At 63.9% G+C, this 57,671-nt stretch carries 45 protein-coding genes and 1 riboswitch; of the genes, 27 read left to right on the forward strand and 18 right to left on the reverse strand.

The features are described from left to right. Positions 1–164 precede the first annotated feature (164 nt). On the reverse strand, positions 165–572 hold the full coding sequence (locus J2W14_RS20030) for a hypothetical protein (RefSeq protein ID WP_307465810.1): 408 nt from the start codon (positions 570–572) through the stop codon (positions 165–167). Positions 573–790: 218 nt separating this feature from the next. Between J2W14_RS20030 and J2W14_RS20035 the strand changes: the two genes are divergently transcribed. Continuing rightward, entirely contained in the window at positions 791–1,753 is a 963-nt protein-coding gene (locus J2W14_RS20035) for a LysR family transcriptional regulator (protein WP_307465812.1), read from the forward strand. Positions 1,754–1,852: 99 nt separating this feature from the next. Here the strand turns inward: J2W14_RS20035 and trxA are convergent, their stop codons facing one another. The 6 genes from trxA to dnaK are packed head-to-tail and all read right to left on the reverse strand — an operon-like array spanning position 1,853 to position 8,617. Continuing rightward, on the reverse strand, positions 1,853–2,281 hold the full coding sequence (trxA, locus tag J2W14_RS20040; RefSeq protein WP_307465815.1) for a thioredoxin: 429 nt from the start codon (positions 2,279–2,281) through the stop codon (positions 1,853–1,855). Further along, the gene (gene clpB, locus J2W14_RS20045) at positions 2,278–4,914 is read right to left on the reverse strand and encodes an ATP-dependent chaperone ClpB (RefSeq protein ID WP_307465817.1); all 2,637 of its coding nucleotides are present in this window, start codon (positions 4,912–4,914) and stop codon (positions 2,278–2,280) included. Before clpB ends, trxA begins: the two co-directional genes overlap by 4 nt. Next, on the reverse strand, positions 4,911–5,228 hold the full coding sequence (locus J2W14_RS20050; RefSeq protein ID WP_307465819.1) for a chaperone modulator CbpM: 318 nt from the start codon (positions 5,226–5,228) through the stop codon (positions 4,911–4,913). Before J2W14_RS20050 ends, clpB begins: the two co-directional genes overlap by 4 nt. After that, on the reverse strand, positions 5,225–6,172 hold the full coding sequence (locus J2W14_RS20055) for a DnaJ C-terminal domain-containing protein (protein WP_307465821.1): 948 nt from the start codon (positions 6,170–6,172) through the stop codon (positions 5,225–5,227). Before J2W14_RS20055 ends, J2W14_RS20050 begins: the two co-directional genes overlap by 4 nt. Beyond that, positions 6,165–6,710 carry a nucleotide exchange factor GrpE gene (locus J2W14_RS20060; protein ID WP_307465823.1) on the reverse strand — a complete coding sequence of 182 codons (546 nt, stop codon included), beginning with the start codon at positions 6,708–6,710 and terminating at the stop codon, positions 6,165–6,167. Before J2W14_RS20060 ends, J2W14_RS20055 begins: the two co-directional genes overlap by 8 nt. An 8-nt stretch (positions 6,711–6,718) precedes the next feature. Next, positions 6,719–8,617 carry a molecular chaperone DnaK gene (gene dnaK / locus J2W14_RS20065; protein ID WP_307465825.1) on the reverse strand — a complete coding sequence of 633 codons (1,899 nt, stop codon included), beginning with the start codon at positions 8,615–8,617 and terminating at the stop codon, positions 6,719–6,721. 781 nt (positions 8,618–9,398) lie between these two features. Here dnaK and J2W14_RS20070 point away from each other — a divergent pair. From J2W14_RS20070 to J2W14_RS20150, 17 genes are all read left to right on the forward strand, one after another. Further along, positions 9,399–10,268, forward strand: coding sequence for a S1C family serine protease (locus tag J2W14_RS20070; RefSeq protein ID WP_307465827.1), 870 nt, complete (start codon positions 9,399–9,401; stop codon positions 10,266–10,268). A 206-nt stretch (positions 10,269–10,474) separates the two neighbouring features. After that, positions 10,475–10,729, forward strand: coding sequence for a DUF308 domain-containing protein (locus J2W14_RS20075; protein ID WP_307465829.1), 255 nt, complete (start codon positions 10,475–10,477; stop codon positions 10,727–10,729). A gap of 243 nt (positions 10,730–10,972) precedes the next feature. Continuing rightward, the gene (locus J2W14_RS20080; RefSeq protein WP_224049406.1) at positions 10,973–11,236 is read left to right on the forward strand and encodes a UBP-type zinc finger domain-containing protein; all 264 of its coding nucleotides are present in this window, start codon (positions 10,973–10,975) and stop codon (positions 11,234–11,236) included. Positions 11,237–11,260: 24 nt separating this feature from the next. Next, a complete protein-coding gene (locus J2W14_RS20085) occupies positions 11,261–13,033 on the forward strand; it encodes an FAD-dependent oxidoreductase (protein WP_307465832.1) in 1,773 nt (590 codons plus the stop codon). Positions 13,034–13,425: 392 nt separating this feature from the next. Then, complete coding sequence (locus J2W14_RS20090) at positions 13,426–13,707, forward strand: hypothetical protein (RefSeq protein WP_307465835.1); 282 nt, start codon at positions 13,426–13,428, stop codon at positions 13,705–13,707. 65 nt (positions 13,708–13,772) lie between these two features. Next, positions 13,773–15,038, forward strand: a complete 1,266-nt coding sequence (locus tag J2W14_RS20095) for a PucR family transcriptional regulator (RefSeq protein WP_307465837.1) — start codon at positions 13,773–13,775, stop codon at positions 15,036–15,038. 113 nt (positions 15,039–15,151) lie between these two features. Then, on the forward strand, positions 15,152–16,261 hold the full coding sequence (locus tag J2W14_RS20100; RefSeq protein ID WP_307465839.1) for a hypothetical protein: 1,110 nt from the start codon (positions 15,152–15,154) through the stop codon (positions 16,259–16,261). A gap of 223 nt (positions 16,262–16,484) precedes the next feature. Then, positions 16,485–17,555 (forward strand): LacI family DNA-binding transcriptional regulator, encoded by a 1,071-nt coding sequence (locus tag J2W14_RS20105; protein ID WP_307465841.1) that lies wholly within the window; start codon positions 16,485–16,487, stop codon positions 17,553–17,555. A gap of 131 nt (positions 17,556–17,686) precedes the next feature. After that, complete coding sequence (locus tag J2W14_RS20110; RefSeq protein ID WP_307465843.1) at positions 17,687–18,178, forward strand: hypothetical protein; 492 nt, start codon at positions 17,687–17,689, stop codon at positions 18,176–18,178. 111 nt (positions 18,179–18,289) lie between these two features. Continuing rightward, complete coding sequence (locus tag J2W14_RS20115; RefSeq protein ID WP_307465844.1) at positions 18,290–19,444, forward strand: substrate-binding domain-containing protein; 1,155 nt, start codon at positions 18,290–18,292, stop codon at positions 19,442–19,444. Positions 19,445–19,498: 54 nt separating this feature from the next. After that, a complete protein-coding gene (locus J2W14_RS20120) occupies positions 19,499–21,007 on the forward strand; it encodes a sugar ABC transporter ATP-binding protein (RefSeq protein ID WP_307465846.1) in 1,509 nt (502 codons plus the stop codon). A gap of 2 nt (positions 21,008–21,009) precedes the next feature. Next, a complete protein-coding gene (locus J2W14_RS20125; RefSeq protein WP_307465849.1) occupies positions 21,010–21,999 on the forward strand; it encodes an ABC transporter permease in 990 nt (329 codons plus the stop codon). Further along, entirely contained in the window at positions 21,996–23,180 is a 1,185-nt protein-coding gene (locus J2W14_RS20130; RefSeq protein WP_307465851.1) for a Gfo/Idh/MocA family protein, read from the forward strand. The genes J2W14_RS20125 and J2W14_RS20130 overlap by 4 nt, the downstream gene beginning before the upstream one ends. Further along, positions 23,180–24,010, forward strand: coding sequence for a sugar phosphate isomerase/epimerase family protein (locus J2W14_RS20135; protein WP_307465853.1), 831 nt, complete (start codon positions 23,180–23,182; stop codon positions 24,008–24,010). The genes J2W14_RS20130 and J2W14_RS20135 overlap by 1 nt, the downstream gene beginning before the upstream one ends. 16 nt (positions 24,011–24,026) lie before the next feature. Further along, positions 24,027–25,199: a Gfo/Idh/MocA family protein gene (locus J2W14_RS20140; RefSeq protein WP_307465855.1), complete on the forward strand. Its 1,173-nt coding sequence runs from the start codon at positions 24,027–24,029 to the stop codon at positions 25,197–25,199. 88 nt (positions 25,200–25,287) lie between these two features. Next, on the forward strand, positions 25,288–25,611 hold the full coding sequence (locus tag J2W14_RS20145; protein WP_307465857.1) for a putative quinol monooxygenase: 324 nt from the start codon (positions 25,288–25,290) through the stop codon (positions 25,609–25,611). A 52-nt stretch (positions 25,612–25,663) separates the two neighbouring features. Further along, positions 25,664–26,665, forward strand: coding sequence for a sugar phosphate isomerase/epimerase family protein (locus tag J2W14_RS20150; RefSeq protein WP_307465895.1), 1,002 nt, complete (start codon positions 25,664–25,666; stop codon positions 26,663–26,665). Between the two features lie 472 nt (positions 26,666–27,137). Here the strand turns inward: J2W14_RS20150 and J2W14_RS20155 are convergent, their stop codons facing one another. From J2W14_RS20155 to J2W14_RS20195, 9 genes are all read right to left on the reverse strand, one after another. Next, positions 27,138–28,214, reverse strand: a complete 1,077-nt coding sequence (locus J2W14_RS20155) for a maleylacetate reductase (RefSeq protein WP_307465859.1) — start codon at positions 28,212–28,214, stop codon at positions 27,138–27,140. A gap of 196 nt (positions 28,215–28,410) precedes the next feature. Further along, entirely contained in the window at positions 28,411–30,027 is a 1,617-nt protein-coding gene (locus J2W14_RS20160) for a 4-hydroxyphenylacetate 3-hydroxylase family protein (RefSeq protein ID WP_307465861.1), read from the reverse strand. A 69-nt stretch (positions 30,028–30,096) separates the two neighbouring features. Beyond that, positions 30,097–30,678, reverse strand: a complete 582-nt coding sequence (locus J2W14_RS20165; protein WP_307465863.1) for a flavin reductase family protein — start codon at positions 30,676–30,678, stop codon at positions 30,097–30,099. A 138-nt stretch (positions 30,679–30,816) separates the two neighbouring features. Then, positions 30,817–31,665: a catechol 1,2-dioxygenase gene (gene catA / locus J2W14_RS20170; protein WP_307465866.1), complete on the reverse strand. Its 849-nt coding sequence runs from the start codon at positions 31,663–31,665 to the stop codon at positions 30,817–30,819. 197 nt (positions 31,666–31,862) lie between these two features. Next, entirely contained in the window at positions 31,863–32,141 is a 279-nt protein-coding gene (gene catC, locus J2W14_RS20175) for a muconolactone Delta-isomerase (protein ID WP_307465868.1), read from the reverse strand. Positions 32,142–32,193: 52 nt separating this feature from the next. Continuing rightward, complete coding sequence (locus J2W14_RS20180; RefSeq protein ID WP_307465870.1) at positions 32,194–33,294, reverse strand: mandelate racemase/muconate lactonizing enzyme family protein; 1,101 nt, start codon at positions 33,292–33,294, stop codon at positions 32,194–32,196. After that, the gene (locus tag J2W14_RS20185) at positions 33,291–34,214 is read right to left on the reverse strand and encodes a LysR substrate-binding domain-containing protein (protein WP_307465872.1); all 924 of its coding nucleotides are present in this window, start codon (positions 34,212–34,214) and stop codon (positions 33,291–33,293) included. Before J2W14_RS20185 ends, J2W14_RS20180 begins: the two co-directional genes overlap by 4 nt. Positions 34,215–34,480: 266 nt before the next feature. Next, the gene (locus J2W14_RS20190; protein ID WP_307465875.1) at positions 34,481–36,340 is read right to left on the reverse strand and encodes an FAD-dependent oxidoreductase; all 1,860 of its coding nucleotides are present in this window, start codon (positions 36,338–36,340) and stop codon (positions 34,481–34,483) included. Between the two features lie 194 nt (positions 36,341–36,534). Beyond that, on the reverse strand, positions 36,535–37,647 hold the full coding sequence (locus J2W14_RS20195; RefSeq protein ID WP_307465876.1) for an AraC family transcriptional regulator: 1,113 nt from the start codon (positions 37,645–37,647) through the stop codon (positions 36,535–36,537). A gap of 296 nt (positions 37,648–37,943) precedes the next feature. Beyond that, positions 37,944–38,018, forward strand: a riboswitch (cyclic di-GMP riboswitch). A gap of 326 nt (positions 38,019–38,344) precedes the next feature. Between J2W14_RS20195 and J2W14_RS20200 the strand changes: the two genes are divergently transcribed. Next, entirely contained in the window at positions 38,345–41,164 is a 2,820-nt protein-coding gene (locus tag J2W14_RS20200) for an EAL domain-containing protein (RefSeq protein WP_307465878.1), read from the forward strand. Positions 41,165–41,802: 638 nt separating this feature from the next. Here J2W14_RS20200 and J2W14_RS20205 read toward each other — a convergent pair. Further along, a complete protein-coding gene (locus J2W14_RS20205) occupies positions 41,803–43,308 on the reverse strand; it encodes a helix-turn-helix domain-containing protein (protein ID WP_307465880.1) in 1,506 nt (501 codons plus the stop codon). Between the two features lie 162 nt (positions 43,309–43,470). On the opposite strand from J2W14_RS20205, the gene J2W14_RS20210 reads away from it, so the two are divergent. From J2W14_RS20210 to J2W14_RS20235, 7 genes are all read left to right on the forward strand, one after another. Next, on the forward strand, positions 43,471–44,517 hold the full coding sequence (locus J2W14_RS20210; RefSeq protein WP_307465881.1) for an amidohydrolase family protein: 1,047 nt from the start codon (positions 43,471–43,473) through the stop codon (positions 44,515–44,517). Positions 44,518–44,558: 41 nt separating this feature from the next. After that, positions 44,559–45,332, forward strand: coding sequence for a metal-sulfur cluster assembly factor (locus tag J2W14_RS20215; protein ID WP_307465883.1), 774 nt, complete (start codon positions 44,559–44,561; stop codon positions 45,330–45,332). Then, positions 45,329–46,363 (forward strand): NAD(P)-dependent alcohol dehydrogenase, encoded by a 1,035-nt coding sequence (locus tag J2W14_RS20220; protein WP_307465885.1) that lies wholly within the window; start codon positions 45,329–45,331, stop codon positions 46,361–46,363. The genes J2W14_RS20215 and J2W14_RS20220 overlap by 4 nt, the downstream gene beginning before the upstream one ends. A 47-nt stretch (positions 46,364–46,410) precedes the next feature. Further along, the gene (locus tag J2W14_RS21260; RefSeq protein WP_370871362.1) at positions 46,411–47,010 is read left to right on the forward strand and encodes a DUF1097 domain-containing protein; all 600 of its coding nucleotides are present in this window, start codon (positions 46,411–46,413) and stop codon (positions 47,008–47,010) included. Then, positions 47,007–49,379, forward strand: coding sequence for a transketolase-like TK C-terminal-containing protein (locus J2W14_RS20225; RefSeq protein ID WP_307465886.1), 2,373 nt, complete (start codon positions 47,007–47,009; stop codon positions 49,377–49,379). Before J2W14_RS21260 ends, J2W14_RS20225 begins: the two co-directional genes overlap by 4 nt. Before the next feature lie 437 nt (positions 49,380–49,816). Continuing rightward, positions 49,817–50,980: a low temperature requirement protein A gene (locus J2W14_RS20230; RefSeq protein ID WP_307465888.1), complete on the forward strand. Its 1,164-nt coding sequence runs from the start codon at positions 49,817–49,819 to the stop codon at positions 50,978–50,980. 845 nt (positions 50,981–51,825) lie between these two features. Beyond that, positions 51,826–54,408 carry an ATP-dependent Clp protease ATP-binding subunit gene (locus J2W14_RS20235; RefSeq protein ID WP_307465890.1) on the forward strand — a complete coding sequence of 861 codons (2,583 nt, stop codon included), beginning with the start codon at positions 51,826–51,828 and terminating at the stop codon, positions 54,406–54,408. Between the two features lie 192 nt (positions 54,409–54,600). On the opposite strand, the gene J2W14_RS20240 is transcribed toward J2W14_RS20235, so the two are convergent. Beyond that, positions 54,601–56,532: a glycoside hydrolase family 15 protein gene (locus J2W14_RS20240; RefSeq protein WP_307465892.1), complete on the reverse strand. Its 1,932-nt coding sequence runs from the start codon at positions 56,530–56,532 to the stop codon at positions 54,601–54,603. 410 nt (positions 56,533–56,942) lie between these two features. On the opposite strand from J2W14_RS20240, the gene J2W14_RS20245 reads away from it, so the two are divergent. Then, positions 56,943–57,551 (forward strand): hypothetical protein, encoded by a 609-nt coding sequence (locus J2W14_RS20245; protein ID WP_307465893.1) that lies wholly within the window; start codon positions 56,943–56,945, stop codon positions 57,549–57,551. Positions 57,552–57,671: the final 120 nt, after the last annotated feature.

A 57,671-nucleotide genomic window follows, 5' to 3' on the forward strand; every position in this document is an offset into this window, starting at 1 on the left:
CCGCGCCACTGGTGGTTGTGGGCTCCGGCGGTGTGCTGGCAGACCAGGGGCTGGCCCTGGCCGTTTTCGAGATAGAAAACCTTGTATTCAAGGCCGTCCACGTCGACGGTGACGTAGTGGCCAGTGACGGGGGAAATTTTGCTCATATCAGGAACTCCTATGGTCTAGACGGGTGCGCCGGTAGAGCGCAGCAGTTCGATCTGGCGTGTGATGCAGCGCAGGTTCTGCATCAGAACCAGGACTTCGCCCTCCAGCTTCATGTCGCGTTGGAAAGTGGCGGCCCAGATGCCGTGGTACATGGGAGCCGGGACGGGCTTGCCGAATTCACCCCACGTGTGGGCGCTGGCCCGGATGGCGAACTGGTAGGGAACCTCAATGGGTCCCGGGTCTACGGAAATCTGGGCGATGGTGCCCGACACGACCCGGACAACAAAGGTGTGCGCCTCCATGTCCAGCAGGTAGGAGCAGGTGAAGTACTTTCCGTGAGCTTGGATTTCCGGGTCCCGGTTGTTGGCCTCGGTGAAGCTCTGAACCCAGGATTCTACAGAAGGGGCACGTGTGGCGACCGTCATGTCGTTGTTCCTCTCGTTGGTCTCGCTGAGGGTCGGACTTCTCTGCCCGAGCCTCGAAAGCGGGGTTCCTGGAGTGCCTTTGGCGGCTGTCTCCGTTGGCAACCCTTCGCTGTTTCCATTGCAGCCCCCGTGACCCCGAACGGTCCAATACCTGTGCCCTATCCACCAATAGGCCGAAACTATTGGACCCCGATTGTGGCGGAGCTTACAGTTGAACGATGCAGCAGCCACAGCTAGACCTGCGCGTCCTGCAGTACTTCGTCGCCGTTGCGGAGGAATTGCACTTTGGTCGAGCCGCTGCGCGGCTCCATATCGCGCAGCCGTCCCTCAGCGTCCAAATACGGAAGCTTGAACACTCGCTGGGGACTCCCCTGTTGATCCGGACCAGCCGAAGCGTCTCCCTGACCAGCGCAGGGGATGTCCTGTTGGGTGAAGCTAAGCGCCTTTTATCCGCCGCGGAGCGCGCCGTTTCGTTGACGCGTGAGGTCGCCAGCGGCGTGCGGGGCACCCTGATAGTCGGCTTTCAGGCCAACGCGGCGGCTGAACTGACCCCGCGGATCCTCGCCGCGTTCAAGAACAACCACCCGGAAATTCACGTCCAGATGAGGTCCTTCGATTTCGCCGACCCAACAGCGGGTCTTGCCGACGGAAGCGCTGACGTGGCATTTGTGCGGCCGCCCCTGCCGGCGGCTGACTGGCTCGCCATGGAGACACTGTTCATTGAGCCGCGGGTCCTTGTAGTTGCCAGCAGTTCCCGCTTTGCCGGTCTGTCCGAGGTCTCGGTGGAACAGGTCGTTGATGAGTCCTTCGTCGCCCGCAAGGCTCCGGATAAGTGGCGGGATTTCTGGCTCGCAACCCAGGCGCGCGGCGGGCAGCCGGTCCGTCTGGGCACTCAGGTAGCCACCGTCGACGAGTGTTTCGAAGCCATCATGGGTGAGCGGGGCATTGCCTTCACTCAGGCCTCGACCCAACGTTTCTATGACCGTCCGGGGCTGTCTTTCATCCCGGTCAGAGACGTCCCGCCCTCTCCGCTGTCGATTGCATGGCGCACTGACGTCAATGACGGGTTGGCGCGCGAGTTCGTGGAGACGGCCCGGACCTTGGCCTCCTTCGGAGGCGTACCAAACCTCGTCGACTCCCCTCTTCCTGCCTCGCTATCCTCTTCGCTCCAGTCCAATTAGCTACACAGACGATCGCAGTGCAGCCAAGAAATGCCGCCGATATCTTCTCTGGTGTAAGGGTTGCCCGCCGAGGCACCGACTGAGGGGCTTGCTGTTGGGCTACTTCGTGAGGGCCCCCTCCAACCAGGACCTCAGCACCGGCGCGGGAGCCGCGCCGGCCTGCCTCGCGACGATCTTGCCGTCGACGATGACCAGCAACGTTGGCACTGCCTGAATGGCGAATCGGGCGGAGAGCTGCGGCGAGTGGTCCACATCGACCTTCACAAGTTTGATCTGCCCCGCGCGTTCGTGTGCCAACTGGTCCAGCACGGGGCTCACCATCCGGCAGGGTCCGCACCACACCGCCCAAAAGTCCACCAGCACCGGAACGCCGGACCGTTCGGCGATCTCGCCGAAGTCGTCGTCGCCCGCTTCAACCACCCAGGGAAGCTCCCGGTGGCAACTCCCGCAGCGTGGCCGGCCCTCGGCGACAGCCGGAACGCGGTTGGACTTGCCGCAATGGGGACATTTGATGATGGCCTTGTTCATGCGGTTCCGGCCTCTTCCATTTCCCTAGTGGTGTAGTCAACCAAGAGCTCACCGTCGGCTGCTGTCACCGTCACGACTCCCCCCTCGGCGATGCTGCCGCGCAGGAGGGCCCGGCCCACCTCCGTTTCCACTACACGGGAGATAAAGCGGCGCAGGGGTCGGGCTCCGTAGATCGGATCGAAGCCACGTTCGGCAATCAGCAGGCGCGCCTCCTCGGTCAGGTGCAGTTCGACCTGCTGCTCGGCCAGACGCTGCCGCAGCTGTTCGAACTGCAGGTCCACAATGCGTTCGATCTGCGGCAGGCCGAGAGGCGAAAACAGCACGATATCGTCCACACGGTTCAGGAACTCGGGGCGGAAGTGGCCCCGCAGCTCGCCCATCACCAGGCTCCGTGCCTGCTCGGTGATCGTTCCGCCTTCGGTGGAACCCTCAAGGAGATATTGGGAACCTATGTTAGAGGTCATGATGATCACGGTATTGCGGAAATCAACGGTTCGGCCCTGCGAGTCCGTAACCCTGCCGTCGTCCAGGACCTGCAAAAGTGTGTTGAAGATATCCGGGTGGGCCTTTTCCACCTCATCGAAAAGCACCACCGAGTACGGCTTGCGGCGTACGGCCTCGGTGAGCTGGCCACCCTCGTCGTAGCCGATATAGCCCGGAGGGGCACCCAATAGCCGGCTCACGGTGTGGCGCTCCTGGTACTCACTCATGTCCAGCCGAATCATTGCGTTCTCGCTGTCGAAGAGCGCCGCAGCCAGAGCCTTGGCAAGCTCGGTCTTCCCGACGCCGGTCGGGCCGAGGAAGATGAAGGAGCCGATGGGCCGGCGGGGATCCCGGATACCGGAGCGGGCGCGGATGATGGCGTCCGTCACCGCGCTAATCGCTTCCTCCTGCCCCACGACGCGGGCGCGCAGGATTTCGTCCAGGTGCAGGACTTTTTCACGTTCGCCCTGCTTCAGCCGTGCGACCGGTATGCCTGTCCAGGCCGCGACAATGTCGGCGATCTCGTCTTCCGTCACCACCTCGCGGAGCAGGCGTTTTTCACCCTGCTTCGCGGTCAGCCGTTCCTCCTCGGCGGCCAGCCGCCGTTCGAGGTCACCAAGTCGGCCGTAGCGTAGCTCCGCCGCCCGGTTGAGGTCGTAGTTCCGCTCGGCTTCCTCAGCCTCCAGCCGCGCCCGCTCCAGTTCACTCCGGATTTCCTGCAGCTTGTGGATCGCCTGGCGCTCGGCTTCCCATTGGGCCCTTTTCGCGTCGGCCTCGGCGCGCAGATCCGCCAATTCACGCCTCAGCTCCTCGAGCCGGATCTTGCTGGCCGGATCGGTCTCCTTGGAGAGTGCCGCCTCTTCGATTTCGAGCCGCGTGACCTTTCGGGTGAGCTCATCCAGTTCCGCCGGCATCGAATCAATTTCCGTCCGCAGCCGGGCGCACGCTTCGTCCACGAGGTCAATGGCCTTGTCCGGAAGAAACCGGTCTGTGATGTACCGGTGGGAGAGGGTGGCCGCGGCCACGAGAGCACTATCCTGGATCCGTACGCCGTGGAAGACTTCAAGCCGCTCCCGCAAGCCGCGCAGGATGGAAATGGCGTCCTCCACGTCGGGTTCCTCAACCAGGACCGGCTGGAAGCGGCGTTCCAAAGCCGCATCCGACTCAATGTGTTTGCGGTATTCGTCGAGGGTGGTGGCGCCGATCATGTGCAGCTCCCCGCGGGCCAGCATTGGCTTCAGCATGTTACCGGCGTCCATCGACCCCTCGGACGCGCCTGCCCCGACGACGGTGTGCAGCTCGTCCACGAAGAGCAGGATCCGGCCTTCTGCCGCCAGCACCTCGGCCAGCACCGCCTTCAGCCGCTCCTCGAACTCGCCGCGGTACTTGGCACCGGCCACAAGCGAGCTCAAATCGAGCGAGAAAATGGTCTTGTTCTTCAGGCCTTCCGGCACATCCTGCCGGACGATCCGCTGGGCCAGTCCCTCCACAATGGCGGTTTTGCCGACTCCCGGCTCGCCGATCAGCACCGGATTGTTTTTGGTCTTGCGCGAAAGTATCTGGACGACCCGCCGGATTTCCGCGTCGCGGCCGATGACCGGATCCAGCTTTCCGGAGCGGGCGTCCGCCACCAGATCGCGGCCGTACTTCTCCAGCGCCTCGTAGGTCTGCTCCGGCGTTGCCGAGGTGACGCGCTGGTTTCCCCTGACCTGGGTCAGGACCGAGAGGAACGCCTCGCGGGTGATGCCGTGCTCGGCCAGCACCTTGCCGGCCGCCGTGGACCGGCCCTCCTCGGCCAGCGCGACCAGCAGGTGTTCCACCGAGACGTACTCGTCTTTGAGCCGTTTGGCTTCACGTTCAGCGGCATCGAGGAGTGTGCCGAGCCTGCGGCTCACGTACACCTGCCCTGGCGCTGCCCCCGGGCCGGTGACCTTCGGCTTCCGCCGCAGCGCGGTCTCGACCGCCCTGTTCAGCTCGTCCACGTCAACCTGCATGCCCACCAGTAGCCGCGGAACGAGGCCACCCTCCTGCTCCAGCAGGGCCGCCAGCAGATGCTCGCCGTCGGTCTCGGTATGGCCGTGTTGCTGGGCGATCCGCTGGGCCCCTGCCAAGGCCTCCTGCGACTTCTGGGTCAAACTCTCCATATTCATCGCGAAGTAGTCCTTTCCACTTGCGTGATTTCAACCAAACGTCGTTCCAGCGCGTCCACCCGCGCCAGCAAGTCCAGTACCAGCGGGATTGCCGCATAGTTCAGCGCCAGCTCCGAATGCAGCCGCACGACGCGCGCTATCAGTTCCGGGGCCCGCGGACTGAACCAGGGGCCGCCCGGAGCATCGCCACCGAGCGGCCGAATCAGATCCAGCTCTACGAACCGCCTGACGACGTCGGGGTGGACACCGCTGCTGCGCGCCACCGCCTCGAGATTCAGACGCCACGGATAGGCGAGCGGATATTCTCGGCTCATAGAAGCCCCTCCCTAGGGTGAAAGTCGGACGCGGCGGCAAGCTGCTCGTATAGCTTGCGGACCTCGGTGCTCAGCCGCGGGGGCACCATGACGCGGATCTCCGCGTAGAGGTTCCCCGGCTGGCCCTTCGGGTCGGGCAGGCCCTGGCCGCGAAGCCGAAGTCTGCGCCCGCTGGAAGACCCTTCGGGAACGGTGATGGTGACCGGTCCAGCAGGCGCGTTGACCTTGATCTTGGCCCCGAGAGCGGCTTCCGACGGCGTGACGGGAAGGTCGAAGTGAATGTCCCGGCCCTTGACCCGGTATCTGGCGTCCGGCTGGATGCGGACGGTCAGGAATAGATCCCCCGGCGAACCCCCGTCGCGGCCCGCCGCGCCCTCCCCCGCGAGGCGGATGCGCTGACCGTCCAGCACACCGGGGGGCACGTCAACGTCATAGTTCCGAGTTTCGCCACCCGGCTGGGCCAGGCGGACGGTGCGCCGGCCGCCACGGATCGCTTCTTCGAGGGTCAACAGAAGCTCGGCTTCGTGGTCCACCCCCTGAACCGAACCTGCTGCCTGCTGACGGAACCAGCCACCGAGCAGATCCTCCCAGTCGACGTCGCCTCCCATGTCGACGTGCGCGTTGCCGTAGGCGCCGCGTCCCGGGCCCGGCCGGGGGCCGGGGCGCGGCCCGCCGGAACCCCGCCGCGTGCCGCCGCTCCCCGGGCCAGCGCCGCTGCCGGCGTACTGCCGGTAGTCGGCGCCGAACCGGTCATAGCGCGCCCTGGTTTCGGGATCTGACAAGGTATCGTAGGCCTCACCGATCTCCTTGAACTTGTCGCCAGCATCCGGCTCCCGGTTGACGTCCGGATGGTATTTTCTTGCCAGTTTGCGGTAGGCGCGCTGAATTTCGTCAGGCTTCGCCGTCCGCGGGACGCCGAGAGCTGAGTAGTGATCCTTAGCCACGGTCCGGGGTCACCGCCCGGCTCACAACGACGGCGGCTGGCCGGAGGATGGTGTCCGTGCCGCCGTAGCCCGGACGCAGTACGGTCAGCACAGTCCCGGGGGGAACCCCGTCCGTTTCCGACACACTGACCACCTCGTGGATCCGTGGGTCGAAGGGGACATTCTCGGCGTCAATCCGCGGATAGCCCAGGCGGGCCAGGGTATCGATGGCCTGGGATCGTATAGCGGCTATGCCCTCCACGAGCGGATCCTGCGCACCCGCTGGTGCGTGGGCCAGGGCCAGTTCCAGGTTGTCCAGGACGGGCAGCCACGCCAAAGAAACCGCTGCGCGCTCCTGTGCCCTTAGCTGTGCGCCGTCCCGGGTGGCGCGCTTTCGAACGTTGTCTGCGTCAGCCAGCGCACGGCGCCACTGGTCCTCCATCTTGGCCAGCGCGTCCGCCTGCGCAGCCGCCTCGGTTTCCCTTTCCTTGGGTGCGGCGGCCTCTGCCTCGTCATTTCTTGATTGGGCCTGGCCAGCCGGCCCTGCCTGGTCGCTCATGGCCGTTCCTAGCCACGATCGAATTCTGCATCGACGATGTCATCCTCGTCTACATCGTCGGACGCTCCGGGCTGTGGTGCGGAACCCTGGCCGGCCCCTGCAGTGGCCGCGGAGGCAGCGGAGGCACTCAGCGCCGACTGCAGCTGCTGAAGCTCGGAGATCAGCTCCCTCGCGGTGCCAACATCTGCCTGGTTGCTGACGGCGTCGCGAGCCTGGCCAACCAGCAGTTCCGCTCGGGCCTTGTCATGCACCGGGACTGCGCCACCAAGCTCATTGACGGCCCGCTCAACGCGGTATGCCACCGCATCGAGTTCGTTGAGGGTGTCAATCCGCTCCCGGTTCTGCAGGTCCTCGCTTCTGTGGGACTCAGCCTCGGCAATCATGCGCTCGACTTCCTTGGCGTCGAGGTTGGAGCCTTCGCTGATGGTGATGCCCTGCTCCTTACCTGTGTCCTTGTCGCGGGCGGTGACGTTCAGGATGCCGTTGGCGTCCACATCGAACGTGACCTCGACCTGCGGTTCTCCGCGAGGCGCCGGCCGGATGTCGGTCAGCTGGAACCGGCCCAGCACCCGGTTGTCCGCCGCCAGTTCCCGCTCCCCCTGCAAGGCCACGACGTCGACGGCGGGCTGGTTGTCCTCCGCTGTGGAGAAGACCTCACTGCGCCGAGCGGGGATGGTCGTGTTGCGTTCGATGATCTTGGTCATGACGCCGCCGCGGGTTTCAACACCCAGGGAAAGCGGCACAACGTCCAGCAGCAGGACATCGGAGACCTCGCCCTTGAGCACGCCGGCCTGGATCGCCGCACCGATTGCCACGACTTCGTCCGGATTGACGCTCATATTCGGCTCTTTGCCGCCCGTCAGCCGCCGCACGAGGCTCTGAACCGCAGGAATGCGGGTGGAGCCGCCCACCAGAATCACTTCGTCGATGTCATTGGCGGTGACTTTGGCGTCCGTCATCGCCTGCTGCACCGGCCCCATCGTGCGCTCGACGAGGTCGTGGGTGAGGTCCTCGAAGACGGACCGCCGGATGGTGCTCGTCAGGTGCTTGGGGCCCGTCGCGTCGGCCGTAATAAAGGGAAGATTGACCTGCGTCTGGGTGACAGAACTGAGCTCAACCTTGGCCTTCTCGGCCGCCTCGAAAAGGCGCTGCAACGCCTGGGCGTCCGACCGGAGGTCGATGCCCGCCTCCTTCTGGAATTCATCGGCCAGATAGTCGACCAGACGGCGGTCAAAGTCGTCGCCACCGAGGTGTGAGTCGCCCGCGGTCGAGCGGACCTCCACAACCCCGTCCCCCACGTCCAGCAGACTCACATCAAATGTTCCGCCGCCAAGGTCGAAAACCAACACCGTCTCATGCTTACGCTTGTCAATGCCGTAGGCCAGGGCCGCTGCAGTAGGTTCGTTGATGATGCGCAGGACTTCCAGTCCGGCAATCTTGCCTGCGTCCTTGGTCGCGGTGCGCTGTGCATCGTTAAAGTACGCGGGAACCGTAATGACGGCCTCCGTCACCTTTTCGCCCAGCTGCTTCGCGGCGTCGTCCACCAGCTTGCGGAGAACGAGCGCACTCACCTCTTCGGGTGCGACCTTCTTGCCTTGAACGTGAAAACGCGCCACGCCGTTGTCGTCCTCTACGACGTCGAAACTCACGGCTTTGGCCTCATCTGTAATCTCGTCATAGTGCCGGCCGATAAACCGCTTGGCCGACGTGATGGTTCCCTTGGGGTTGAGAATCGACTGCCGGCGGGCCAGTTGCCCCACAAGCCGTTCCCCGGTGTCCGTGTACGCCACAACTGACGGAGTGGTCCGGGCTCCTTCCGCGTTGGGTATGACGCGTGCTTCCCCACCTTCCCAGACCGCGATCACCGAGTTGGTTGTTCCGAGATCAATTCCTACTGCTTTGGCCATGACTCACTCCGGTCCTAGAGGGCGCGAGCGGTCCTGTGGCGACGTCCGCCCGAGGTTGCACCGCATGACGCACGCCCTGTCCCGCTGGGCCGCGGGGCTCAAGGGCGTTGTCATGGGGCCTAATAGGTTGAGTCTGCCCCCTGGATGGGGCGACGGCATGACCCTCGAAGGTCAAATATGCTCCAGAGAATTGACCTCTCAGGACGGGTCCACAGGCGAATCCGCCGAGACGCCGAGATAATCTGAGGATCGGGCGTCTCACCTGTCGCCCACGAACGAGTCCCTCAGCTGCGGACAGATAATGCAGGTCGAACGGGACGCGACGGTGCAGCTCTGGCTCGCCTCCGGCTCACTGGTCCAGGAACGATGGCCTCACTTCGCTGGAGCAGGCGGCGATACTGGTTAGTGTTCATCCGCCAGACCACTAGTTTTGACCTCGCTGGCTTGATCTGGTGGATTCAAATGCGGGCAGTTTTTGGGCGTCCCGAGACCATGCGGACGCGATGGAGTTGGAGGAGACTCAGCCTGTCAGCTGTTTCCGTAGGCAGCCAGAGAGAGCAGCGGGAATCCCATGAGCATGAGCAGATCAACGGCCGTCGAGGTTCCGGAGCCAGGACTCGGGAGGGCCTGGACCGGCGCCCTCGGCGCGGGGTTAATGATATTCGCGTCGGCCTGCACAGGGTCGCCTCCGGCTCCGGCATCACAATCCGCAAGCGCTGGTTTGAGCTCTACAGGGGACCTTTCAGCCGTTCCTGGGATCGTAAGAGAAGTCGAGCCCTCCGTGGTCACGATCCAGACATCAGACGGCATCGGCAGCGGTGTGGTGTACCGCAGCGACGGCACCATTGTCACGGACGCCCACGTGGTGGAGGACCAACAAAAGAAGCCGTTCACGAGCGTCCGGATCCACTTCGCGGACGGATCTCAGGCGTCGGCCACGGTCGTCGGTGTTGATGACGCCACCGATGTGGCAGTGCTGAAGGCTGACCGGGGCAACCTTCCGGCCGCCAAGTTCTCTACTGTCCTTCCCGACGTCGGGCAACTGGCGGTTGTCATCGGCAGTCCGCTCGGGCTGGAGCAGACCGTCACGGCGGGCATTATTTCCGCTCTTCACCGTAATATGCCACCGTCCGAGGGATCACCCCAAGGCCTTATCGACCTTATCCAGACAGACGCGCCCATCTCCCCCGGCAATTCCGGCGGAGCCGTGGTCAACAGCAGCTCGGAGATCATCGGACTCTCGGAAGCCTATCTGCCACCAAGTTCGGGCGCCGTGTCGATCGGGTTCGTGACTCCCGCGGCCACCGTGACCGACGTAGCGGACCAGATACTCAAGAGCGGAGTGGCCACACATCCGGTCCTTGGAATCATTCCGACCGACATTTCTCCTGAGATCGCAACCCGCTTTGGCCTCCCCACACAGTCGGGCGCGCTGGTCATCGAAGTTGCCCCGGGGGGACCGGCAGCCAAAGCGGGATTGCAGCCAGGAGACATCATCACTGAGCTTGACGCGCAGAAGATCGCCAGTGTAACTGACCTCCTTGCCGCCGTCCGCAGCAAAGAGCCCGGCCAGCAGGCCGACGTCGGGTTCCAGCGCGGACAGGACACAAAATCAGTGAAAGTCATATTGGGCAGCAGTGCAACGGGATAGCCCTTTTCGTGTGGCCCGGGCCAGCAAGATAACGACTAAACCAATTTCAGAAACGGAGGTGCGGCCATGTCCGACCCACTGGCACAACAATTGTTTAGGAGATCAGGAACTGCGTTGATCATCTCCGTGCTCGCGGGTCTCGTCGCCTTCGTCTGGCCGGACATCACCGCCCTCTCGCGGCGCTCGTCATCGGCCTGTGGGCGGTCATGCTCGGTGTCTCCCAAATAGCGCTGGCCTTTGATGTCAAAAGGAATGTCGGGTCATGGTGGCTCTGGCTGATCACAGGTATCGTCACCACTCTCTTCGGACTCTTCCTGGTTATTCTTCCCGGCCCGGGCATACTCAGTCTCCTGGGGCTGCTCGCGTCCTTCGCAATTCTCATCGGAATACTGCTGATCGCCTCCGGTGTTGGGCTGCGCAGGTTGGGCGAAAGCCCTGGCACAAGGCTCTCGATGGGCTGAAAGGCTGCCTATGGGGCGAGGGCTTCTCAGAATTCTGGACCGCTGGCCTCACCTCCCTGCCAGACGCGGGTCTTCCGTACGCCGCTTGACAGGCCCCTGAGCGGGGTCTAGAACTGACCCTTAACCGGTGCACCCCTTGCCGGGCCGAATGTTACCCATGGCGCCGGTTAGTGCCGATGGAACCCTTATTGCTGGCTGTCGCGGCGGTGCCGGCTCCATGGACGGACCGACATAGGAGCCAGCATGATCCCTCGAATTCCTGATCCGCATCTCGCGCTGATTCGTCCGGTTCGGGTGCGCACCCCGCAGGGCTGTGAGGAGTGTCTGTCTTTGGGCACTCCGTGGGTTCATTTGCGTTTGTGTCTCTCCTGCGGCCATGTCGGGTGTTGTGATTCCTCACCCATGCGGCACGCCCGGGCCCACGCCAACGAGTTGCATCCGATCGTTCGTTCCTTGGAGCCCGGCGAGGACTGGCGCTGGTGCTATCCCCATGAGGCATTGGTCTAGGCTACCGGCGGGCGAAACGAGCTGATGAAACCTGTCGCAGGGTCGACGCCGATCGAAACGCCGGATCTCTCCGGCGCGTATCCACGGCTCAGCCAAGCCCAGATCGAATTGTTGGGCCGCGCCGGCACTAGCCGGGCTACCTCTGCCGGAGAAGTCCTAATCCAGGAGGGAACGGTCGAGGCTGATTTCTTCGTCATACTGCAGGGCACCGTCTTGGTCGTCGAGGGGCTGCACGCCCCCGCCGGTGGCAGGCAGACCGCTGAGCTTGGTCCCAACGCGCGGACCCTTGAAGTTCACGGTCCGGGACGCTTCCTAGGGGAATTGGGCGTGGTAGAGGGGCAACCGGCCTTTGTCAGCGCTGTGTCCGCCGAGGCGGGTGAAGTGCTGCAGATCAGCGGGGAAGACCTGCGCCGTGCCGTGCTGACGGACGCCGCGGTGGGCGAGACCATCCTGCGGGCATATCTTCAACGGCGGATCCTGCTGATCAGCGCGGGCGCGGGCATGCGCATCGTTGGATCACGCTTCAGCCGTGACACTCTTCGCCTCCTGGAATTTGCAGCGGCCAACCGTCTGCCTCACCTGCTGGTCGATCTGGAGGATGACGAGCAGGCGCAGGGCATCCTGGACCGGGCCGGGATACTCGCGGATGAGCTGCCGGCGGTGGTGCTAAGCGCCTCACAGGTCCTCAAGAACCCGTCGAACGCAGATCTGGCCCTAGCCATGGGCCTACGGACGGTGAAAGAGCATTCGGCTTCGTACGATCTCATGGTGATCGGAGCCGGCCCCGCCGGCCTGGCGGCTGCCGTCTACGCGGCGTCGGACGGGTTGTCGGTCGTCCTTAAGGAAGGCTTCGCGATAGGTGGGCAGGCCGGCACGTCGTCGCGGATCGAGAACTTTCTCGGCTTTCCCGCCGGGATCTCCGGCGGCGAACTCACTGAAAGAGCGATCATCCAGGCCCGTAAGTTCAGCGTCCAGACCAACGTCGCATGCTGGGCACGCACCATCGAATTGAAGGACGGCGAGTTCCACGCCGAGTTCAACGAGAGCGGCCCGGCCTCCTCCCGAGCAGCGCTGCTCGCAACCGGGGTTCGTTACCGCCGGCTGCCAGTCCCCGGGCTGGAGAAATTCGAGGGGATCAGCGTCTTCTACGCCGCCACCGTCCATGAAGCCAGGCTCTGCGGATTGCAGCCCGTGACCGTCGTCGGCGGTGGAAACTCCGCGGGACAGGCCGCGCTTTTCCTTGTTGGCACGGGAGCACAAGTGCGGCTGGTGGTGCGCGGGGCGGACCTCCGCGCGGACATGTCGAGATACCTCGCGGACCGGATCGAAGAGCAACCGGGCATAGAGGTACTCCTGGGGGCCAACATCGTGGCCGTAGACGGTTCCGGCGCCCTTGAACGGATCGTCGTCGACCTGGGAGCCACGGGCGAACAGCGCATCTTCGACTCCCGATACCTCTTCATTTTCATCGGGGCCGCGCCGCACACAGGATGGCTCCAGGGCACCGTCGCCCTGGATGACCACGGCTTTGTTCTCACCGGGGCTGATCTTGAGGACCTTCCTCCTGAGTTCAGCCATCTGGGGCGCAGACGGCTGCCACTGGAAACCAGCGTTCCCGGAATGTTCGCGGCCGGCGATGTTCGGCATGGATCGGTGAAACGTGTAACGGCTGCAGCCGGTGAAGGCTCAACGGCCGTGGCAATGATCCACGAGCACCTGCGCCTCCTCCGGGATGGACCGGCGCGCAGCGGAGTCAGGCACGGTGAGAGTCCAGCAGGAGGCTCCCCCAGGCTGTGACGGACGACGCCCGGCACCAATTTCGCGGTTTTCAGTCAAGTCGCCGCTCGAGGGACTCAGCTATGCCGTGGAAGCGTCGATGACGTTCCGAAATGCCGTTGAGCGTCCAGCACTGACGGCAATCCGCGGGGACATGACAAGCGCTTAACAATGGCGACATAGGGGCGTAGTTTTGTCTGGAGTTGGCATGCCGATTCCATCCAAGTACGGCGTTGGATGCGTCGAGGTTCACTTGCACGACGGCATGCCCTGGGACCCGAAAATGGTCGCTTCTACACTCCGTGATCGGGATTACAGAGAGGGCAACGGATTACGGTCTGCCCAGGGTTGTATGCCCTGTGAGATCCCCTTTGCTTTGGACAGAGACGAGGATCAATATGTTCGATCGACGTGTGGCAGAGGAGATCCTCAACACGGCCGCGCAGGCGGTGTCGGGCGTGTCGTTCTGTGAGATCAAGGACCGTTACCTCGCGGTGAATGGTCAGTTGAACCCCGTGCCCGAACGCGCGGCATTGCCTCAGGATCAGGACGTCCGGCGTCTCAATGGCAGGGACTCGGTTCTCCCGTGCGCCAGGCCGGGCTGGCGATATGCGCTGTTCACCGTTGGCGACGATGCCGAGCTGAACGGGTGTCTGGTGCTCTCGCCAGCCACCCTCCGGAACTCCCTCAGCTGATGCAGCTCCGGACAACCGCGGGGACGACGGGAACGACTCACGCCAGGGAATCCCCCCGGGAACTCATGAATGACGCAACCGGTCAGCTGCTCCGCCGTGACGACATTGACCAGCGTCTCCTTTCCCTCTCGGCGACTGTACGTGAGCTGGAAGAACACGCCAAGATCCGGGATGCCCTGGACCAGGGCGCGACTCACGACCTCGGGGACACCGAATCCCGGGAAGGACTCCTGGCGGAGGCACTTTCACGGCTGACGGGGCGGCCCATCTGTATTGAGGACGCGTTCGGGCATATCAGCGCGGGGGCGGGGATCGGGTCCAAACGCCCCTACCCCAGGCTTGGCGCGGCGGCCAGGTCGCGGACTGCCCAGCTCTGGCTCGCCTCCGGCTCACCAGTCCGCGAACCGCGAAGGCTCGTTGCCCTTGCCCTGTCGCACGGCGAGGTGTTGGGGGCTATTTGCATGCTGGCAACCGACAGGCCGGTCACAGCCGGAAACGTCTTCGCTTTGAAGTACGCAACGCGGCTCTTGGAGGTCGAGTTGTCCCACCGCCGCAGCCTGGCCCGGCTGGAACTAAGGCTGGGGCGCGACCTCGTGGACGAACTCGTGTCCGGAACGGATGGCGCAACCGCAGGGCTTCGTGCGGAGGCACTGGGATATGACATCAGCGGCCTGCAGCACGTCATCGTGGCGCAGTGGCAGCCGCCACGAACCGACGATACTGTCGTGGTCGCACTGCGCAGGACGTTCCGGGAACTCTGTTCATCCGCGCTCGTCTCACGGCGCGCGGACATGGCTGTGGCCGTGGTAGGTGGAGATCCGTTGGGCGCCGAGGTCTTTTCCGTTGTCGCCAAGACCCTACGATGTACCACCGGGGCCGTAGGCATCGGCGGTCCGAGCCTGGATGTCACCCAGATCCCGCGCTCCTTCTCGGAAGCCCTGCACGCGCTGCACGTCCGGGCCGGTTCAATCGAGCGCTACGGTGTCACCCGCTTTGATCAACTGGGGATCTACCGTATCTTGGCCCCAGCTGGGGGCGAACCGGATCTGGCCGGCTATATCGACGAGTGGCTCGGTACCCTTCAACGCGCCGACGACAGCCGGGGGTCTGACCTGGTGCAGACCCTGGCCCAGTACCTGGACCACGGCGGCAACTATGACAGTACAGCCCAGAGCCTGACCATCCATCGAAGCACTCTGCGTTACCGTTTGAAGTCCATCCGGCAGATCACCGGCTTCGACCTAGCCGATCCCGACACCCGCCTGAACCTGCACGTCGCAACGCGGGCTTGGCGCCTTCGTCCGAACGGCGCCCCGTTTCACGTCCCATAAGCAGGCCTCAATCGGCCGAGTACCCCACGAATTCGGGCATCGGGAACCTGCGTCCGCGGCAACGGTGGCATCCAGTTTGCTGGTCATAGACACTGAACCATAGGAGGTCGGGAGTGCCGGAACATTCGGGCGACGTGAACCCCACCAGTGCCCGTACGCTGGGCGTGCTCGCCGAACCAGAGGTCACCGCCGAGTTTGCCGAGCGCAACGGACGCGAAGTGGGCCATCTGCTCAACCTTGCCGACGAGCGCCACGACTGGTCCGTGGTGATCGAGTACCGGGATTTTACGGCCGGCAATGGGTTGACGCCGATGCTGGCCTCCTTGGCGAAACACCGGACCCTACGTGCATGGGATGTCATGGTCTGCCTGACCGATCTTCCGATTCGTTTCGAGGGCCGGACCGTGGTCGCGGAAGTTGCGGTTGGAGAGCCGATCTCCCTGGTTTCGTTGCCCGCGCTCGGCGCCGTCAACATCGACCGCCGGGTCCGCTCCGCCGTCGCCGATCTCGGCTGGGCGATGCACCGCCACTTCGATCCCGAGGATGACGCCGTGGAATTCGGCCCGCCCTCGCTGCAGCAATCCAGGCGAATTGAGACTGCCGTTCTTGACGACGGGCCGATTGGGTTCCGCTACGTCGCAGCAACCCGCCTCGGCCGGGGACGGTTGCTGGCGGGCATGCTGCGGGCGAACCGACCTTGGCGGCTGGTCTTCGGATTGAGAAGCGCAATGGCCGCCGCGATCGCCACAGGCGCCTTCGCGCTTGTCACGGACACAATCTGGCAACTCGCGGACCTGCTCGGGGCGCCGAGGCTGACCCTGCTGATGGTTCTCTCGATCAGCTCTATGGTGTTCTGGATCATCACCCAACACGATCTCTGGGAAAGCCCCCGGCGCGACGATACGCTCGAACGGTACAAGGCTTCCTTGTATAACACTTCAACAGTGTGGTCGTTGATGATCGGCGTCGTGATCAGCTACGTCCTGCTGTTCGTGGCCGTACTGCTGGCCGCGGCATTCACTATCGACGAAGCCCTATTGGCACGGACCCTGCAACATCCCGTGACTGTTTGGGACTTTATGGAAGTCGCCTGGATGACGACATCGGCGGTGCTCATCGGTGGTGCGTTGGGCTCAGGATTCGAGTCAAAGGACGACATTCTTCGGGCGGCGTACGGCCAACGCGAACGTCATCGCCGACAGGCTGCCGACGAAAGCGAATAATTCGCCCTGTCAAAGGCGGATTCCAGGCGCTGTTGACGGGTCTACGAAACGGATCCAAGAGGCTCTCGGAACCGTAGGGACAGAGCCCGCCAGCAGACTCCGTGCCATCAAAGTCTGCGCCCGAATCTGACGCGACAGACGCAGGGGCACCGCGGTACCGCGTAAGGTTAACTGCACTGGGAAGCCTCCGCCGGGGGCTGGTGTTGGCGAGACAGGGGACTCCGTGGCAGGAGCAGCGAGGGGTAACAACGCGAAGGTAGCGTCTGCCCATCCATCCAGACCACGGAAGCCGAACATCAGTGATGTCGCCCAGATGGCCGGAGTCTCCTACCAAACAGTCTCCCGGGTGTTGAATGACGCTCCGGACGTCAGCTCTGCAACGCGCGTGCGGGTCCAGCAAATCATTAAGGACATGGGGTACCGCCGCAGCCGGGCGGCCACCGCCCTCTCCACGAGCCGCTCGACAGCCATCGGTATCCTGACCGACGGGTCCCCCCGCTTCGGCCCGGTCGGGACGCTCATGGCCCTCGAGAAAGTTGCCCGGCAGAAGGGTTACTTCACTACCGTCGTCACGGTCGAGGACCCGTACGCGGATTCCATTCCAAAGGCACTGGATACCTTGGACGAGATTGAGGTAGACGGCATCATCGTGATCGCACCACTGCTGTCCATGGCAGCGGCAGTCAGGGACGCGACAATCCAAGTTCCGGTCGAGATGATCGCCGCCGGAGCGTCATCGACTCCAAACGTGTTCACGTACTCGGAGAACCAGGAGTTGGGGGCGCGTATGGCCACCCAGCACCTCATCGATCTGGGCCACACCGACATCGCGCATTTCGCCGGGTCCATGGACTGGTTTGACGGACGGGTGCGGAAGCGCGGCTGGGAGGCCGCACTCCGAGACGGCGGTCTCGCGCCGGGGCTGTGCCTGGAGGGCGATTGGAGCCCGGGGTGGGCCTACGAGACGGGGCTCCGGCTGGTCAAGGAGAAAAGGGTCCCGCAGGCGATCTTTGCAGCCAGTGACCACACCGCCTTGGGCCTCATCCGCGCCTTGGCCGAGTCCGGCATCCGCGTCCCGAACGATGTCAGCATTGTGGGATTCGACGACGTCGAAGGTTCAGACTTTTTCCTTCCCCCCTTGACCACGGTGCGGCAGGACTTTGCCGCGTTGGCCCACGCCAGCATAGAGGTGCTTCTCGGCGCGATTGAGGGCCGCGAAGTGGACCGCGTGCCCAACGAGCCGACGCTTGTGGTTCGCCAGAGCGCCGCACCGGCCCGACACCACCGCCTCTAGCGCCCGTCCCGCGTTGGACGCCCAAAGTAATCCTCGCGTGAGACTTGACACATCTTCCGTGACCGGTCACGATTGAAGAGTTCCGTGACCGGTCACGGAGATTGAACTCAACGGCGAGAGAAGAGGATCAGGTGCACAGCGAACTCCGCGCCCATTCGTTTATGCTTCACCCCGACGTTGCGGTTCATGACATCGACGAGGCCCAATGGGAGAACGTCGGACAACTCCTGGCAGAGGCAGCATGCTCGAACGATGACGTCGCACGCGCTGTCCGCGACTTCGTCCCCCCGAGTTCGTCGGCCGTCGTCGGTGTCTTCGAGGGCCGTGTCCTCTGGGCAAGCCTGGTCGTCGCCATCGACCACACCGCCGCGATCACCTCCGTGACAACCGTCGACGGCGCCGCGGTCAAGTTGCAAGGGGACATGGGCACAGTGGCCGGCGATGTCGTGAGATGGGTTCACGCCCATCACGGACTCTGCTCGCTGGGCCTCTTCCTCGACAAACCACACGCAGAGAATTTCTTGAACGCCTCCGACAAGGCTGCCGCAATCCGTAGGGCCTCGGCCACCGGCGGGCTCGTCCTGTCACCGGTTCCCCCTCCTTTGGCGACCGCCCTCGCCTAAGTAGACCTCACCACCACCCCACCTCATCGTTGGGCCCCTCGGGCCCAACGACGCTGAAGAACACCCTTTTTTACTCATCACCCACATCACAAATCAGGACTGGAGAACACCATGATCCGCAGGACGACGCTCTTCGCTGTCGCAACGGCTATTGCTCTCGCCACCGCCGGTTGCAGCCCAGCGGCGAGCACCACAACAACGCAGGATGCCGGCGTATCGGCCAAAGCCGACGAAGCCCTCGCCAAAATCAAGGGCCAGGTCCTGAGCAAGGGCCCGAACGGCGAAGAGCCTGCCCCCGCCTCCGTAGCAGAGCTTAGCGATGACGACGTCGCCAAGGTCAAGGCCATGGGAGCCAAGGCGGCCATCGTTATGCATTACGGCGGCAACGACTGGGCCAACGCCCAGATCGCGGGCCTGAAAAGCGAATTTTCTCGTCTGGGTATCGACCTCATTGCCACCACGGATGCCAACTTCAAACCGGACAAGCAGGTGTCAGACCTGGAAACGGTCATGACGCAGAAGCCCAACATTGTCGTTTCAATCCCCACCGACCCGGTCGCCACCGCGTCCGCGTACAAGAAGGCAGCGGCGGAAGGAGCGAAGCTGGTCTTCATGGACAACGTCCCCCAGGGGCTCACCGCAGGCAAGGACTATGTCTCTGTCGTATCGGCGGACAACTTCGGCAACGGCGTCGTATCGGCCCATCAAATGGCGAAGGCGCTGGGCGGCAAAGGGAAGATCGGCATGGTCTTCCATGAGGCCGACTTCTTCGTCACCAAGCAGCGCTACCAGGGGTTCAAGGAAACCATCACCAAGGAATACCCGGACATCAAAATCGTCGAGGAAAAGGGCATCGCGGGTCCTGATTTCGCTGGTGACGCACAGAGTGCAGCGAACGCCATGCTGAGCAAGTACCCCGATCTCTCCGGGATCTGGGCCGTCTGGGACGTTCCTGCGGAAGGTGTCATGGCTGCAGCCCGCGCCTCGGGCCGAACTGATCTGAAGATCGCGACTGAGGATCTGGGTAAGAACGTTGCGATTGCCCTGGCCAAGAATGAGCTGGTCGTCGGTCTCGGCGCCCAGGTGCCTTTTGATCAGGGTGTCACCGAAGCACGGCTCGGCGCCATGGCACTGCTCGGAAAAACTCCGCCGCCATACGTCGCGCTGAGTGCCGTGCCCGTGGACCACACCAACGTCCTCGAAGCGTGGAAGCAGGTCTACCACGAGGATGCCCCCAAGGATATCCAGGACTCCTTCAAAAAATAGCGGGGTTGGGGCAGGCCGCAGGGCCTGCCCCAGCCACCGAAAAAGGATTGCACCATGAACACAAGAGAGCCAGCCGTCGAGATGCGGTCGATCTCAAAGGGATTCAACGGCGTCCCCGTCCTCAATGAGGTGGACTTCGAGGTCCGCGCCGGAGAGGTACACGCGCTTGCCGGGGGAAACGGCGCCGGCAAGTCAACACTGATGAAAATTCTTCAGGGCGTTTACCAGACTGACTCCGGCAGTATTCTCGTCGGCGGAAAGCCAGTCGAGATCACCTCAATCCAGGATGCCAAGGCCGCCGGCATCGGCATGGTCTTCCAGGAGTTCAGTCTGGTGCCCAGCCTGACCGTGGCCCAGAATATCTTCCTCGGCGCAGAACCGCAGGGCCGGAGCGGCCTGATCGACGACAGGGAGGCTGTCCGCCGGGCCCGCGAAGTCTTCACGGAGATGGAAGTCGAGGTCGATCCGCGGGCCCATGTTTCCAAGCTGGGCACCGCGTACTGGCAGCTGACGGAAATCGCCAAGGCTCTCGCCCAGAACGCGAGGGTACTCATCATGGACGAGCCGACGGCGAGCCTGGCCCGGCATGAAACGGAGGCCCTCTTCGACCTTGTAGCCAGGCTCAAGAACCGGGGGATATCGATCATCTATATCTCTCACCGAATGGATGAGGTTTACCGTATCGCCGACCGCATCACCATCCTTCGCGACGGTCGCCGGCTGCTCACGGAGCCCCTAAGTAATGTCACTCCGGAACAAATTGTCGAGGGCATCGTGGGGAAGAAGATCGAGGGGCAGCTGACCTACCAGCAACGGGAGCGGGATCCATCGTCGGCTTCGCCCGTCCTTGAAGCCAGGGGCCTCACGTGCGGCAAAAGGGTACGCGACGTCTCCTTCACGCTGCACGCGGGGGAAATCCTTGGCTTGGCAGGACTCATGGGAAGCGGCCGCACGGAGCTTGCCAGGGTTCTGTTCGGCATCGATTCGCTCGAAAGCGGCGAGATCCTGATCCGGGGCCAGAAGGCCGTCATCACCAGCCCGCGACGCGCCATTGATGCCGGTTTGGCTCTCATTCCCGAAGACCGACGGGACCAGGGCCTCGTACTCGACCATTCGGTTCGGGACAACCTGCTGCTCCCGTTGCTGGACAACATCAAGCGCGGGCCCTTGCTCGATGCGCGGGCGGGCAGGACATTGTCCAGCTCACTAATCAAGAAGTTCGCCGTGAAGGTTGCGCATCCGAACAAACCAGTGCGGCTGCTGTCCGGCGGAAACCAGCAGAAGGTGGTGCTGGCCAAATGGCTCGGGACGGAACCGGATGTCCTCATTCTCGACGAGCCAACAGCCGGCGTCGACATCGGCACCAAGAGCGAGATTCTGGACATGATCCGGGAACTCGCCAATGCCGGCAAGGCCGTCATAGTCATTTCCTCGGAGTACCCCGAATTGCTCGCCGTGAGTGACAGGGTCCTGATCCTGAGGGATGGATCCATAACGCGTGAACTCAAACGCAGCGAAATCGCCGACGAAGAATCACTACAACTCGCAGTTCAGGGAGTCTGATCATGAACAACGCAACCATTTCCACCGAATCTCCCAAAACAGGGGGTCTGGACACAGTCAAACGCACGTTGGGTGAGCTCGACTGGCGCCGCTACGTCATCTACATCGGATTCGTCGTAGTTTTCATTTTCTTCGCTGTCCTCCTGCGCGACCAGGGATTCCTGTCCCCCATCAACCTCCTGAACATCTTCCGGCAGACCGCAACCATCACCATCATTGCGGTGGGAATGACGTACGTCATCGCCTGCGCTGAAATAGACCTCAGTGTTGGCTCGACCGCAGGACTATCAAGCGTCTGCACAGCGATGGCGCTCTCCCAGTGGGGCATCGTCCCCGGCATCCTGGCCGGCCTTGCGGTCGGGCTGGTGGTCGGCTCGATCAACGGTGCACTGGTCAGTCTCTTGGGGATCCCCTCATTTCTGGTCACCCTGGGCATGCTTGGGATCGCCGTTGGTGTGGCGCAGTGGATCACCGCGTCAGCGCCCCAGCCAATCCTCAATGACACCTTCAACATGCTGTTCGGGTCCGGAAACTTCGGCCCCGTTCCGGGCCTGATCGTATGGAGCGCCATCTTCGTGGCGGTCGGCGCCGTTGTGCTTTCCCGCACCAAATTCGGCCGCCAGGTGCTTGCCACCGGTGGCAACCGGACCGCCGCCGACTTCACGGGCATCAACACCAAGCGCATCAAGTTCCAGGTTTTGCTGATCTCGGGGATGGTCGCCAGCGTGGCCGGCATGCTGTATGCAGGAAGGCTCGAGTCCGGCCGCTTCCAGTGGGGCGCCGGCGACGAACTCTCTGCGATCGCGGCCGTGATTCTGGGCGGCACCAGCCTCTTCGGCGGAGCGGGTTCGGTCGTCGGAACCCTGTTCGGCGCGCTGCTCATCGGCCTGATCAATAACGGACTCATCCTCGCCGGCCTCGACAGCAGCCAACAGCAAGTGGTCCGTGGGGCCATCATCATTCTGGCCGTCGCGCTGGCCCGCAAGAAATGAGCGCCATCGCCCGACCTCTGCGCTCAGGAATCATTGGCACGGGGTTCATGGGCTCCGTCCACGCTGCTGCCGTCCGGGCAGCGGGAGGGACAGTGACCCGTGTGGCCAGCCGAAGCCGAGCAGGAGCCGAGCAGGCGCTGGCCAGGCTCGGCGGGGCCGCAGCCGCGGAATCCCCGAAGGCCCTCATCGAGTCGGACGACGTAGATGTGGTGCACATCTGCACTCCGAACGCCACACACGCCGAGCTGGCAACACTGGCGATCGCCGCCGGCAAATCCGTCATCTGCGAGAAGCCCCTGGCGACGACCGCAAAGGACGCCGCCGCACTGCACGCGGAAGCCACCCGCGCCGGCGTCGTGAACGCAGTGCCTTTCGTCTACCGCTTCTATCCTGCCGTGCGGGAAGCCCGGGCACGGCTGCAGGCAGGGGAAGCGGGCCCGCTGTGGTTGCTGCATGGTTCATACCTCCAGGACTGGCTGGCAGATCCCGGTGCCAGCAACTGGCGGGTCGACCCGACGCTCGGCGGCGGTTCCCGGGCGTTCGGTGACATCGGGGTGCATTGGTGCGACCTGATGGAGTTCGTGACGGGGCACAGAATAGAACGACTGGTAGCGCAAACGGCCCGAGCCTTCTCAGAACGGCCGCAGACGGGCCTGGACTCCCCGCGGACGACGACGGCCGTCGGCACCGAAGACGGCGCCACCGTCATGTTCGAAACCAACCAGGGCGCAATCGGTTCGCTGCTGGTGAGCCAGGTCAGCCCCGGTCGGAAAAACCGGCTCTGGTTCTCGTTTGAGGGTCCTGACGCCACGTTCTCCTTTAACCAGGAAAAACCGGACAGCCTCTGGGTTGGCGGCAACACCTACAGCAGAACCATCTCCAGCGGTTCCGACAGCCTCTCAACCGAGCAAGGCAAGCGGTATGCCACTCTGCCCTCCGGCCACCCGCAGGGCTACCAGGACAGCTTCAACTTGTTCGTGGCCGACGTTTACGCCGCCGTCCGCGGCGCCGCACCAGACGGACTGCCGGACTTCCGCGACGGGCTCAGGGCCGCCCGCATCACCGAGGCCGTCTTGGAGTCCGCGGCCACCGGCCGCTGGGTCGACGTGCCGGGAACGGACGACGAACCATCACCCCCGGGCGGCAGCGGCGCTGCACCAATTTTGGAAAGGAAATCATAATGCAACTCGGATATCACACCATCACCTGGGGTGGCGTCGTCGGCCATCCCGTCGGCGTCACCAGCATCAAGGACCTCTTCTACCAGACCAACGGTTCCATGGAAACGGCCGTTCGGGACATTGCGGCCGCCGGCTACGAGGGCACGGAGATGTTCGACGGCAATCTGGTGGAGTATGCGGACCGCCCCGAAGAGCTGCGCGGGCTGCTGTCGGAGTCGGGGGTGAAGCTCGTCTCGGTCTACTCCGGCGCCAACTTCATCTTCGCCGATGTCCTCCCGGAGGAATTGCACCGCATAAACCGCGCCGCCGAGCTCGCGGCCACGTTCGGCGCTGAGCGTTTGGTGGTGGGCGGCGGCGCGCGCCGCGCCGCCGGAACGACGGACGAGGACTACACATTGCTCGCCCGCGGCCTGGACCAAGTGACGGACATCGCCGAGCGTTTCGGTCTGACCGCCAGCTATCACCCGCATTTGTCCACCATCGTGGAAAGCCCGAGTGAGCTGGAGCGTCTGATGGACAGCACGCGCATTGGCTTCTGCCCCGACACGGCGCACCTGGCCGCGGGCGGAGGCGACCCCGCGGCAGTGATTCGCAAATACCCGGACCGGATCCGCCACGTCCACCTCAAGGACTTCCGCGCAGACCCGTTCCAGTTCCTGCCGCTAGGCGAAGGTGACCTGGATTTCCCGGACATCATCCGTGCCGTGAAGGAAAGCGGCTACGACAGCTGGCTGATGGTCGAACTCGACAACTATGCCGGTGATCCTCGTGCCGCCGCGGAAATCAGCAAGAAATACCTCGACAAGCTCCTCGCCGATTCCGGCCTCTAACCCAAAGGAAGTTCCAATGCAGAATCTCAACGTAGGCCTCATCGGAGGCGGTTTCATGGGCAAGGCCCACTCCCTCGCGTACGCCGCCATGCCGATGTTCTTCTGGCCCGCCCCCGCCATGCCGGTGCGAAAGGTGATCGCTGAAGCCACAGATGAGCTCGCCGGGGAGGCCGCTCGCCGCTTCGGCTTCGAAAAATCCACCTCCGACTGGCGAAGCATCATCGACGATCCGGACATCCATGTCGTCGACATCGCAACCCCGAACCACCTTCACGCCGAGATCGCCATTGCGGCTGCCGAGGCCGGCAAGCACATTATCTGCGAGAAGCCCCTGGCGCGGACCGGTGAGGAGTCGAAGGCAATGTACGACGCGGTGAAGAACACCGACCTCGTCCACATGGTTGCGTTCAATTACCGTCGCACGCCGGCAGTCGCACTGGCCAAGAAGTACATCGAAGAAGGTGCCATCGGCCGGGTCATCAGCTTCCGCGGCACCTACCTCCAGGACTGGAGCGCAGACCCGAACTCCCCCCTCTCATGGCGCTTCCAGAAGTCGATCGCAGGATCCGGCGCCCTGGGCGACATCGGAACCCACGTGATCGACATGGCACGCTACCTCGTCGGCGAATTCAGCTCGGTCAACTCCATCATGTCCACCTGGATTCCGGAACGGCCGCTGCAGTCCGGCGGTGCTGACAAACTCGGTAACGTCTCCGGGGGCGAAGGCCCGCGCGGCGCCGTCGACGTCGACGACGAGGTCCTGACCATGGTCAAGTTCGCAAACGGCGCCATCGGATCCATCGAAGCCACCCGCAACGCCCACGGCCGCAACAACTTCCTCACCTTCGAAATCCACGGCTCCGAGGGCAGCATCGTCTTCAACTATGAGCGCCGCGACGAGCTCCAGGTCGCCTTCGCCGGCGATCAGGCCGACCGTAAGGGGTTCCGGACCGTCTACACCGGCCCTGCCACCCCCTATGGCGAAGGTCTGTGGCCCATCCCTGCCTTGGGTATTGGCTACGGCGAAACCAAGATCATCGAAGCCTACGACTTCTTCAAGGCAATCGCCGAAGGCGGCAGCGTCAGCCCGAACTTCGCGGACGGCTACCAGACGGCGCTGATCGATGACGCCATCATCGATTCCGCGGAAACCGGCGCCTGGGTGGATGTAGCCAAAATCGACTCCTAACGGACTCACCGCACGGCAGGTGCGCCGCTTCGAAAGGGGCGCACCTGCCGGGCGCAGACCTTTGCGATCACAACGAGAGGGAACCCTGATGACCGATGCCGTACCCGGTGCGCCGTCCACCACCGCTGTCCATCTGATTCCGGTGTTCGAAGCCAAACGCGGCTTCGAACACGAGTTGGCGCGGCTCCTGTCTGATCTTCAAACTGCCAGCCGCCTTGACGACGGCTGCTTGGAATACTCGGTCTTCAACGACGCGGAGGCACCGGGCACGTTCCTGCTTTACGAAAAGTGGACGAGCAGTACGGCCTTGGACGTCCACAATGAGCAGCAGCACGTCAAAGACTTTCTCGTAGCCGCACAACAGGTCATGGCCCGGGACCTCAGGGTGCACCGTCTCGACCCTCTTTCGTAGCTCCCTCCCCCTCACTCAATACTGGCTGCACCCATCAATGAAGGAGCCTGACATGGCCCGCCCGTACACCCTGTTCACCGGCCAGTGGGCCGACCTGCCGTTCGAGGAAGTCGCGCGCCTGGCCTCCGGCTGGGGCTACGACGGCCTGGAAATCGCCGTCTCCGGGGACCACCTGGACGCCTGGCGCTGGGACGAACCCGGCTACGTCGAGGCCAAGCTCGCCGTCCTGGAGAAATACAATCTCAAGGTCTGGGCCATCTCCAACCACCTCAAGGGCCAGGCCGTGTGCGATGACCCGATCGATTTCCGCCACGAGGCCATCGTCGGGGCCAGGGTCTGGGGCGACGGCGACCCGGAAGGCGTCCGCACCCGCGCGGCCGAGGAAATGCAGCACACCGCCCGGCTCGCCCGCGCCCTGGGCGTGGACACCGTCGTCGGGTTCACCGGCTCCTCCATCTGGCAGTACGTCGCGATGTTCCCGCCCGTCCCGGAAAAGGTCATCGAGGCCGGCTACCAGGACTTCGCCGACCGCTGGAACCCCATCCTGGACGTCTTCGACGAATGCGGCGTCCGCTTCGCCCACGAGGTCCACCCTTCCGAGATCGCCTACGACTACTGGACCACCGTCCGGACCCTCGAGGCGATCGGCCACCGCGAGGCGTTCGGGCTGAACTGGGACCCCTCCCACTTCATGTGGCAGGGCATCGACCCGGTCTCCTTCATCTGGGACTTCAAGGACCGGATCTACCACGTCGACTGCAAGGACACGAAGCTGCGCCCCACAGGCCGGAACACCGTGATGGGCTCCCACCTGCCCTGGGGCGACCCGCGCCGGGGCTGGGACTTCGTCTCCGCCGGCCGCGGCGACGTCCCCTGGGAGTCCTCCTTCCGCGCCCTGGCCGCGATCGGCTACGACGGCCCCATCTCGATCGAATGGGAGGACGCCGGGATGGACCGGCTCCACGGCGCCCCCGAGGCCCTCGCCAACCTCAAAAAGTACGACTTCCCGGCGTCGAACACCTCCTTCGACGCCGCCTTCAGCGCCAAGGACTAAAGTCATGACCGTTCACTCTCGCATTTCGGCGGGAGAGGTCTTCCAGTATTTCGTGACTCGTCACCGTTGACCCGGGCCCGGCTTTCAGCCCTGACAGGCCTTACGGCGCGCAGCCTGTCGCACTGCCTCATCCCATGCCGAATCGGACATGGCCAGCAGGCCACGCTCAACGATCGGCCGTTCCTCGTCAGTCATGCCGGCAACGACCGTGTCGGCGCCTCAAAGCCATAGTTAAAAGTAGTGCAGACGGCTTTGCGACAGATCGCCTGTTGTTCAGGCGGGTTTGAACAGACGCGTGTTCAAACCCGCCTGCACAACCCCCGGGCTACCGCGGATGCCGTGCAGACGACTTCGAAATGCGACATCCTCGGCATTCCTTACGCAACCTCAAAGCGGCCCGACTGTCTCAGTAATCGATCGTTTTAAGGAATCCGGGTGGGACGTGCAATGGCCTAGCCAGGGATCGAGGAGGTCAGGGTTCGAGGAGGCCCCGGGGGTCTTCGCCGCTCAGTGCTGCCTGGAGGAGGCGGGTGAGGTTCTCGGTAGTGACGGGGCGCGGGTTCGATGCCGGTACGGTCGGCTGGACGACGGCGGCGGCTTCGGCGACCCCGTCCGCGGCAAACCCGTAGTCAGACAGAGCTTTGGGTGCGTCCAGGCGTTTGCGGAGTTCCTGGAGTCCGGTCAGTGCGTCGGCAGTGCCGAACGCTGCGGCGATGCGAGCTTCGGCGTCGGAAGCATAAGGGGCGTTGAATGCGAGAACGTAGGGCAGTACGGTGGCGTGGGTCTGGGCATGGGGGAGATTAAAGGTGCCGCCCAGGACGTGGCAGATTTTGTGGTGCAGCCCGGCGCCGGCGGACGCGAACGCGACGGCGGAGAGGTAGGCGCCGTACAGGGCCTGCTCGCGCCCCTCGGCACCTGCGGGGTCTTCGGTGATGAGGGGCAGGCCGTGGCTGAGGGCGCGGATGCCTTCGGCGCCGAGCGCTGCGTTGATGGGGTCGGCGCGGGGGGCCCACATGGAGTCGATGCAGTGAGCAATGCCGTTCAGGCCGGAGGCCACGGACATGGCCACGGGCAGGGCCAGCGTCAGTGCCGCGTCGTAGATGACGGTGACGGGCAGGACGGCATCGTCCACTCCGGTGGTTTTTCGAGATGCTTCGGTTAGGCCCCACACGTTGGTGGCTTCCGAGCCGGCATAGGTGGTGGGCACGGCAATGATCGGCAGGCGCAAGGTCATCGCGATCGCCTTAGCGAGTCCCGTCGTCGAGCCCCCGCCCACACAGACGAGCAGGTCGATGCCGTGCTCGCCTGCTGCGGCGCGGGCCTTCTCTGCGGTTTCGATGGGCACGTGCATCGCCACGTCGTGGTGCCACAGCGCCACCTCGACGTCGGCGGCCACCGTACATGCCGTCTTCCTCACGCGCTCCGAAGTGATCACCATCAGGCGCTGCGCACCCAGGCGGGCCACTTCGGAGGCGAGGCTCGCAGCGGCGGCGCCGGTGCCGAAAAGGACACGCTGGCCCAGGGTCACATGCTCAAAAGTCAGGCCCATAGTCAGTCCTCCCGGTTCACGATTGCGGCTTCGATGTCTTTCACACGGGATGCAAGGCAGTCCCCCGGCGCGGGCAGATCGAAGTCGGTACGCCGTGTGGATTGTCGGGTCTTTGTCGTCTGCGGCCAGCGATGCCTCATACCGGGTGAGCGGCGCTCCCTATGTTGGACTGGGAGCGCCGCTTATTCGGAAGTGATTAGCTGCGCTTGAGGAACAAGCTGACGTCGTCGTTGCTGATCAGGTCGGGCACGGTCCAGCCGTCCAGGTCGTATTCGGCGAGGCACTGGTCCGCGAAGCCCTTCATGTAGTCCGTGGTGCCCTGGGCCTGCGCGGCGAAGAGGATCTCGGCCTTTACGTTCTCGTGGTTGCCGGAGTAGTTCCGCTCGTAGAGTTCATGCCGGCCGCCAAACTCGGTGCCGATCGAGTCCCAGAGCAGCTTCATCAGCTTCACCCGGTCCACGGCCTCGACGCCGTCGGAGCCGCGGATGTACTTGTCCAGGTAGGGCCGGATTTCCGGGGTCTTGAAGTCCAGGGCTGACGAGTTCAGGTAGATCAGGCCGGATGCGACGTCCTGTTCGATGATTTCCTTGATCCGCGGGTAGCCGATGGACATGAACATCCGGTAGGACAGTCCGTAGTCGAGCTTGGGCAGCACGGTGCCGTTGGGGCCCTGGTCGGGGTTCAGGGTCATGCCGTCGATCAGCGCGTAGAACATGTTGCGCCAGCCCAGGACCTCGCCCACCCGGGTCTGGACGCCGCGGAAGTCCTGCGTTCCGGCGACTTCCAGGGCCTTCATCAGCAGCCCGGCGATGAAGTCGAGCTTGGTGGCGAGGCGGATCACACCCTGGAAGGTGAAGCGGTTGATGAAGCCGGTCTGCGGGAAGAAGTTGTTGACCTTCTCCACATCCCCGTAGGCGAAGACGTTCTCCCACGGGATCAGGACCTTATCGAAGATGAAGACCGAGTCGTTCTCGTCCATCCGGCTCGAGAGCGGGTAGTCGAACGGGGTGCCCATCACGGCGGCCTGGTGGGCGTAGGAGGCCCGGCTGATCAGCTTCACACCCGGCGCGTCCATCGGCACCGTGCAGATCAGCGCGAATTCCTTGCGCTTGATCGGCAGGCCGTAGTGCGCGATGAAGTTGTAGTTGGTGATCGCGGAACCGGTCGCGACAACTTTAGCGCCGGAGACGATCAGGCCCGAGCCAGTTTCCTTCTCGACCTTCATGAACACATCGCCGACCTGGTCCGCCGGGAGGTGCCGGTCCACCGGCGGGTTGATGATCGCGTGGTTCCAGTACAGGACCTTCTCCTGCGATTCCTTGTACCATCGCTTGGCGTTCTCCTGGAACGGCTCGTAGAAGTCCGTGTTGCCGCCCAGGGTGCCCAGGAACGCCGCCTTGTAGTCCGGTGAGCGGCCCAGCCAGCCGTAGCTCATCCGGGACCAGGTCTCGATCGCGACGCGGTCCTTCTTCAGGTCCTCGACGCTGTGCGGGGTGCGGAAGAAGGACATCGTCTTGCCGCCGGACCCGGTGTCCGTGGGCACCATCAGCTTGTCCTGCAGCTCGGGCTTGTGCATCGCGTCGTACAGCCGGGCGGCCATCCGGATCGAGTTCCGGAACGCCGGGTGGGTAGTGACGTCCTTGACACGCTCACCGTAAATCCAGACCTCACGGTCATCCTGCAGAGACTTAATGTACTCATCCCCGGTCATCGGCATCTTCGGATTCGCCGGCGTCGTTCTCTCACTCATCGACGGCGTGGACGACACCGAGGACTCGGTGGCTGGAACTGACTGGTCAACAATTTCGGTCATGATCGTCCCTTTCAGGGGAGGGGTCTCTGAGCGGTGAGGAAATTTCAGAAGTGCTTGGTGTGATCCGGGCTAGTGCGTGGAGCCGTGAAGCGGCTTGAAGGAGCTGGAGCCGGCGAACCAGCCCGATTCGGGGGCGTCGCCGGAGTGATCCCAAGGGGCACCCTCAACGAGCCTGCCGATCTGGCGGAATTTGCCGCCGAAGAACAGGAGCGGTTCCCGCGTGGTGATTTCCATGCCGATGACCTCGCCGACGACGATGATGTGGTCGCCGCCGTCGTAGACGTTCCACGGCCGGCATTCGAGCGTGGCTGCATTCCGGGTCAGCACCGGGACATTGCCGTCCAAGGTCCAATCCGGCTCCTCGTCGAGGACCTTGCCGGCGAAATGCAGGGCCACATCCATCTGTTCGAGGGACAGTATGTTGATGGCGAAGGCGGCACCTTCGAGGTAGCGGGCGGCGCGCGAGGTCCGGGTCAGGGTGACCTGGGCGAGCGGCGGGTCCAGGGAGACGGCGGTGAAGGCATTGACCGTGGCGCCGTGCGGGACACCGTCGTCGGACCGGCACGTCACCACCGTGACGCCGGTGGCAAACGTGCCGAAGGCGTGGCGCAGTTCGCGGGTGTCAATGGCCCCCATGACTTCCTGAGTCATCGACTCCTCCTTTCTGCTTGTGGCCACTACCGTGGCGGCGGCCTAATTTTGGGCGTGCGGCCTTATGGCGGGTACGGGTGGTGTACGGGTTGGGCCCGGGGTCGACAGTGTTCCGGCCCCGGGCCCGGGACTGGAGCTTTAGTCCTGGGGGTCGAGAACGAAGTTGTAGGTGACTTCGCGGCCCCTGCCGTCGGCGCGCTCTGAGGGAGCGAGCACGAGTTCCGGCTTCACGGCAGAGGCGATGTCGTCGGCGACGTGCTCGTCGCCTTCGAAGTAAAGCTGGGTGGTGATGAGCTGGTGCTCCGGCGCTGAAACCTTCAAGTGAAGGTGGGCGGGCCGCCAGGCGTGCCAGCCAGCCGCGGCGATAAGGGCACCGCAGGCGCCGTCGGTGGGGATCTGGTAAGGCGCCGGCTGCATGGTGTTGATCTGGAAGTTGCCCTGGGCATCGGCAACGATGGAGCCGCGGAGGTTCCATTCCGGCAGCCCGGGGGCGAACTGGGAGTAGAAGCCAAGGTCATCGGCGTGCCACAGTTCGATCAGCGCCCCGGCGAGCGGCTCACCGGCGACATTCGTGACCTGACCCTGGAACAGCAGCGGGGTGCCGGGTTCGTCGTCGCGCATCGGCAGCGTGGCCGGGGTGTTCTGCGAGGGGGCGTTAGGGATGTAGTACGGTCCCTCGATGGTGCCCTTGGAACCGTGCCGGTTGGCGTTGGCGACCTCCTCAACTGAGTGTTCCACCCAGACGTCCAGGAACAGCGGCCATTCGCCGTCCTCGCCTACCTGGATAAGCCAGGCCTTGAAGGCGTTGTACTCGTCATAGGTGACTTTCTCATCCAGGACGGTGTCGTTGATCGCCTTGATGATGCGGCCGGCCAGCGTGCTGACGCGTTCCTGGCTCGTGCCGGCGCCGATGTGCTTGTTCTCCCGGAAGCGGGCGGTGGCCCCCGCGCCGGAGGATGCGGCAGTGGCTTGGATTTCCGTTGTCATGGTGACTCCCTTGTCAAAGAATGGTTGCGCCGGAACCTTGGTCAGAAACGTTCGAGGGGTTCCGGTGTGTCGTGTCTGATGCTGCTTAGTGCTGCACATCACATCCGGTGTTGTTTCCACGATATTGCCCTCATTGAGCGAGGGGAAATACCTATTTCCGGATCATTGAAAGCTCTTCGATATGAATGCGGTGCGTGCTATTCGACGGCGGACGGGTGCTTGGCCAGCGGCGTGACGTTGATGTCCATGTACGGGAAGAGCGGCAGTCCGGACAGCAGCGTGTGCAACTCGTCGTTGTCCGCGACGTCGAACACCGAGTAGTTGGAGTACTCGCCCACGACCCGCCACAAGTGCGGCCAGCGGCCGTCGTGCTGGAGCTGCTGGGAGTACTCCCGTTCCTCCGCCTTGATGGCGTCGGCGTGTTCTTTGGGCATATCCGGGGGAATATTGACGTCCATGCGGACCAGGTAGAGCATGAGGTTTTCCTTTCGGTGTGGGGTTTCTGAGGGCAGGTTCGGGCGGACGGACCTAGTCCTGGCGGTACTTCTGCAGCTTGTCGGCGTCGATGGCTGCCCCGACGCCGGGGACCTCGCGGACCCGGATGGCGCCGTCGTTGATTTCGAGCGGCTCCGCAAGCAGGTCATCCGTCATGTCCAGGTAGTTGGAGAGCTCCCCGGCCCGCCGGGAGCTGGCCTCGAAGGCCGCGCCGAAGGTGACCGTGGCGAGGCTGCCGACCTGGGTGTCGATCTGGTTGCCCATCGTGACGTCCACGCCGAGGCCCTCGCAGAGGCCGAGGATCTGCTGGGCCTCGGTGAAACCGCTGCGCGCGGTCTTAATGCAGATCGCGTTGCTTCCGCCGGAGAGCAGTTCCCGGGAGACGTCGCCGAGGGTGGGGACGCTTTCGTCGCCCACGATCGGGATGCTCGAGTGCTGGACCAGCCGGCGCCGTCCCATCGCCTCGGCGGCATCGCACGGCTCCTCCAGCATTGACAGTCCCAGGCCTTCGGTCCGGCGGAGCACCTCCATGGCCTCGTTCGCCGTCCACCCGCGGTTGGCGTCGAGGTAGATCTCGGTGTCCGCACCGAGGCCTTCCCGCAGCACATGGCAGGCCTCGACGTCCAGGGAGAGCGGCCGCCGGCCAACCTTGAGCTTGAAGGTGTCGATGCCGTACGTTTCACGGAACCTCAGCGCTTCCTCGAGGAGCTCGGCGGCGGGCTTGAAGCCCAGCATGTGCGACACCCGCATGCTGTCGCTGAAGCCGCCCAGCAGCTTGTGCACCGGGGTGCCCAGCGAAATCCCGATGACATCCCAGAGTGCGATGTCCAGGGCCCCCTTGGCCGTGGGGTTGTTGACCGTGCGCCGGAGCAGCTGCTGGACCTTGGAGCGGTCCATCGGGTCCATCCCGATGAGCTGCGGGGCAAAGACCTTGGTCACCACCGACACGATCGAATCCTGGGTTTCGCCGTATGTGTAGGGCCGCGGAGGAGTGTCTGCCACGCCGCAGATACCCGCGTCCGTGTGGATCCGGATCAGCACATGTTCCGCGGCGCTCACCTCGCCGCTGGCGAACTTCAGCGGCCGTGCGTACGGGATGGCATAGGGAATGGCCTCGATTCGTGTGATCTTCACGGGGTCTGTCCTTTGGAGGTTGCCGATTTACTTGCGGGGGGCTGCTTGGCGGGGAGGGAATCGAAGAGACCGAGGAAGGCGCGCAACAGCGGCGTTTCCTTGTCGCTGTTCCAGGCCACCGCCAGGTCCATCGGCGGTGGGTTCCGGAGCGGTCGGAAGGCAACTCCCTGGAAGGAATACATCCGCGATGTCATGGGAACGAGTGCTATGCCCATACCGGAGGCCACGAGCGAGAGCAGCGTGGAGGTCTCCTTTGCCTCCTGAACGACCCGGGGCTGGAATCCGGACTTGCGGCAGGCGTCAATAAAGGTGCTGCTGACCGCGGAATAGCTGGGGTATCCGATGAAGCCCTCCTCGGACAGGGCGGCCAGCTCGAGCGTTCCCTTCTCTGCCAGCGGCGAGTCCGCGGGCAAGGCCGCCACGAGCTGGTCCTGTTCCAGCAGCTTCAGGGCGATGGCTCCCGAATGGACAGGTGGGCGGAGGAGGGCAGCATCGAGCCTGCCCTCCTCCAACGCAGCTTCCATCTGCGGCGTCAGCATTTCGCCCTGGACGGTGATGCGGAGCCCGGGCAGGGTGCGTCGCGCGGCCTGGACGATGATGGGCATTAGCCGGTATGTGGCCGTGCCGGTGAACCCTACCCGGAGCACTCCCGTGGCACCTTCGCCAACCTGCTGCACGTCGGATTCCAGGACTTGCAGTTCCTGGAGCAGCACCCGTCCCCGATCCAGCAGGACCTGACCTGCCGGTGTCAGCTCCACTTTCCTGGTAGTCCGGACCATCAGCGGGGTGCCCAACTGTTCCTCCAGCTGCCGGATCTGCTGGGACAAAGGCGGTTGCGCCATATGGAGTCTGGCGGCGGCCCTGCCGAAGTGCCGTTCTTCTGCAACGGCTATGAAGTACTTGAGATGTCGCGTCTCCATTGAGGCCTCTCAGTAGGTCTGCTGGCGCAATGCCATCCAGGAACAAGCGTAAAAGCGCGTATTCGTAGTAAGAAATACCTATTTATCCGTGATTAAGAGCTCTTAGGTCCGAATAAAGCCGATATGCACCGGAGTGAAATGTTGCTCCGGAGGCAGGCCGATGCCGGCCCGCCTCTGGGATGGACAGCGGAAACCTCCCGCCGCGGGAGCAATCCGGCGGGAGCCTCATTCCACATCCGATGCCCCTGTCGCTGAGACTTTCGCTGTCAGCGACCCAGACCGGCGGGTGCGAGAACGGCTTCGGCTTCCTCGGCGAGATCGCAGTCTTCGAGGCCGACGCTCAAGATCTCGGCGAGCACTGCGGTAAGGGCAGCTTTGGGATCCTGAACCATGGAGTGGGCGCGCCAGCCGATGTGCTTGTCCGGGCGAACGAGGATGACACCGTCCTCCTCGACCTCCCGCTGGCGGAGCCAATCCCCGTAGAGGTCCTGGACCTCGCGGCCTTCGCCAATGACCACGGCCTTGAGCTCAATCCCCAGCCGAGCGGCCACATCGACCGCGGCGTCTGCCCACGCCTGACCCGTGATTCCGGTGAAGATGGTGAAACCGGTGCCTTTGGCGATGTCGTGAGTCGAGTACTTGGACTTTGCGTTTCCAAGCCACGCGTGCGGCAACCGGAGGCCCGGGAACGTGGACTTCTGGTGATGCAGCAGTTCGTCCTCGGTCCGCGCAGGCCGCTCACCGCCGTCGGTCACTACAGCCGTTGACTCGTAAAACTGACCGATCTCGGTACCCTGTGCATTGAACTCATAGTCCTTCGCGTCGAGTGCGGCGCGCAGTGCCGTCCGGCGAGCGGCGCCCTCGGACGAGTTTTCCTTGCGAAGCTGGAGCTTCCGGGTGAATTCCTCGTCCGTGGCGGCGTCCGTGACCCCCAGGGCGTCAAAGATCGGCTTGTAGTCGCGGCTGGACTGGTTGGCCCGGTTCACGATCTGCTTGGCCACAGGTGCGCGCTCCGTGGAGTAGGTTTCCAGCAGCTCGGGACCGGCCTGTCCCCTGATTACGGCGGCCAGCTTCCAGGCCAAGTTGTAGGAATCCTGAATGGATGTGTTGGAGCCAAGTCCGTGGCTCGGCGGGTGCTTGTGGATGGCATCTCCGGCGCAGAAGACGCGGCCCTTCTGCAGGTGGGTGGCCCACTGTTCGTTGTTGCCCCACAGCGAGTAGCCCAGGATTTCGACGTCGAGGTCCGCGACGCCCACCAGGTTCCGGATGATCCGGATTGCTTCGGCCTCGTCCAGGACCGGAGGCTCACCGTTGATGTCGAAGCCCCAGCAGATCAGCCACTCATTCCAGGGGCGGACCATGCGGATCAGGCCGGCGCCGAGACCGCCGATGTTTGAGCCCGGGTTGAATACCCAGTACAGGATTGAGGGGCGGTGCTTCACGAGGTGGGTCAGGTCCGCCTTGAACGTGATGTTCATAGAGCCACCAATGTCCATCAGGCCCTCCATGGGGAGCTCGATGTCGGCGGCCACCTTGGAGCGCGCACCATCGGCGCCAACGAGGTACTTCGCCCGGATGGTGTATTCGTGTCCGGTGAGGCGGTTCAACACCTGCACGCTGACGCCGTCTGCGTCCTGCGTATGGGACAGGTACTCAGTGGAGAACTGGACTTGGGTGCCGCGCATCGCCGCGTTCTTGACCATAATCGGTTCCAGCAGTGTCTGCGGAATGTCGCACGGCATGGACGGCGACGCGAGTTCGTAGTCGGCGCGCCGGTCCGGCCGGGCGCCCCAGGTGGGGCGGCGGCCGATTTCCTCTCCGGCAAGGGATTCACAGTAGACCGTGTCACCCATGAGTTCGTGCGGCGTCGCTTCGGCCAGGACCTGCTCCTCGATGCCCGCGTCGCGCAGCACTTCCATGGTGCGCTGGTTGGTGATGTGGGCGCGGGGCGTATGCGCGGTCCAGCGGTACTTGGTGATCATGATGTTCGGGATGCCCTGGTTGGAGAGGAACAGGGACGCAGAACTGCCGGCAGGGCCGGAGCCCACAATTAGCACGTCGGTAGTGACGATGTCTGTACCTTCCGGGCGGGCAGTGGCGGTGATTCCGTCATTGAAAACTGGCATGACAACCTCCATTGGTTGTGGTTTGGACAACATGGTTGGCGCTCGGCCCCGAGGTAGTGAGGCAGCCGAACCGCGCCATCACAAGAAGTGTTGCAGGTCACTGTCGCCCGTGGTGCCGGCAAGAGCTGATAGGTCCGGCGGGTGCTAAAAAGCGTCGGCGCTGTCCTAAAACAAACCGTTCCTGTTGCCGCGGACTACTCCAGCGGGACGCCTGCCCTGGCCGCCTTGCGCGTCTGCAGCGGCGTGGCGTTGAACCGTTCTTTGAAGGTGCGGGCGAAATAGTTCTGCGACAAGAAGCCGACCCTGGCGGCGATCTCACCGACGCCCAATCCCTCCGCAGCAGGTGATGCGAGAAGAGCCCGGCCGTGATCCAGTCGCAGCCCCAGCACGTAGCGGCCTGGCGTGAGGCCGGCGGCCGCGAACGCACGTCCCAACTGCCGCTCACTGATGCCGACGGCGGCAGACACCTCCGCCGTCGAAAGTGCAGGATCGCCGAGGTGCCGTTCGATGTACCCTTTCGCGGCTGCCAAATAGCCCGCATCACTGCCGGCGATGCCTCCCGAGGCGACCGAGCGAAACAGTTCCAGGACGGTGTCCTCGACGTCATCGGCTGGCTGCTCGGACGCCAGCGCCGCGCGGATCATCCGGGCGAGCTGCTGCGCCTGGGGCCCGGCGCCGGTTCCGAAATCGAAGCGCACTGGACGGTTCAGGGCTGTTCCGCCGGACAGCTCCCGGAAAAGGGGCCGGGGAACGGTGAGGACCAATTCATGAAGCCCCTCGGCGAAGCCGCGCATGAACGGTAGGTCCGCGTCGTACATGATGGCTTGGCCGGGCTTCAGGGACTCGTGGCCGCCGCGGTGGTAAAAGAACGCATCGCCGGCGAGGGCGAAAAAGATAGCCACCACATCGGTGGGGTTCTGCCGGATGAACGATTCCGAACGCTCCACAATCTGGGCCGTTCCCTGTACTTGGGCCAGGCGCAGGGACGGGAACTGGAGATTCACTTCGGCAGCGTGAAGCGGGGACTCATCGATGGTCCGGATATCGAGCGAAATCAGGGCCTTGGCGTTGTGGCTTTCCCACAACCGGACGCGGCTGACGGGCGCGATGCCCTGCGTGGTGAACCGAAAGGTGCGAGGCAGGGCGGGCAGATCGTTCTGCTGACTGGCCATGATTCCGTCAACTCTAGTCTGTCCCAGCCGGTCGCCTCCACTGCCCGCCCGCCCAGGAATAGCGGCCCTTCCTCCTGGAACGCCGGGGGCCAAACTCGGCAAGACCCCGTCCCGGAACACCTCACTGATGCCCAAGCCACGCAGCCGTTGCCAGGCTCAGCCTCGGCAACTTCCGACTCATGGGCCGGCTCTTCACCCAGATCGAAAGGGTCTCAAAGTCAACGAGCTAAACTCGATCACGGACGACGTCGTCGAGGCCGCACGGCCAACCCTCCTCAGTGGAATCAGCCAAAAACCGCCAAACCCGTCAGCTGCCGACTGGCGCAGTCGTTTTGCCCGACATCCACGGGGGTCCGTGGCGGGCCCACGGTGTGTCCCACAAGATTAGCCGGCGTTCATTTGCTAGCATTTCGCTCGATTGAGCATCCGCTCGACGATAAAGGCAAACCCGGTGCGAGCCGGCGACGCAAAGCCACGGGACCCACGAGGTCAGCCGGGCCGCCGAACAGCAAAGGGCCACGGTATGCTCACGATTCCCTAGCACTGCCCTGTCGCGCCCTCGGGCAACGCATCTAAAATTCACTTTCCCCGGCCTAGGCGGCCCAGAGCCAACGTCTCGTTGTCTGCCGGACCCAGTCCCCGTTGAGGCAAGTTGCCGCCCCTGCACGCGATCAGCTTCATGTGCCGACGTGCCCGTGCTGTGGCCTGAATCTGCCGTGGCTTTCTGAATTATCCTGCCCAACTATCTGTCTGAGGTGTCATTTTCATGCCTGTAATCACCCGTGTGGTGCCCGGTACGTCAACGGTGACGACGCGGGTCTTGCTGCACGTCGTGGCCGAGGAGGTCGGCGCGGAGGGTGTTGATCGTGTCCTGGAGCGGGCGGGGCTGCGTGAGCAGGCGGTGCAGCTGGTGAGCGTGGGGGGAAGGATTTCCTACCCTGACAAGCTTCGGCTCTTCGAGTCCGCCGCGGCCGAGCTTGCCGATCCCCGGATCGGGCTCCGTCTGGGCCCGGCGTCTTTCCGGGATCCTGCAATCGAGCCTTTGCGAAGGCTGGGCAGGGCAACCGGATCTCCCGCAGCCGCGTACCGCGGGATTTCCCAGTTTGCCACCCGTCTTGATTCCGCCGCCGTATTCACGTGCGACTGGGCAGGGCAAAGCTCGGCATCGCTTACTCGGAAGGTGCTCCCGCCCCACAGTCCCAGCCGAGTGGACTGCGACTACAACGTCGGCTTCCTCGCCCAAATACCTGTGCTCTTTGGATTAGCGCCGGCACGCGTGGAGCATGGCACGACCTGCCAATTCGACGGCGGCCCGGAGTGCATCTACGACGTGACATGGACCGCACCGCCGCTTCAGCGTCTGCGCTTCCTGCTGGGCAAGCTCAAGGCGGAGAAACCGTCGACCGGACGGCGATCAACCGCTGAGCACCGGCTACGCACGCTGGAGGGGGCAGCTTCGGATCTGGTCAGCACCGCGCCTCTGGAGGAGGTGCTCGACCGGGTTTTGGTGCGCGCGGACAGCGCCGTGCACGCGCCAGGACATATGTTGGCCGTCCGACTCCCGGCGGGAGGACGCCATGTACGGATTCGCGGTACGGGCTCCGTGCTGGCGGCCGAGCTCGAAGACGACGGAGTAACTCTGTCCAGGGGCTCCGGCGCCCTGGCGGGGTTGCCGGTGCTGAGCGTTCCTGTCGCCTCTTCGAAGCATTTCTATGGTGTTCTGGCGGCGGTGGCACATAAGGGGCAGGAATTCTTTCCAGGAGATACCGAAGCCCTGGCCGCTTACGCACGGCACGCCGCCATCAGTCTCGACATTGCCGGGGTGGTCGCCGAAGCCCGGGAACACGGCGAAACGGCGCAGCTGCTGCTCGACGTCTCACGCGCGCTGGCACAGCATTCCACGGTGCAGGCACTCGCCGGTTCGATCGCCAAGGCGGTGCCTGCTCTTTCGGGGGCCGACCGCTCCGCGATTGCGCTCTGGGATCACGAAGAAGGTCACCTCAGGATCGCCGGGATGAGCGGCTGGCACGGCGATCTGGCGGACCAAGTCGCCAATTTTCAGACCACCCCACAGGACAGCCCGGAGCTTTCCGAGTTGCTCACCAGCGGCGTTCCGCTCCTGCTGGACGGGAAGAGCTCGGCGTGGGCTCGGAAAATGCTCGCCGACTTCGCCATCACGGCCCTTGCAGCAGTACCGATCATGGCCGGGAACCAGCTCACAGGAGTCGTGCTCGCGCACTGGGTGGAGCAGTCTCCGGGAAGTCTGGAGGGCGCCCTCACCGAACGCCTGGGCGGGCTGGCAGGTCTGGCCGCGGTGTCCCTGGAGAAGATTCGGCTGCTAGAGGACGCCCGCAGGCAGGCTTTGCATGACCCGCTGACCGGGCTCCCCAACAGGGCGCTGCTGGAGAACCGTCTGGAAACTGCACTGGCTCAGGCCGGTCCGAATGGACGTCGGGTGGGTCTGCTCTTCTGCGATGTTAACCGGCTAAAGCGGATCAACGATAGCCTCGGCCACGCCGCCGGTGACAGCGTTCTCCGCCACGTCGCCGCCCGGCTCAGAATCGCTGTGCGCGACAGTGACACGGTCGCCCGCTACAGCGGCGACGAGTTCGTCATACTCCTGCCCGGCATCCAAAACCCGTTGGAAGCTGACCACGTAGCCGCCAGGGTCCGGACCAGCCTTGCCGAGCCCGTCGAGCTTTTGGGCAGGAAAGTCTTTGTTGATGTCGCCATCGGAACGAGTGTCAGCGGTCCCCTCCCGGGCGAGGGGACTGATTCACAGTCCGAATCAGCCCGCCTGCTCCTAGAGAAAGCGGATTTCGAGATGTATCAGTCCAAGGCGCGGGCCCGCGGCCAAACGCCCCCGGGAGTGCAGCGCAAGGACTATCTCCGGCTCGAAACGGACCTGCGCGGCGCTGCAGCCCGCGGCGAACTGCGGGTGCAGTTCCAGCCCCAAATCGACGTGGCAACACATGCCATCGTCGCCGCTGAGGCTCTCGTCCGATGGCACCATCCCGAACTTGGCCTGCTGTCACCTGGGGAGTTCATTCCCTTAGCCGAGGACAGCAATCTGATCGCTGAAGTCGGCGCCCATGTAATCACCCAGGCCTGCCGCGCCGGCGCCCATTGGCGGGCTGCTGGATATCCGATCGAAATTGCTGTCAACGTGTCGGCAGTCCAGCTCGGTAGCACGGGATTCCCGGCGTTTGTCCGCGATACCCTGGCTCGGACCGGGTTGCCGGCAGCAGCGCTCACCCTGGAAGTCACCGAGTCTCAGGCAATGTCCGAATCAACGGTGAACGACGACAACCTGCGCGACCTGCGGTCCGCCGGTGTTGCAATTTCGATCGATGACTTCGGCACCGGATTTTCCTCCCTGGCCCAGCTGCACCGGCTCCCGGTCACGGAAGTCAAGATCGACAGGTCGTTCACCTCACGGCTCGCGGAGGGCGGATCCTCCGGTTTCGTCGCCGGTATTGTCGGACTTGGCCACGGGATGGGACTGCGCGTTGTCGCCGAGGGTGTTGAAACACCAGAACAGCTGGACGCACTGCGTGCCATGGGCTGCGAACGCGCACAGGGATTCCTGCTCGGAAAACCCGTGGATGCATCTGTCCTCGAAGAGCAACTCCGCGCCGGCAGGCGCCATTGACTACGTTTTCGTCAGGGTACCCACGTCCGAAACGCCCTTGGACCGTTCCCGTGGGGTCTTTCGTTTTCAAAGATCCCCGCTACAGCCAAGGAATCCTCACCTATCCCTTCCGATAGGCACTTCGGATTCCGCCGCCGACAGCGCGCGGCTAGGTCCAAGACGGAATCCCCGCCGGACAGCACTGGACATGCGTCCGGTGACCGTGCGGCAGGCATCAACGGGCCCGTGGCCCGAACCAAGGAGCAGCCGCGATCGGGCAGTGGCTGAAAACACTAAATAAGAACATACCCGGAGGATCGCGGCTACCAGACAGCGCGAAAGGCCCCACGATGTTCAAAATTCTTGGAACCAAAATGGCCGTCTAACGCGGGATCGTTTTGATGCTCTAGTCCTAGGTGGACTGCGTGTCCTGTGCCTGTGCTGAATGCCCCTGCGCGTGGCTCTCGCTCGAGGTGGGCGCGTGGCTAGCCGTTTGCTTGCAGTGGTTTCGCGAAGCTAACCATATGACGCCGCCCTCTCGAGGGCAGCGCCATTCTTAGTTGGACAGTGGTGTCGAGGTTGGTAGAAGGACAGCCTTCTCTCGGGATGACACGGTGCACAACTTATGAGGCGGTCCCAGGAGTCCGTGCCGTGTCTGCCTACTTCGGGATTGTGATCCCCAGCCTGGCCATGCGGCGGTAGATGGTCGCCCTGCTGATGCCCAGTTCTGCTGCCGCCCCGCTTACTGTAGCCCCGTGCTTGGAGAGACAGCGGACGATCTCGTCGCGTTCCACGGCCTCAATCCGACTCAGGTGCAGGCTGCTCCCCCCGCCCAGAAGGTAGGCAGGCAGATGGCTGACGTCGATGGTCTCTGTCTGGACAGCGGCGGCGTGGATGACGGTGAAAAGCTCGTCAATGTTGTCCGGCCAGCTATGGGCAATCAGTGCTTTTTCTGCGGCGCCGGTGAAGTTGATTTCCCGCAGGCGGGTTTGGCGGGCGGCGTATCTGGCCAGGTGCAGGACATCCTCGCCGCGTTCCCGCAGAGCGGGAACAGAAATCACCGTATCGACCATGCCTGCCAGGGGTTGCGGGATGCCGTCGTGCCTCGCAGCTGTAACGGCCCACGCGAGCGTTGGCGCGCTCCCGCTCTGGGAGAGGGGAAGTGACCGAACTGCGCGGTGGGCTTGGGCGTGGAGTTCTTGTGCTGCCCACGCGGGCAGCAGGTCTACGTTTTCGACTATGACAGCGGTTGCTGGTTTGGCCAGTTCGGGGGCCCACAAGGACAGCCAGGCGTCGACGTCGCCGGGGGCGGGGGCGGCCGCCGAGATGATCCGGCTCCCGGGCTGAATTTTCCGCAAGGCCTGTGCCAGCAGAGTTGCGCGCCCCGTACCCTGCTCGCCTACGGCGGCAACAACCCGTCCGGCCGCCAGGGCCTGAGTCGCCTGATCGAGGGCGTTTGTCCAAGCTGACGACATTTTCCGCACCGTTCCGGCTGCCGGCTCGAGTTTGCCTCTCTGGATGCGGAAGACGCCGCCCTTCGGTCCGGGCTTTCCTTTGCGGCCCTGTGACCTTGCGAGCATCAGGGCCGAGGTGTTTCCCGCAGCTGATTCTGCCAACGCCAGGAGCAGTTGCGGGGATGAGCGGGACCATGTGGTGATGTTGACGCTCCCTTCCAGCAATCCGCTGACCGGATCGAAGACAGGGACTGCCGCGCAGGTGTAAGTCCGGAGGCTGGCACTGTAGTGTTCTTCAGCGCGGACAAGGGTCGGGACGCGGTCCGCCAGTGCTAATCCCATGCCGTTGGTTCCGGCCTCCCTTTCGGAGAATGCGAACCCTGGCGCCAGATGGACCTTGTCGAGCGCCCGCAAGAGGGAGGTGTCTCCGCTGAAGCGGTTGAGGAGCAAACCGTTGGCATCGGTGAGCATAAGGCTCAGGGGTTCGTTCGCCAGAGTGCTGTAGAGGCCGGTGAGCACTTCCTGACCGCACTGGAAAAACAGGGAGTCAGTCCCTCCGGAGCCAGCCCACATCGGATCCACTACTTCGGCGGAAACGCCGTATTCCTCGCTCCGCTGCCAGGAAGCGACGAGGCGTTTGTCAGGAGTGGCGAGCTGGCCGGCGTAATCGTGCGCCAGGCTGAAAGTCCCCTCGTCCTTGTTCGGCATCATCGCCGTCCTCCTCGTCTCCATACTTCGAGGTTACTTGGTCTCGCGATCCCAGTCGGAAGAGAACCGTCTCAAAATGAGACACACGCCACATGTTGACAGCTGTTCCACCAGCATAGTCTCGATGATGTCGCGACTACGGCAGTCGCCAGAAGGAGACCGGACATGTACAGCAAAGACGGCGAAAACTACTTCATTGTCGATGCCCACATCGCATTGTGGGACGCCCGCCCGGAAAACCAGCGGAATATCCCTGGTAAGCAGTTCATCGATTGCTTCTACGACTACCACCGCAACCTCTCTCCCGACGCGGAACAGTGGTCCTACGAGGAATTCCTCTACCAGGGCGGCGAGCGCCTCATGAAGGATCTGTTCGAGGACGGCTACGTCGACCACGCGATCTTTCAGCCGGCCTATCTCGGCGCGTTCTACAAGAACGGATTCGCACAGGTGGAGGAGGCATACGGCCTTGCCGCGGCGAATCCGGACAAGCTCACGTACAACCACTGTTATGACCCCCGCGATGGTGAGGCAGGCCTTGACCGGCTGCGCGCCGATCACGAAAAGATGGGCTTCAAAGGAGTGAAGCTCTACACCGCCGAGTGGCACGGTGAATCCCGTGGGTACAAGCTCTCGGACCCCTGGTCCTACCGGTATTTCGAGGAGTGCCGCAAACTCGGCATCAAGAACATCCACATCCACAAGGGTCCTACTGTCCGCCCGCTGGACCGGGACGCTTTCGACGTCGCCGACGTCGACCACGCCGCCTCAGACTTCACCGATCTAAACTTTGTGGTCGAGCACGTCGGTCTGCCCCGGCTGGAAGACTTTTGCTGGATCGCCACCCAGGAGCCCAATGTCCATGGCGGCCTGGCCGTCGCGATGCCCTTCATGCACACGCGGCCGCGGTACTTCGCCCAGATCATCGGCGAGCTCATTTATTGGATCGGAGAGGACCGGATCCAGTTCTCCAGTGACTACGCCATCTGGACACCCCGCTGGCTGATTGAGCGGTTCGTTGACTTCCAGATCCCGGCAGACATGACCGAATATGCCCCGCTCACCACTGCCCAGAAGAAGAAGATCCTGGGACTCAACGCTGCGAAGATGTACGACATCCCGGTGCCTGCAGAGCTTCAGCTTCCCGATGCGGACGAGACAAAGACAGGACCGCGACAGCCCGAACGCGCCGACCTGGCGGGCGTCCAATGACAGCTCTACACCTCGATCCTGCAGCTGAAACCCGCTGGGATGTGACCGAGGAGGACATCCGCAGTGCCTTGGACTCGGTGTTCGACCCGGAACTGGACGAACCGATCACTGATCTTGGCTTCGTTCGTTCCCTTGAGGTCCAGGCCGGTGTCGGTGGTGCACGGGTGGAAGTTCACCTGCGCCTGCCCACCTCCTTCTGCTCGCCCAATTTCGCCTACCTGATGGCGTCCGACAGCAAGGACGTGATCTCGGCGCTGCCGGCCGTCGCGCAGGTGGTCGTCGAGCTGGACGATCACCACGACTCCGACGTCATCAACGCCGGGCTGGCCGCGGACGCAGGGTACCGCGGCACGTTCCTGCACGAGGCTGAGGACAGTCTGGACGAGCTGCGGTGGACGTTCCGTCGCAAGGCCCACACTGCTGCAATGGAGCGATGCCTCACTGATCTCCTGCGCGCCAACGCAAGTCTCGTGGAAACGGAGGTGGGAACCATTCGTCTCTGGAACCTTCCGGCTGGAAGGAACAAGGAAGCGCTGCTGCGCCGACGGGCAGCGCTTGGCTTGCCCGAAGCGGCCGATGCGACTGTCCTGGTTAACCACGAAGGGCACCCTTATCCCCCCGATGCAGTTCCGTTGGCGCTGCGCCGGGCCCGCTCGACCCGCATTTCCATTGACGGGAACGCGCATTTCTGCCGGGGTCTGTTGCGCACACGCTATGAAGGCTCCGGCACGGACCAGAGCCCGCGGCCCGATGGCGCTGAGGCCGCAGACCACCACGAACTACTTCCGCTAATAGTCAAGGAGATTCACCCATGAGCACCATGCGAGCTGTCCAGGTTGTCGGCTACCACGAGGGCCTGAAAATGGCAGAAGTGCCTACCCCCCAAGTCACCGGCCCCTTTGATGTCGTCGTCAGAATCGGGGGAGCCGGGGTTTGCCGCACGGACCTACACATTCTCGAGGGCCAGTGGGCGGAAAAATCGCAGGTCCACCTGCCGTACACCATCGGCCACGAGAACGCCGGATGGGTGCACGCAGTCGGTAGCGCAGTTACCAATGTCAAGGAAGGCGACAAAGTCATCCTGCACCCCCTCATCACGTGCGGTCTGTGCCGTGCCTGCCGTTCCGGGGACGACGTGCACTGCGAGCAGAGCAAGTTCCCTGGTATTGACACCAGCGGCGGATACGCCGAATACCTCCTGACATCCGCCCGCTCCGTCGTAAAAATCGACGACTCCCTGGAACCCGCCGACGTCGCGGCCCTGGCCGACGCCGGCCTTACCGCCTATCACGCGGCCGCTAAGGCGGCCAAGCGGCTGACTGCAAGGGACACATGCGTTGTCATCGGCGCCGGAGGGCTCGGGCACATCGGAATCCAAGTCCTCACAGCGCTAACACCGGCCCGCATCATCGTTGTAGACCGTAACCCTGCCGCCTTGGACCTGGCCAAGAAGATCGGGGCCCATGAGGGTGTCCTGGCTGACGGGTCACAGGTCGAGCAGGTCCTTGCCCTCACCGGCGGTCATGGAGCGGAGGCACTCATCGACTTCGTTGGCGAAGGTGGCGCGACCGCCCAAGGCCTCGCCATGCTGCGCCAGGCCGGGGATTACTACGTGGTGGGCTACGGCGAGAACATCGACGTCCCTACCATCGACATCGTCTCGGCCGAGATCAACATCATCGGCAACCTCGTCGGCTCCTACAACGACCTCCAGGACCTGATGGCCTTGGCGGCGCGGGGTGCCGTCACTCTTCATACCCAGAAGTACGCCCTCGACGACTTCCGACAGGCGATCAGCGACCTCGAAGCGGGCAAAGTGCGCGGCCGGGCCATCCTGGTGCCCTGACGAACAGTCGGAGGGCTCGACGCATCAACAAAATAGAGAGAATCGAAATGAGACTATACATAGGCGTGGGTATATCCGTCGGCGTACTTGCAGGAATCTGGACGCAGGTAAGCGTGGAACTTGGCCTCATCACGTGGGTGGCGTTCGTCGCATGGGCATGCTTTTTCGCCGCGGGAGGAGGCAGGGCAGGATTTTCCAAGGGGTTGGCGGCCAACCTGTCCGGCGTCATCTACGGGTGGCTAGTAGCGCTACTGACCAGTGGGGTGCAATTCCCCGGAGTGCTCGCCGTTGGCGTGGCTTTTGCCGCACTGGCCATGTGCCTCCAGGCCGGATGGGCACCACTGTCCTTCATCCCCGGCGCCTTCGCCGGGACAGCCGTGTTCTTCGGAACACAACTGTCTTTTTGGCCCACCATCATTGCCCTCATCATCGGGGCCTGCCTGGGATGGCTTTCAGCCGTCATAGGAGGGCGCATACAGGCTGTCGTCACCAAACCCATCGTTGCACCACCCACAGACGACCCCCACCGGTCCGTCCGTCCGGCCGGAGAACACAATCCATCGGAAACTGCAGACCGTGTCCCCTATCCATCACCGAAGGACCAAGATTCGGCGCGGAACTCTTACTTGTCCGGGAGACCATCATGAGGGTGGAAGATTTTCAGACCACAGCAGCGCACCCGGGTCCCGCGGACTCTGAGGATGCAGCGTCCGGGACAGCAGTCCTGGAGGGTATCGCCCAGCGGGTGCGCTGGACCGCCGCCGCAATCGTGGATGCCGCCAACCGCGGACGCCCTAACACCAGCGGCATCAAAGTTGGCGGACATCAAGCCTCCAGCTCCTCCATGGTGGAAATTATGACCTCCCTCTGGTTCTCCGAACTGACCGAGGCGGACCGTGTGTCAGTCAAGCCCCACGCCTCCCCTGTCCTGCACGCGATCAACTACCTCCTGGGCGACTTGGACGAGAACAAACTCAGCACCCTTCGGCAGAAGGGCGGCCTGCAGAGCTACCCCAGCCGATCAAAGGACCCTGACACTGTGGACTTTTCCACCGGGAGCGTGGGAATCGGAGCCACGGCCACCATCTGGGCAGCCATGTCACACCGGTTCGTCAGCGACAGGTACGCTGGATCCCGCAAATCCGGTCGCTTTATCGGACTTCTGGGCGACGCCGAACTGGACGAAGGCGCCATCTGGGAAGCTGTTGCCGACCCCACCGTGGCGCAACTCGGCGAATTGCTCTGGATCGTTGATTTGAACCGGCAGTCATTGGACCGGGTGGTACCCGACTCGCAGATCACGCGCCTGCAGGGCATGTTTGAAGCCGCCGGCTGGCAGGTCCTAACCCGGAAGTGGGGAACCCGTGTGCAGGAACTCTTCACCCGTTCCGGCGGTGCGGATCTACAGCGCCGGCTGGAGACCATGCCTAACGAGGAATACCAGCGAGTGCTCCGCTCCCCCGACTCGGAAATCTTCGGCCGCCTGTGCGCCAACGGATCGACCCCGGCCATGGAAACCCTGCTCGGTTCGCTCACCGCAGGGGAACAGGCTGCGGCGGTACGTGATCTTGGCGGACACGACATCGGGCTGCTGCTGGACACCTACGGGCAAGTCGACCCCACCAGGCCCACCGTCATCTTTGCCTACACGATCAAGGGCCGCGGACTTGCCACCGAGGGACACCCGAACAACCACTCAGCACTCTTGACCAAAGGTCAGATGGAGACGCTCGCGGAGGCCTCAGGGATGGACCTTGACGATCCATGGCGCAAATTCCAGCCGGGCACCGTCGAAGAACGGGCCTGCGCCCGGACATCCCTCCGGCTCAAGCGCCAGCAACCCGCACTGGCCCCGTCCCTCTTGATCCCGGCTTCCCTGCCATGGGGCTACGGCGACAGAATTTCCACGCAAGCCGCACTGGGACGGTTCCTGTCGGACCTCAAACGGGCAGCGCCCGAGGTGGCCCACCGTGTCGTCACCTGCAGCCCCGACGTTGCCTCCTCCACCAACCTCGGCGGCTGGATCAACAAAACCGGAGTATGGTCCGTCGGTGAACGCCAGGACTGGTTCGCGGACGACGTTGAACGGGTCCTCCGCTGGATTGAAAACTCCCACGGCCAACACATCGAACTCGGCATCGCCGAAACCAACCTCGTGGGCCTCGTCTCCGAACTCGGAACGACCTGGAGCCGCTGGGGCCAGCCGCTGATTCCCATCGCCACCATCTACGACCCGTTCGTGGCCCGCGCCCTCGAACCGTGGTCCTTCGGCATGTACGCCGGCGGCCAGTCCATACTGATCGGGACGCCGTCAGGGGTGACTCTGGCACCGGAAGGCGGCGCCCACCAGTCCCTCACCACCCCGTCCATCGGATTGGAACAACCGGAGTGCACAGCCTGGGAGCCGGCCTTCGCCCAGGACCTGGAGTGGTGCATGCTCGAAGCCATGAGCCGGATCGGCATTCCCGGAGGACGCTCGGCCTACTTCCGGCTCACCACCCGTCCACTGGATCAGTCCCTGGCTGCCATGCCGACGGACACGGTGCTGCTGGAGCGTCGCCGCAGGCACGCGGTGGCCGGCGGTTACCGGCTGAGCGACCACGACCCGGTCGAGGATAGGGTCACTCTAGTCGGCGTCGGGGCAATGATGCCCGAAGTCATCGCCTCGGCAGCGCGGCTTAAGGCACTTGGCATCATGGCCGGTGTCGTCTGCCTCACCAGCCCTGACCTGGTCTTTGAATCCCTCCAGCGCCGCAACTCGCTGAATCAAGGAACCAGGGCGATTGGATTCGACATCATCGACGGCCTCTTTCCACGACACGCCCCCGCGCCCCTCGTCACGATCCAGGACGGACACCCCCACACCTTGTCCTTCCTCGCCGGAGCCCGAGGCGACCGCACAGTCTCCCTGGGAGTAGAGGACTTCGGCCAGTCCTCTGATCTCCAGGACGCCTACCGGATCCACGGCATCGACGAAGCATCCATCGTCAACGCGGCGCTAAACCTCGTTCGCTAACATCGGCCGTCTAACGGTACCGGGGTGGGAGACTTTCGCCTGTCGGGTCAAGAAGGGGCTACGTCCACACTGAACTGGTCCCCGGAAGTTGGACTGGCTAGCTAAACCCCGCGCTGCGAGGGCTTGGGCCCGGTCTTCGACCAGCTCAAGCCCTCGCGTCAGCGGATCGCCGCGCTGGCCTCGGACTTGGTGACGCACCGGGAGAACCGCAGCGCCGGGATGGGCAAGTTCATCGAGGCGAATGTGGTCTACTCCGGCACGCCATCCGACGTGCCGCCGGGGTCAAGGAACGGCTCAAGGATACGGACGACGAGCTGGAACTCGTGATTGTCGAGGACTCCCGGCGAGTTTCCCCTTGACTTCTCTGCTGACCGTCGTCAGTCTTTTCGACAACAGGAGGGGGCGTCCGTCCGCTCCTAGCCCAGTGGAGGCCCCTGATGTTCCGTGCCACGTCGCTGATGCGTTCCGCAACCTCCGAAGACCGGGTCACGCGCCTTGAGCTATTTTTCGATCTGGTCTTTGTCTTCGCGCTATCGCAGCTGTCCCACCATTTGCTGGAGTATCCCTCATGGGTGGGGGCCGGTGAAACATTTGTGCTTCTTCTTGCGGTCTATAAGGTGTGGGTGTACACGACCTGGTCGGCTACATTGCTGGACACTTCGCGGCTTGAGGTGCAGTGGATGCTGCTGATCGTCATGCTTGTCACACTGTTCATGAACGCCTCAATCGGCTCAGCGTTTGGTGACTTCGGATGGCTCTTTGCTGCGAGCTATCTCCTGGCCCAGCTGGGCCGGGGTGCGTGGATGCTCACTGTCGGACTTGACCGGACCACCCACGACCATTTCGTGCGCACACTGATCTGGGGGTGTTTGAGCGCCCCGTTTTGGATTGCCGGCGTCTTCTTCGCTCCGGGGCCGCGTTTGATCTTCTGGAGTGTCGCTGCCGCGATCGATCTGGGCGGCCATATGCTGGCCCACCGGTTGCCGGGCCGTAAAACCGAAGGAAGCCGGGTCCCGCTCACGGGAGAGAGGATCTTTGAGCGGTTCGGGTTGTTCTACCTGATCGCGCTCGGCGAGACGATCCTTTCAACCGGTCTGGCGATTGCAGGCAATCTGGAGGACCCCTTGATATTTCTGACCGGGACCGTAAGTTTGGCCGGAAGCGTCGCGATCTGGTGGTGCTACTTCCATGGCCTCGAACAGGAAATTCTGGAAAAGCTTGCTTCTGTCGATGATCAGTTCCGGCCCGGCATTCTGGCGGGCAACACCTTGGTCATTTTACTGGCAGGCCTGATCCTGGTGGCGGTTGGTGATCAGCTCGTGATCAGCGATCCGGCCGCCCGCCCCGATCTGGCCACCGTTCTGTTTCTTTTTGGTGGGCCGGCTCTCTTCCTTGCCGGCCGGGGCTTTTTTATTCGACAGGTACTGGGCCAACGCCAACCATCTGATCTCGCCGGCATCGGAGCCTTGGTGCTGCTGGCAAATTTGAGCTTTCTCCTCCCGGCCTTCGTTGCCGCTATTGGGGCCGTTCTTCCCCTCATAGGCGTAGCAGTCTCCGACACCGTGAACCGCCGCCGCCGAACGCAACAGGGAGCCCGCTGACGGCCTATTGGATGCCAGGGAACGTACCCTGGGCCTGCTTTGGGAGCCTAAGGAGGCTTCTGCCAGTCCCCTCCCCTGACACGCGGGACGCGCGGCGGAGCGAGTTGGGGGCCCAGAGGCCCACTCCTCCGGAGCAGGAGGAATAATTACCCTAGTGTCCAGCGTGTCATGGTGGGACTATGCAGAGATGAGCGAGACCGCAAGCCACCGTTAGTGCGCTTCTCAGGCGGCGGTGAGGAAGAACCGGCGCCGGCGCCGGCGCCGGGCTGGAGATTATCCCGGAAGGCCGTTCCCGCAGTAGATACGCACAATGGTCCAGCCCCGACGGGATGCAAGGGAAAAGGTCGGACACAGACAACGCAAAGCCAGGGTCAGGCAGGTTGGCTGAGCCGGTGTTCGCCATCGTCTGTGCTCGCGGTATCGGAAAGGACTCCCGAAACAGGAGGGGTCAGGACGCCTTCACTTACGGCCTGATGACTCTGTCACGTTCGGACCTACTCGTTCTGGCCTGGACGCTGGACGATCTTCAGCATGCCTGAAAAGCCGGCTGCACCACCAGGCCTTGGAATCAGGACCCAAGTGGAGAAGGCCTACTAGGCATGTTCTAGTCCGAAGACCCCGCCGAGAGAGTGCCGGTCAGGAGGGCTGCCGTTCCCCACGGGGACGATGACCAGAAGTGGTCTCTCTCTCGGGGTTCTCCCTGGGCCTGGGCAGCGTCCAGGCACCGGGGCCCCGATTCCCCCGGGCCCGCACCCGGGTCCGTGCCCTGCCCACTGCTGCACCCGGGAATAAATCCGTTTTCCCAACGTTGAGTCAAGTACACTCAACTCTCTTACGGAGGTTTCATGGCTGAATTTTTTGGCCCGGCAGAGTCCGGCCACGGCTCGTTCGACGAATTTCTTGCCCGTTACCTGCAGGGCCAGCGCGCGGCCGGCCCCGGGCACCCGATGGACATCACCCGGCTGCTGAGCCGGCGCACCCATGACGTGCTCGCGCGTGCCGCAGAGTTCGCCGCGCAGCACGGTCACATCCATGTGGACGCGCTGCACATCCTGCGTGTCATGGTCGAGAGGGAACCGGCCGCCGACTACATCCGCCACGCAGGCGCGGAACCTGCTGCCATCGCCACGGCGGCCGAGGAGCGTCTCCCGGAGCAGGCAACCGTCAGGGCGGAAGCGACGCTGGCCCTGACGCCGTCGGCCCAGCGAGCCCTGCTCGACGCCTACCAGGTTGCCCGGGCATTCGGTTCAACCTACATCGATCCCGAACACGTGTTCTTCGCGCTGGTCGTCAACCAGGAGGCCCCGGCGGGGCAGGTGCTCGCCGCGGCCGGGGTGACGCCGGAGTCCCTGCAGTCCGGACCGCGCGAGCAGTCCGCTCGCGCTGGGGCCACGCCGACCGGCGGGGACCCCGGACTGTCGCAGGCAGCTGCCGCCGGGTCTGACACCCCGACTCTTGACACCTACGGCAGCGACCTCACTGCACATGCCCGCGAAGGCAGCCTGGACCCGGTGATCGGCCGGAGCGCCGAGATCGAGCAGACGATCGAGATCCTGGCCCGGCGCACCAAGAACAACCCTGTCCTAGTCGGGGAAGCCGGCGTGGGCAAGACCGCGATCATCGAAGGGCTGGCCCAGGCGATCATCGCAGGCGCCGTGCCCGAGCAGCTCCGCGGCAAGCGCGTCATTGCCCTGGATCTGCCGGCCATGTTGGCCGGAACGCGGTACCGCGGTGACTTCGAGGAGCGCCTGACCAAGGCGATGGACGAAGTCGGTTCACACGCCGGGGAAATCATCCTGTTCATCGACGAACTTCACACGGTCGTCGGAGCCGGCGGCGGGGGGGAAGGCGGCATGGACGCAGGAAACATCCTGAAGCCGCGCCTGGCCCGTGGTGAACTTCACCTCGTCGGCGCCACCACCCTGAACGAATACCGAAAGGTGGAGAAGGACGCGGCACTGGAACGCCGCTTCCAGCCCGTACAGGTCGGCGAACCGAGCATAGAGGACGCCGTACAGATCCTCGACGGCCTGCGCGGACGGTACGAGGAACACCACGGCGTCCGCTACACCGACGAGGCGATCCGCGCCGCCGTCGAACTCTCCGCACGCTACGTGACGGACCGTTTCCTGCCCGACAAGGCCATCGACCTCATCGACCAGGCAGGTGCGCGGCTGAGCATCAAACTCGGCTCACAGACCGACGTGGCTGTTCTTCGCGAGCAGCTCGCAACCCTGGAAATGTCCAAGAACGACGCCGTCGCCACGGAAAGCTATGAAGAGGCCTCGCGGCTGCGGGATGAGATCGAAGCAGTGCACGGGAAGCTCTCCGCCGCGATTTCCAGTGCACCTGAGTCTTCCGAAGGCGCCGAGTCCGTCGTCAGCGACGCGGATATCGCAGGGGTCATCTCCCGGTCCACCGGAATCCCAGCCAGCCGGCTCACAGAAGACGACAGGGAACGCCTGTCCAGGCTCGAGGAGGAACTGCATCAGCGGATCGTCGGGCAGGACGACGCCGTGACGCTGATCGCGAAGGCGGTCCGGCGTAGTCGCACCGGCATGGGGGACGCGGACAGGCCTGTCGGCAGCTTCCTGTTCCTCGGCCCGACGGGTGTGGGCAAGACCGAACTCGCCAAGGCGCTGGCCGGGTCGTTGTTCGGGGATGAGAATGCAATGGTGCGCTTCGACATGAGCGAGTTCGGCGAACGGCACACCGTAAGCCGGCTGGTCGGAGCCCCTCCCGGCTATGTCGGCTACGGCGAAGCCGGGCAGTTGACCGAACGCGTCCGTCGTAACCCGTACTCCGTAGTGTTGCTCGACGAAGTGGAGAAGGCCCACCCGGATGTGTTCAACCTACTGCTCCAGGTGCTCGACGACGGGCGGCTCACCGACGGACAGGGCCGCATGGTGGACTTCCGCAACACCGTGATCATCATGACCTCCAACCTCGGCTCGGAGTTCCTGGCCAGCAAGGGCGGCGCGATGGGCTTTGTCTCCAAGGCCGACGACGGCAACGGCTTCGGTTCAGAGAAGGCGCTGCGGGACCGGGTGCTGGGCCGGCTGCGCGAGACGATGCGGCCGGAGTTCCTCAACCGGATCGACGAGATCGTCCTGTTCCGCAAGCTGGACCAGGCGCAGCTGCGCCGGATCGTTCGGCTGATGCTGAACCAGACGGAAGCCCGCCTGCAGTCCCAGGGCATCACTCTCGAGGTCAGCGAAACGGCTGTCGACTGGATCGCCGAACGCGGCTACGAGCCCGAATACGGAGCCCGGCCGATGCGCCGCGTGATCCAGCGCGAGCTCGACGACCGGATCGCGGATCTATTCCTGGCGTCGGACCTTCAGTCTGGCGGCCAGGTGGCCGTCTCGGTCGACGGGCAGTCGCTCGTCGTCGAGGCCCGCCATGATTCGATGCCGCTGGCGGCGTAAGCCACCTCCGGATCCGCCAGCGGGCGGATCCGGTACACGGCCGGGCACACAGGCCACCCTGTGTGCCCGGCCGATGCTGTGTGCGCCGTGCCGTATCGCCACGCGGCCGGGACTCGGAAGCCGACGACTACATCAAGACCATGACCAAGGGTGTCGCCGAGGAGCTCGCCGGCTATGACCGGTCAGAGACATCTACTTGTTGCGGTGAGCCGGGGAGAATTGCCTCGCACGGTCCGATTCTTCCGCGCGAATGAGGTGCATGAGCGCGTTAATGAGGGCCAAGTGGGTGAAGGCCTGCGGGAAGTTGCCGAGGTGACGGCCATTCACCGGATCAAGCTCCTCGGCGTAGAGCCCCAGTGGACTGGCGTGGGATAGCAGGCGTTCACACAGTGCTTTAGCGCGGGTCACTTCTCCGATCTCAACGAGGGCTGAGACGAGCCAAAACGAACACATGGTGAAGGTCCCCTCAGCGCCGGAGAGTCCGTCGTCGGTCTGCTCGGGGCGGTAGCGCAGGACGAGTCCGTGCCAGGTGAGTTCATCGGCGATGGCCAAGACCGTGGCACGCACGCGTGGATCATTGGCGGGCAGGAACCGGACGAGCGGGACAAGGAGCAGCGAGGCATCGAGGTTCGTGGTGCCGTAGGACTGGACGAACACTCCGCGATCGTCGAGACCGTTGCGGCAGATGTCCTCGTGGATCTCCTCCGCGATTGTGTCCCATTTCCGGGCGTAATCGGTCTGGCCGTGCAGCCGCGCCAACCGGGCGCCGCGATCCAGGGCGACCCAGCACATGAGCTTGGAGGAGGTGAAGTGCTGCGGTTCGCCACGGACCTCCCAGATGCCGTGATCGGTGTCCCGCCAGTGCGAGGCGGCCTGCTCGACCTGGCGGAGCAGGACGGGCCATAACGGCCCGGGAAGCTGGTCACGGGATTTGGAGTGGAGGTAAACGGAGTCCAGCATCGTGCCCCAGACGTCGAGCTGCCGCTGGTGGACCGCCGCGTTACCGATCCGGACGGGGCGGGCCCCGTCGTAGCCGCCGAGGCCCTCAACCATGGACTCGGGCAGGTCCCTTTCGCCGCCGACGCCGTACATGAGCTGCAGGTCGTCCTCGGCGGCAACGTCGCGGATGAAGGAGAAGAAGTCATCGGCCTCCCGGTCCAGGCCGAGGGTATAAAGGGCCCACAGCGCGAAGGTGGAGTCTCGCACCCACGTGTACCGGTAGTCCCAGTTCCGCTCTCCCCCGGGCGTCTCGGGCAGCGACGTGGTGGGCGCGGCGATCAGCGCTCCGGTCGGCGCATATGTGAGCCCTTTCAACGTCAGGGCGCTGCGTTGCAGGTCCTCCCGCCACGGATGGTCCGGGAACTCCCCCACCGTGATCCACTGCCGCCAGAACTCGGTGGTCTGCCACTGCTTCTGGGTGGCTTCCTCCCATGTCCTCGGTGGAGGCAGCGATGTCCAGGAGAGCGCGATGAACGCCTCCTCGCCCTCGGTCATCCGGCTGCGAATGACCGCGATGGAGTCCTCGATGCCCAGCCGTCGGTCGGTGGTCAGACGCAGCACCGGATCCCCCTCATCGCCGCTGACGGTCACGGCCTCTCCGTATCCGGGACTGGAGAACTCCCACCGCGCCCGGCGCCGGCCGTAGTCGAAGACCGGCTCGCACAGCACGGACAGCTCAACCGCACCGTTGACGCACCGGACGGTGCGCAGCAGGCAGTGCTCGGCCTCGTAGTTCGTCGGCGGGCGGCGGTACCGGCCGGCTCTCTCGTCGGTGTGGTGCCACGGACCCATCACCAGGGCATCCCTCACGATCATCCAGCCCGTCCTGGTCTGCCAGGTGGTCTCCAGGATCAGGCTGCCGGGGAGATAGCGGCGGGCAGTGGGCTCCCGGACGCCGTACGGAGCCACCTTGAAACCGCCCGCGGCCCGGTCAAGCATGGTGGAAAACGCACTCGGTGAATCGTGACGCGGCAGGCACATCCACTCCACCTGCCCGCTCGGGGCGATAAGGCAGTTGGCCTCACAGTCGGACAGGAACGCGTAGTCTGCGATCGGAGGGAACGGGCTCATGCCCGGCGCGGGCCGCTTCCCGCCCGCAGCCCCGGATCCGCCGTCGGTCATCATTCAACCAGTATGGCTCCACGACGCTACAGATGACACTCCCTTGGACCGCTTCACGCCCTTGAGATGCCCTTCCTGTTCCCGCTGCAGCGTATGCAGCTCCAGCCCGACCGTACCAGCCGGAGTCGTCGCATGCTGCCAGCGGTGTAGCTTCGGAGCAGCAGACGCCGAACACAGCGAAGCAGATACAACGGCGGAGCAGATACAGGAGAACGCGTGGAGCGGCTGCTGAAGAACCACAACGTTGACCCGCAGGCTGACAGAGGACGACGTCGAACGCCTGAACCGCGCCTGTCAGCCGGTGAACGGCGTCATAGTAGGGCACGACCGCCGCACGGAATAGTCAGTCCCCGCCGCAGGTTGTGCTGATGAACGGACCGAAGCCCCCTAGAGGAAAGTAGCCAGTCACCACGATGAGCTCTTCACCCACGAACACCTTGTCCCAACTGCTGGCTGACGCCGACGCCGCTGGACATGACCACGCAGCCACGGAGAAGAACAGCGGCCTGCAGCACATCCACAACCACGCCACTGGCGCGATCGTATGGTTTCCCACCTGGCAGAAGTTCCGCCAGACCAGCGACTGGGCGGATGCCGTCGCGGAGCAGGAGGCCCGTCTCGACGCCGCCACGGCCGAAGGAACGCCGCTCCAGGATGTAGCCTCCGCGTTGCTGGCGGATCGGCTCGAGTCCCTGCTGGAACGGGCTGCGCAGTCCCCCGACGCCAACATATTTGTGCAGGATAACCTCACGCCCCACCTGACCGAGACCTGGACCATCGCCGACGCCGTAGCGCGGACGTCCGGCACCGGGCTCCCCGCGGGGACACCGCCTGCCGCCTTTTCGGACTACCCCTATCAGGTGTACGCCCAGGACGGCGGGGCATTCGCCACGGCGCTCTGGAATGATGTGATCGATGCCCGACGCCACCGTGCCCTCGCCGAAGAGGCCGCCCGAAAGGCCCTGAAGCCGGTGTCCCGCAAGGCGCTGAAGAACGCCGCAAGGAAGGCTGCGCGGCGCTAAGACCGCGAATGGGGCTGACACCGGGGCCGGAACTTCATCGGCGAGCGCAGTTTGTAGGTTCTGTCGCTGACGATGTCGTAAAAGCGCCGGAGGTCATCCGTGTCGATACCCAGGCTGGCC

This window comes from Pseudarthrobacter oxydans (assembly GCF_030812335.1).
Classification (GTDB): Bacteria; Actinomycetota; Actinomycetes; order Actinomycetales; family Micrococcaceae; genus Arthrobacter; species Arthrobacter oxydans_B.

What these genes read in the sequence shown, in the direction of transcription:
- J2W14_RS20135 (WP_307465853.1), top strand. Translation starts at nt 23,180, where the DNA reads ATGCAACTCGGATATCACACCATCACCTGGGGTGGCGTCGTCGGCCAT.
- J2W14_RS20220 (WP_307465885.1), top strand. Translation starts at nt 45,329, where the DNA reads ATGAGCACCATGCGAGCTGTCCAGGTTGTCGGCTACCACGAGGGCCTG.
- J2W14_RS20150 (WP_307465895.1), top strand. Translation starts at nt 25,664, where the DNA reads ATGGCCCGCCCGTACACCCTGTTCACCGGCCAGTGGGCCGACCTGCCG.
- catC (WP_307465868.1), bottom strand. Translation starts at nt 32,141, where the DNA reads ATGCTCTACCTGGTCCGCATGGACGTCAATATTCCCCCGGATATGCCC.
- J2W14_RS20120 (WP_307465846.1), top strand. Translation starts at nt 19,499, where the DNA reads ATGAACACAAGAGAGCCAGCCGTCGAGATGCGGTCGATCTCAAAGGGA.
- J2W14_RS20190 (WP_307465875.1), bottom strand. Translation starts at nt 36,340, where the DNA reads ATGCCAGTTTTCAATGACGGAATCACCGCCACTGCCCGCCCGGAAGGT.
- J2W14_RS20210 (WP_307465881.1), top strand. Translation starts at nt 43,471, where the DNA reads ATGTACAGCAAAGACGGCGAAAACTACTTCATTGTCGATGCCCACATC.
- J2W14_RS20115 (WP_307465844.1), top strand. Translation starts at nt 18,290, where the DNA reads ATGATCCGCAGGACGACGCTCTTCGCTGTCGCAACGGCTATTGCTCTC.
- clpB (WP_307465817.1), bottom strand. Translation starts at nt 4,914, where the DNA reads ATGAATATGGAGAGTTTGACCCAGAAGTCGCAGGAGGCCTTGGCAGGG.
- J2W14_RS20080 (WP_224049406.1), top strand. Translation starts at nt 10,973, where the DNA reads ATGATCCCTCGAATTCCTGATCCGCATCTCGCGCTGATTCGTCCGGTT.
- J2W14_RS20140 (WP_307465855.1), top strand. Translation starts at nt 24,027, where the DNA reads ATGCAGAATCTCAACGTAGGCCTCATCGGAGGCGGTTTCATGGGCAAG.
- J2W14_RS20165 (WP_307465863.1), bottom strand. Translation starts at nt 30,678, where the DNA reads ATGACTCAGGAAGTCATGGGGGCCATTGACACCCGCGAACTGCGCCAC.
- J2W14_RS20245 (WP_307465893.1), top strand. Translation starts at nt 56,943, where the DNA reads ATGAGCTCTTCACCCACGAACACCTTGTCCCAACTGCTGGCTGACGCC.
- J2W14_RS20095 (WP_307465837.1), top strand. Translation starts at nt 13,773, where the DNA reads ATGAATGACGCAACCGGTCAGCTGCTCCGCCGTGACGACATTGACCAG.
- trxA (WP_307465815.1), bottom strand. Translation starts at nt 2,281, where the DNA reads ATGAACAAGGCCATCATCAAATGTCCCCATTGCGGCAAGTCCAACCGC.
- J2W14_RS21260 (WP_370871362.1), top strand. Translation starts at nt 46,411, where the DNA reads ATGAGACTATACATAGGCGTGGGTATATCCGTCGGCGTACTTGCAGGA.
- J2W14_RS20145 (WP_307465857.1), top strand. Translation starts at nt 25,288, where the DNA reads ATGACCGATGCCGTACCCGGTGCGCCGTCCACCACCGCTGTCCATCTG.
- J2W14_RS20155 (WP_307465859.1), bottom strand. Translation starts at nt 28,214, where the DNA reads ATGGGCCTGACTTTTGAGCATGTGACCCTGGGCCAGCGTGTCCTTTTC.
- J2W14_RS20240 (WP_307465892.1), bottom strand. Translation starts at nt 56,532, where the DNA reads ATGATGACCGACGGCGGATCCGGGGCTGCGGGCGGGAAGCGGCCCGCG.
- J2W14_RS20185 (WP_307465872.1), bottom strand. Translation starts at nt 34,214, where the DNA reads ATGGAGACGCGACATCTCAAGTACTTCATAGCCGTTGCAGAAGAACGG.
- J2W14_RS20130 (WP_307465851.1), top strand. Translation starts at nt 21,996, where the DNA reads ATGAGCGCCATCGCCCGACCTCTGCGCTCAGGAATCATTGGCACGGGG.
- J2W14_RS20205 (WP_307465880.1), bottom strand. Translation starts at nt 43,308, where the DNA reads ATGATGCCGAACAAGGACGAGGGGACTTTCAGCCTGGCGCACGATTAC.
- J2W14_RS20060 (WP_307465823.1), bottom strand. Translation starts at nt 6,710, where the DNA reads ATGAGCGACCAGGCAGGGCCGGCTGGCCAGGCCCAATCAAGAAATGAC.
- J2W14_RS20085 (WP_307465832.1), top strand. Translation starts at nt 11,261, where the DNA reads ATGAAACCTGTCGCAGGGTCGACGCCGATCGAAACGCCGGATCTCTCC.
- J2W14_RS20075 (WP_307465829.1), top strand. Translation starts at nt 10,475, where the DNA reads ATGCTCGGTGTCTCCCAAATAGCGCTGGCCTTTGATGTCAAAAGGAAT.
- J2W14_RS20050 (WP_307465819.1), bottom strand. Translation starts at nt 5,228, where the DNA reads ATGAGCCGAGAATATCCGCTCGCCTATCCGTGGCGTCTGAATCTCGAG.
- J2W14_RS20035 (WP_307465812.1), top strand. Translation starts at nt 791, where the DNA reads ATGCAGCAGCCACAGCTAGACCTGCGCGTCCTGCAGTACTTCGTCGCC.
- catA (WP_307465866.1), bottom strand. Translation starts at nt 31,665, where the DNA reads ATGACAACGGAAATCCAAGCCACTGCCGCATCCTCCGGCGCGGGGGCC.
- J2W14_RS20225 (WP_307465886.1), top strand. Translation starts at nt 47,007, where the DNA reads ATGAGGGTGGAAGATTTTCAGACCACAGCAGCGCACCCGGGTCCCGCG.
- J2W14_RS20160 (WP_307465861.1), bottom strand. Translation starts at nt 30,027, where the DNA reads ATGACCGAAATTGTTGACCAGTCAGTTCCAGCCACCGAGTCCTCGGTG.
- J2W14_RS20125 (WP_307465849.1), top strand. Translation starts at nt 21,010, where the DNA reads ATGAACAACGCAACCATTTCCACCGAATCTCCCAAAACAGGGGGTCTG.
- J2W14_RS20235 (WP_307465890.1), top strand. Translation starts at nt 51,826, where the DNA reads ATGGCTGAATTTTTTGGCCCGGCAGAGTCCGGCCACGGCTCGTTCGAC.
- J2W14_RS20030 (WP_307465810.1), bottom strand. Translation starts at nt 572, where the DNA reads ATGACGGTCGCCACACGTGCCCCTTCTGTAGAATCCTGGGTTCAGAGC.
- dnaK (WP_307465825.1), bottom strand. Translation starts at nt 8,617, where the DNA reads ATGGCCAAAGCAGTAGGAATTGATCTCGGAACAACCAACTCGGTGATC.
- J2W14_RS20230 (WP_307465888.1), top strand. Translation starts at nt 49,817, where the DNA reads ATGTTCCGTGCCACGTCGCTGATGCGTTCCGCAACCTCCGAAGACCGG.